Origin of the sequence: Pseudomonas sp. B14(2022) (assembly GCF_012030485.1) — a bacterium.
Lineage (GTDB): Bacteria > Pseudomonadota > Gammaproteobacteria > Pseudomonadales > Pseudomonadaceae > Aquipseudomonas.
The window spans coordinates 1-56,858 of sequence record NZ_JAAUVM010000010.1 but is presented as its reverse complement, the minus strand read 5'-3'; the positions used below and the strand labels follow the sequence as shown (position 1 = coordinate 56,858).

Genomic DNA, 56,858 nt, shown 5'->3' with positions numbered 1-56,858 from the left:
GCGTTGCGGGTAATGGCGCCTCGGGCGTCAGTTGGACGGTTACCCAGATGCCCTGGACAAACTGCAACGTGATCTCCTCGATATGTTCGATGGGCAGCGGTTGCGCCAGGTTATTGAACACAAAATGCTCCGGCGTCAGGCGCAACGCGGTCTGCGGCGCACGCTTGAATCGACGGATGCCCAGCCATAGCAGGCCCAGCCCAATAATGCCGAGACACGCGCCTGCACTGACTGCCGACAGCGGTGTGCCTTTCAAACGCTCCGGGGCGAGCCAGACTCGACTCAGGATAAACAGCGCAGCCAGCACAAAGGGCAGGCTCGACACGGCCATCAGTACCCCGCGCCACTGGCCGCCTTCATGCAAGCTACGCTCACCCTCGGCCGAAGCGGCCAAGGTTTCCAGCAGATGGGTGTGTGCGGTGTTCTCCGACACGGCCACGTCCATCACATCCCGAGACAGTCGCTCGCGCAGTGCCTGGGGTGCGCTGAAATAGGCGTCCATCTGCGCATTCGCTAAGCCGCGATCCACCGCGCGGGTGGCACCGCGCAGGGTATCGTCCAGTGGCACGTCGAGCGCCTGCAGACGTTCGCCATTGGAGGGGTGGGAGTCGGTGGGATGCGGTTGATGAATCTCCAGGGCTTCGGGTGATGGTTGCAATTCACACTCACGCAAGCGCGCGAACACGGCGTCGGGCAGGTCTGTAGCCGAGCCTGCTTCACACACTGCTAACAAGGCATCCTCAACGTGCGTCTGCAACACCGACACCCGCAACAACGCTGACGCCGCCGCAGCAGGGCCCGCCAACTGCGCGCCGGCAGCGTCCGCCAGCAATTCGCGCTCACGGCTCCAGTGGTTCACCGCGTCATCAAAGCGCTGCATGAAAAACACACCGAACATGAACGACGGCCGCATCAGCCGTCCCTGGATAAAATCGCTGGCCAGCATCGTATTCAACAGCGCTTCCAGGCTGCGATTAACCCCATCGTAGATCGGCAAAAAGCGCAGGCTGTATTCCGTGTCCTGCCCCACAAAGTGCGCCAGCTCATGGCCGATCACCGCGCTGATTTCTTCACGGCTCAGCAGGCCCAGATACAGCAGCGGCACATGCAAGGTGCGCCCCTGCAGCGAAGTATTCGCCGGTTGCACAGTGGCCGCGCTGGACGTCACGTAAAAGCCCTGGGCCAGGCTCACCACGATGTGGTCCGGTGGCAGCGCGCCGAGCCTACCCGCCAACTTGTCCACATGGCGCCACAACCCTGGAGCCTGCGCGGGCGTCACCAGCTGGCCGAACATCTCCAGCGGCTCAGGCTTGAACATCCCCAGCATAGGGCGCAGCTGTCTAAGCAACGACCAGATCGAATACAGACAAAACGCCGCGACCACCCCCAGCACCGCCATCAGCTTGACTTCGCCACTGCCCAGCCGGCCGATATGCCACATCGCCAAGCCTTCGAAACTTAACGCCAACGCGACGGCCGCCGCCACCGCCACCACATGGCCCACCAGCACGTAGGGCAACAGGCGGCTGCCCAGGGAGAACACCTGCAATAACCTCTCCCGTGACTGCCGTGCCCGCCGCCCCGCCCAGTACGTACCCGCCAACGCAGCCACACCAATCAACGCCGCCAACAGACCCAAGCCCATCACCCACGGCGCCAGGGCCCGCATCGCACGGTTCACGCGGTGTACGGAGGGTAGTTCAGCTTCGATTTTTTCCAGACGCGAGAGGGCTTCCGCAACGCTGATGACGCCATCAGGCAGGTCGACACTACTCGCGGGCTGTCTGGCTGTCAGCGCTTGCAACGGGGGCTTGGCTTTATCAAGGTTGAGGTGGTAATCGATCAACGCTGTGGTTGCGTCCTCACCACGCTGACGCTCCCAGCCGCCGAGGGTGGCCAGCAGCAGCGGGAAAATCACCAGCAGACAGATCAGTTTCAGAGCGTTCATGGGAGTCCGTTCACGACGCGGGGGTGTTCAGGTTTATACCGAAAAAAACGCCCCAGGCCGAGGCGCGCTTCTGTGGGAGCTGGAGCGGCCCAGGGTATCTACACCACTCTTAAATGCGAGCACACAACTCTGTGGTAAGCGGGCTTGCCCCGCGCCGGGCTGCGCAGCAGCCCCAATAAAGACACTGAGATTTTGCTGTTAAAACTAAGCGCCTGGTTTTGGGGCCGCTTCACAGCCCTACTTACAGCCCGGTATTCCCAGGCGACTCCAACACCTTCACCACATCATCAATCACCGCCTTGCTCATCTCCTGCAAATAATGCGACGCCCAGGCATAACGATCCGTCTCCTTGGTCATCGCTGCATCTTCGGCGAGCAGCTTGGCAGCGTGGAGCAAGTCGGAAACGTGATGTAAGGCTTCATGCAGGGAAACACCGCTGTTGACGCGGAACAGAGGTTGGTCGGAGTGAAAGGAGAACGGGGTGACGCCGAGGGTGGTTAACGCAGAGGGATTTGGAGCGGTCATCGGTAAAACTCCCATATCGAGTGAGAGCTACCACATTCGTTATCAGGCGAATTGGGTGGCAGCTGTGCGCAGGCTGATAAACCGGAGATACAGGAACCCGGCAGACCCGGAGGTCTCCCACGCACAGCCGCCATTGCACGAATTTTCAGGCGAAAAAAAACGCCTTCAAAATCGGGTGTTGGGGGCGCTAGGTGCGCCTGCATCTTGCCGGGTTATCAGGCCCGATCGCTGAATTGGCAGCGACGGGGGGAGGTTAGCGTGGTGAGAGGTGAGGAGCAATCGGGAAAATGGATTGGTTGATTTTTCAGCTCGTCTTGAAATGTTGCGGTCGGGCGTTGATGCCATTATTTGTTTTATGGATACGCCGTAATTATTGCCAATACATAATTCAGCATAAAGGACGAAATCTGGAGTTTTGGCGCGAAAGGTGTGATTCAACAGGTAGGGAGGTGAGGCCGGAAGGGGCTGATCGAGGATGAGTGTCCCAGAAAAAACAAAGCCGCTGCATTGCTGCAGGGACTTCGTCTTATATGGTGCGGCACCAGGAGTCGAACTATACAAAAAATGGTAATTATCTCAGTAGCTTGTGTTCGTGCTGAGCTCCTATTTACCCCTATTTCTATCCTTAAGCAGTTGGTGCTCACTGAATTGCCTTGGATTTTCTACACACCTTGCAAGCTCATTTGGACTGCTCCCCGTATCCTAGATATCTTCAACCCATGCAACCCACGATTTTACTAACTGATAAAACGGCCCATCCCATAATCGTGGCATGTCCGCGCTTTCTGATTGATCTTATTATTTGATTTTCGTTCTAATCGGATTGCGCCCGGTAATAGGGAGCACTTCGTTTGTACGGAGGTAATGCATAGTATGCTAGATAAAGGTATCAATAGGGAGTACGTGTTATTTGGAGTTCGATAGTTGTACTTTTTTGGCTTGAGTTGAATTGGATTTGTATATTGGGGATAACCTGGAAGCGCCATAAATATTATGCGTGCGAGTGAAAGAGTGGTGATGACGTCCACAGTTGCCGGCTTATCTGGATCGGTGCAGAATTCTAGCTTTATATTGATTTCAAGGCAGGTTATACTTAAGTTTCGATATTGTGGATAATTAATATTTTCCAGAGCAGTCGGGGAGTGCTGAAAATGCCAAGAGTGCTGAAAATATTTTGTTTTCGTGTCTGCTGCAGATATGCTTTATTATTGGGGTGTGTGCGTTGGTTAAATGTATGAAAGCGGTGTTTAAATATGGGTGAGAAAGAGATTAAAACGACGGTTTTAGACAAGCTTTTGAAAACAGGGCAGATTGATTTTTCGTCCCTTGTTTTTAGTGAGATGAACTTGGCAAGAAAAGCTCGCAGGGTAGATCTTGGTTATATTCGGAATCAAGAGATGGTCGCAATTGAAATTAAGAGCGAAAAAGATTCGTTATTTCGATTGGAGGGACAGCTCGAAGAGTACAGAAAATACTTCGATCGCGTCATTGTTGCCGTTGCTGGGAAGTACGTTGAAGGGGTCCTCGCTATCGCTGATGATGATGTGGCGGTTTGGGAGGTAACCTCGGACGGGTTAAAGGTGATTCGCAAGGGGCGGCTGATTAAAAATATATCTAAGCAAAATTACCTTGAGCTTATGACGAAGAGAGAGGTCTCCCTTCTAGCTAGGCGGATCGGCATAATTCCTTCCGACCTTGCAATGTATGAGCTGAAAATGGAAGTCTCAAGTAGGTTGAATAAGATTTCTAAATCTGACGTGAAAGACATACTTCTAGACGGGATTTCTAAGAGATTTAGCATGCCGTCAAATAGGTTCTTGGCTAAGGTCTGTGCTTTCGGCAGCGTCAGACCATCCGATGTGATTTTGTTGAGTCCATATTTGAAACGTGTAGTCGAGGTAGCATGAGAGAGTGGTCAATCCACCCACTCTTCATCGGTGTTAATTATATCCCCAATAGCATTGTAATGAAGCTGGTTGAAAAGATGGATGTTGATGCGAACTGCGGTTGATTTTTGAGCGCTGTAAATTCCGAACTCATTATTTTCAGAGGTTATTTCAATCTGTTGGGTGCCCCAAAGGCGTAGCTCTGGAATCCAATATTCATCACTGATGATTTCCTTTGCAATGTCTATATAGGCAGTCGTGCGTTTGGCTTTGGAGTCTGGCGCGTTATCGTCAACTTCTCGTCTGACGAATTTCCAATCTTTTTTTAATGGGTAATCAATTCTAGGAGGAGGAACTCCCGAACCACCATCTTGTTTCTCTGCACGTGCACTTCCTCTGTCGGAATAAACGACAGGATTGAAGATTCCTTTTTCTGCTATTGTGTTAAACAGAATTCTCTCGTATATAGAGTTCGTTCCTCGATGTTGCCCTGCAAAACCTGAAGGGAAAGAGGACGCGCTTATTGATATCGTAACATTTGCAATCTGGCGTTTTGCTTCTATCATCAGCCTTTCTAAAAGCGGAATCCTCTCGTGGAAATTTACGTCGATCCCACCTAGATCGTAAATAATAAGAACATTTTCCGCTTTAGTAACATTGAGAGCGGTAACCAAGCGTTGATGCTTCTCAATATTTAGCTCGTTTGGACAGATCCTCAAGACTAATCCTCTGTCAAGGGATGACAGCTTGTTAATCTGGCCCTCAATATCTTGTAGGCTTTCATGTCGAAGGCAAGGGATCGCATTTTTTTGGCTTTTTATGAAACTGTACCAATTGTCATAACTGTTACTAGGGTCTAAAAGCTGCACTAATTCTTGATACACGGGTTTTTCTGGATATTTTCCTGTGAACAGGAATACTTTATTTTCGGAAAGAAATTTTTCGTCGATATCTGAGATCCAAGGACGGTTTCCTATGGACTCCTCAATTTTCTTGAGTGAGTTTTCCAGGCGGTGAGCACTAACCCATCCTCTCAGGGAAAAGAGCGGAAGTAATTCATCTTTGTCTTTGTCGGGGAGTTGTGCAATCGCCGTCATTTCAGCAAGACTTATTGCTAAGATCGGTATGTATTCCCAATTTGGAAATGTATCTTGCATAAACTATTTTTTCCCCGTCCTGATTTTTATTGCGGCGAGCGATACTTGGGCGAGCTCAGCGATTTTTTTATATCGATCATCTGGTTTTAGCGCACCATGCATAATTAGCGCTTCTTGGATAAGCGAGGCAGGCATTATAATATCTGCCGCTAATCTATTGGCTTCTCTTTCCAGATCGTCCGAGAGTCTTGAGCGATAAAGTACATCATCTGTGATGCCGCCAGCGAGACGTTCACGATGTAGCAAAAAATGCGCGATTTCATGGGCAATAGTAAATCGTTGCCTTTCTTTAACATCGTGGCGATTAACCTTGATCGTAATAACTCCCTCGGTCTCCCTTATTTCTCCTGAAATTGAACCTGGCATAGTAGATTTAAGGATGGTTAATCCGAGATCCTTGGCGATTGCTCCGACCGCCACTGGCAGATTAGTTTGATGCGAAGATATGACGGTTCTTTGATGATCGCTCAAAGAGTTCCATTCTGGCGAAGTTCTCAATTTGACCGCTCCTCATCTGCAACTTCATCCGGCATTGAAGTATCTCGATATACAATATTTTCCACAGCATTTTGAATTAATCTGTCGAATCGGTTTTCTTCGATTAGCTTAATTATATTCTCTTCTGTTGCTCTCGGAATTTCTTCTTTGGCGACTATTTTTACAGTTTCTTTGGCGGTTTTTCGAGCGTCTTTAATAGCTTCGTTCTTGATATTGCGATACCCAAGTATTGCTAGTATCGCAATAAGTACTCCAAGTACAGTGATGATTACTGACACGGCGGATAATAAAAGCGTTGCCACGTTGTTATCGTCAGGTTTTCTTAATTCTGATACTTCTTTCTCTAGATTTTTTATTTTTTCAGCTTGGAGTTTTACTTCCAGTGCGAGATCTCGTGTGCTGGAATCCGCTTTGGGACTCATCGACTGGACGATCTCCTGAATAAGAAGATAGTCTTTCAGGTTGTTGTGATTTGTCAGACTTAACTCTTCTTGACTTTGTTCTTTTGTTTCGGTGTTGGATGTTTCTGCAAGAGTCTTGATGGCATAAAGACTCATAATTAAAGCCAGAATCATTGTGGCTAACGTTGTTGTTAAGCGTATATGTCTTATATTTAGAATCGGAGTGCTATTTTCTTGCGCTGAGTTGGGCATACTGTTGTTCATCATGTTGTCGACGCTGCAATGCGCCGGTTTGTTGTTCTCCAACCTTTAATTACTGTATAGGCTGGTGATAAAAGATGGAGTATGCCAGCAGGGGGCACGAAAAAAAGACAAAGCATAGATGAAGGTATTTGTTGTATGCGCGTTAAATCGTGTCGATGTTGAGAGTGCGACGGCGTGGCTTTCTCCATACGCTTTCGTTCTCGGACATCTGATAAAGTCTCTTTCCAAGATTTTATATATTCCATCACTGCACTTTCTCCTTCTACTACCTTGAAGCTTGAAGTGAATAGCCCTACTATCTGCCTATACTTTTATGATGATTGGATGTCTAGTTTTAATATATACTTTCATCTGCTCATTAGTATCAGTGTGCCATTAGGCGGGGCCAATATTCAACCTCCGATGCTATTTAGGGGTACTCATTCAAATTATTCAAAGGCTTGAGTCTAAACCGATTATCGACTCGGTCATTGATCCGACCACGAATGCTGTGTGTTATCAAGCCTTTAGAGCTCCCAGCGTGGATATACTGACTTGATGCTAGCCACGTCGCCCGGAAAGCTAAATCAGCCTAAAATCGGGAGACGTCGAGAATCACCTCGCGTCAGCCTGCAAATTCAAGTGAGTGTTTGCCGGTTTAAGATGCCCAACAACCGTCCTCCATCGAGACGACCAGGATCGGGATATCCCTGAACCTGTCGGAAGACCTTTCACGCTATCTCGCCGATCTGGCCAAGACGAGTGGCCAAGTGTGAGTTGCTTGGTGGTGGACGTTCTTCACGACGACATCGAGCATGAAAGGACTCAGAACGAATGGGTAGAACTGCGGTGGAGCAGACCGATTAAGGTAAATTCATCCACTGATGAACAACTAGCAGGGATGCGTGCCCCGCGTGGGATGCGGGATGCGGGATGCGGGTTGAGCGGCTGGAAAACTCTCAAGAACCTGGAAGACGAAGATAATTGTGGCGATTAGCGTCCTTCGCCTTATGGTTGAACTGCCATGGCTTTCCTAATCGCTTCGTGAGCAACCGTATCGTCAGCACAAAGTAATAGCGTGATGATTCCGCATGCCCATTCAGGTGGTGATTTAAAAGCCACACGAGGTGCTTCCGCTGCCACATCCACGGATTGTCTCGATGCCAGCGGTCTGCAATTGCATTTTGGATAGCCTTAGCCTGCCGAATATGGCGCTGGCGCGTGGAATGCGACCCGCTCAGGACGCCCGCCAGAAACAGCTCCATTTCGAATGCTTTGCTCATGCTCGGCCTCCGATGTACGCCGACACTATGTCGATACGCCCGTGACCTAGTTCATAGCTGATTTGCGCCCGAGCTTCACGATCCAAACGCTGGTCCAGTTGGTAGCAATGGCCGCCATTGATGGGCGCGGGATGCTGGGTGATCTGCTCATAGCGTTCACACGCATAGGCCGCCCGCAATTCGTGGAAGCCTTTGAGGTGATGGGTCTGCAGGATGCCCCGTGCGAGGCGGACGACTTCCCGCTGAAAGTCTCGATAGCTTTCATTAGGTGCCAGCAGGTTGCGGCTACCGGTGGGCGACACATGCTCGGCGTAGTTCAGTGCTTCGCGAATATGATCATTGGTGACTATCCAGCGAGGTGCTGACGTTCCCGAGCGACCTCCTTTGGTGCCATCCTGAATGTTGATCTTGTCGTAGTGTTCGACCTCCCGTTGAAGACGCGGTAGGTCGGCTAAGATGGCTTCGCGCAGGCGCATCCCTGTGGTGCGTGCCAACTGTGCGATGGCGGCGGCACGAGGATGCTGTTTGCGGAGCGCATCTAGGATGCGCATCACGTGTTCGCGATCCTGGCCTTGTGGAACTCTCGTGCGGATTGTGGTGCGCTGCATTTCCAGCGCCTTGCTCGGACTAGGCACTTTCACGTGCTGATCACCACGAAGCGCTGCCATGGTCCGGTTCACGCTGGATAATCGATTTTGTGCGGTGGCGATAGTGAAGTCGCCGCGCTCGACTAAGTGACGCAGATGCGCCGCGTAATCCGACAAGATCTGGCGATCTATCTGCCGTGCATCGTTGAGTCCTGGTCCATCGTCTGAGCGGCACCAGCGCACGAATGCTTGCCAACGATCACTGTGCGCTTTGACGGTCCCGTAATGCCCTCCGCCGAACATGTCTTTTAACGCCAGCGGCCCGGCATAACTCATTTGCCGACCATAGCCAAAATTGCGCCCGTCACGTTTACCTACCAGTGCCATGATCGAACTCCGCTCAAAGCCAAAACTTTTAAAACCTTCCCCACGTCATCCCGCCAAGAATGCTGAGTGTTATCAGGGATCAAGGCCCCTGCGACCTGTGAGGGTTGTCCACTAACGCGGGACTGGCGGCTCTTTACGACCGGGAGCTTGGGCACCTCATGATCTGGCCTCCTGAACACTTCCAAAGAAGTGGGCGGGTGGAGGCTGCGCCGGTTGACGAGACCGGCGCCGCGAGATCCTGAGTCAGGTGAAGGCAGTGAAGCGATGACCGGGGCATGCCTGACTGTCAGTCAGGTGCAGTCCATTCCGTGGGCTGCGGCACCATCATCTGCATCGCTGTTGCGGGTGACTTCGGTGTTTGTCACGCCGATTGTCACGAGGGGGGATGCCGCAAAGCCTTGTACGAGTTGGGCTGCAGCAGCGGTAGGAGCGCCCGTCTCTTTCCGGGAGAAAGAGACGGGCGCAGGTTGGCGCACGGGAATGGCCAAGCGGATAGGTTGCTGCAGGGCAGCTATGAAAGAGGATGAGTTGCCGCAGTGGGCACACTGGTAAAAGTAGGCATCCATCACATCGCTGTGACCGTGCGAGCCGCCGGACGCTAATCGCACTTTGGGAGAACCACCACCGTGTGGCGTAGCCTTAAAGGTTCTGGCTACCTGGGTTGCTGTCGGCGACAGCGCTTTGCCCGATCTTTTCTACGCCTGTGGATAATTCGGGTCAAGGCTCGAATTTTCGGGAGTTCTGCGGCTGTGGATGAAATTATCCACCGGTGGAAATCAGTGGTTTTCCACAGACAGTTGTGTGGGCTTTAGATTTTTTAAGTGAGGTCCATCCAAGCAGGGCGGCTTTGCAGCCCTGTTTGGATGGACCCGCGTGGACAAGCGGATCACTGAGATATAAAGACCGAGCGCTTACTCAGTTGCGCCACGTTTTGCTTTTAAGCGAGTGACGTTCGGTCCGGTCTGGTTCGCGAACTCGTGTGGAGTGACATGCTCCTGCCGGTTGGCCTCCAGGTACCGGCTCCACCAGTTCATGATCAGCCTGCGCTCCTCGATGAACTCGGCCTTGTGGATGTAAGCGGCGCGGACGTTGTTGCGCTCCTTGTGGCTCATCTGCCGTTCAATGGCTGTCTCCGACCACAATCCTGACTCGATCAGTGCGCTGCAGGCCATCGAACGAAATCCATGCCCGCAGATATCGGTTTTGGTGTCGTATCCCATCGTCCGAAGCGCGTTGTTTACGGTATTTTCGGACATGGGCTTCCAGGGTTTGGCATCCCCTGCGAAGACCAATGCGAATTTGCCTGTGAGTGCATGGATTTTTTCGAGTAGCGCCACTGCTTGCGGCGATAAGGGTACTAAATGGATATCCCCTGCCATCTTCGTACCCCTTGTGGAAAAGGGTACTCCCTCCAGCGCGGGTCGAGTGTCCGGTATCTCCCAGGTGCCGCGTTTGAGGTCGAACTCGCTCCAGCGTGCGAAACGCAGCTCGCTGGATCGTACAAACACATGCAGCGACAGCATCACCGTAAGACGGGTAAGTGCCCGGCCTTTATAGGTGTCGATCCGCTCCTGCAGTTCCGGCAGTCGCGATAAGGGTAGAGCGGGGCGATGTACCACCCGCGGGGCTTTGATCGAGCCTTCGAGATCGTAAGCAGGGTTTATGGTGATAAGCCGGAGGCGCTTTGCCTCGCGCATGATGCTCTGCAGGTAGTTTTGTACCCTTAAAGCAACGTCGATCGTTCCGCGCTTCTTGATCGCTTCCAAGGGCTGCATAAGGTCATGGGTGTCGAGATCAACAATGGCGCGTGCGCCGATCAGCGGGAATACGTGGGTTTTGAGGCGGCTCATCACTGTCTTGGAATGGCCTGGTGCCCACTTGGCCGACATTTCCGTATGCCAGTCGAGCGCAACGCTTTCAAAGGTTCTGCCTTTGATTACGGCTTCCGCCTTGGCTTGGTGCTTGGTTTCTATAGGATCAACGCCATCCGCCAGCATTCGCTTGACTTCCAAGCGCTTGCGGCGCGCATCGGCGAGGCCAATGACGGGGTAGTTGCCGAACGATGTCAGTCCTTCGCGTCCGTCAGGTTTGACGTAACGGAGCCGCCAGCCTTTGCGGCCATTGGGTTGGACTAGGAGGTAGAGGCCATCGCCGTCGAAAAGCTTGTAGGCGCGGTCTGTAGGTTTTGCCAAGCGGCAAGCTGCGTCGGAGAGCGGAGCTGTGGTGCGCGACATAAGGGTACTCCCTTTATCGAAGTGACCTGTATCCCAAACTCTACCCTTAAAACGGTTGGAATCCACCAGTTTCTGACGGAAACCGATGGAACGCCAAAACGAAAAAACCCGCCAGAAGGCGGGTTTTTCGGGGGTTCCAGAGATTTTGAAAGCCTTCTCTGGAACCTTGTATGGTGCCGGCACCAGGAGTCGAACCCGGGACCTACTGATTACAAGTCAGTTGCTCTACCAACTGAGCTATACCGGCGTGTTAGGGCGACGATTATAGCGATTGGCAACGTTCTGTAAACCCCTGAATTCTGACTATTTTTGCAGAGACCGAGCTTTTTCCACCAACGCCCCTTTTTCCGGCAAGCACGGGTAGGATTCTTCCCTCGTCGCCGAGCGGTCTGGCCGGCGCGATCTTGAATTCATCTCTATCTAAGGAAGCCCCACGTGAAACGGACTCTCTCCCTGTGCTTCATCCTCCTCACCGCTGCTCTCAGCGCGTGCTCCACTACCAAGCCCGGCAACGACTCCGCGCTGGTCGGCACTTGGAAAGGCCTGCGTACGGAAACCGGCAAATGTCAGTTTCTGTCGTGGACCAACAACCTCAAGCCCGATGGCCGTTTCACCATTACCTTTTTCCGCGATGCGCAGCAGACGCAGGTGATTCAGACCGAGCAGGGTTCGTGGTCGGCGGCCAACGGTAAGAATGAGTTGCGCACCGATGGGGTGCGTTCGCCGGATGTGTACACCTATCAGCTGCTGGATCCGGACACGGTGCATTACGTGAGTGTCGCGGCGGACCCTACCAGCGATTGCCAGGATGACTACGAATTCACCGAGCGGCGGGTTCGTTAACAAGCTTTACGGTGATCAGGAAGTCCCGTTCAGGGGGCGACCCCCGAGGAGCTACCGGGTGGTGTGGGCTCTCTCCTCTATCTATAGAAGCTGCATCCATAGGAGCTGCGCAGACATACACCGGCCGTGCCTTTACGGGCGACCGCCGGGCGGGTTTTGCCTTGAATCCCGCCGCGGTTTGCGTATTCTGTCGCGCGATATGAATAGTAGGTTTAATCGCAAAATCGTGTAGGCAAATTTTCGAGACAGGTTTGAGCCAATCGATTATCTGTTTATGGGCATGTCAGATTTGTGCCGTTTCTGACCACTAGGCCAACAAAAATCACGATAAATCAGTGCAAGTCCATGTTCTTACGAGGGATGCATTTTTCTCGGCGAAATAGTCATAAAAATGGCGCCATGCCGTTCGTCGGATAATACCCGGTTAAAATCATCAAAATACTGACACTATCATTGTGATATCACAGAATACCTCGGCCAACACATAACTATAAAAATACAAGGTCAGCCTATTGCTGACCTTTTTATCGCCTTTAAAGGGCAAACCAGGTGGGGAGGGGCAGTGAGTGAGTCGAGCAGATGACATTTCAAAACTATTCAACAAGCTGGGTGCCAACCCGAATGGCTACCGCGAAATCGACTTTATCCATGAGTTCATCGAGGACGAAGTAGAGGTCCTGGAAAGCCCGGAGGTTGTTGCTCCCCTGCCTGCATTGGCAGCTCTTTTAGATGAAGCCCCATCGGCTCCGTTGTTGCGTTTGCTCGAAGAGCTGAACCATGGCGACGCCGACCACCTGCCCCTGCCCGAAGTGGTACAGGGGCCGCAAGGCGAGGTGTATTCGGAGCCGTCCACGCCGAAAGTGGTGGTGGTGGTTTCGGTCAAAGGCGGCGTCGGCCGCAGCACCTTGGCTGCTGCGTTTGCCAGTGGCTTGCAGCGCCAGGGTCACCCGGCGCTTGCCCTCGACCTTGACCCGCAAAACGCCCTGCGTCATCACCTGTGCCTGGGCCTCGACATCCCTGGCGTCGGCGCCACCAGCTTGCTTAACGAAGGCTGGGAAGCCCTGCCCGAGCGAGGCTTTGCCGGTTGCCGCCTGGTGGCCTTCGGTGGCACTGACCACGAGCAGCAGCAGAGCTTGAATCGCTGGTTGGGCCAGGATTCCGAGTGGCTTGGCAAGCGTTTGGCCAGCCTTAAACTGAACGGCCAGGACACGGTCATCATCGACGTACCGGCCGGTAACACCGTGTACCTCCGCCAAGCCATGTCGGTCGCCGACGCGGTGCTGGTGGTGGTGCAGTCGGATGTGGCGTCGTTCAGCACCCTGGACCAGATGGACAGCGTGCTGGCGCCATACCTGCAACGCGCAAAACCACCACGACGCTTTTATGTGATCAATCAGTTGGACGCCGCCCACCGGTTCAGCCTGGACATGGCCGAGGTGTTCAAGACGCGCCTCGGTACTGCCCTGTTGGGCATCGTCCACCGCGACCTGGCGTTCAGCGAAGCCCAGGCCTGCGGGCGTGACCCCCTCGACCCTACCGTCAACAGTATCGGCTGCCAGGACGTCCACGCCCTGTGCCGTACCTTGCTCGAACGCATCGACTCGGACCTCCCATGACCGACAATACGTCTTCCACGCCCTTCGTCGAAGGGCGCGCTGAACAGCGCCTGAATGGCGCCATCGCGCGCTTCAATCGCTGGCCTGCGGCGCTGCGTACGGTGCTGGTATTTGCCAGTTGCGTGCTCGGTGCCCTGCTGCTTATGGGCGTTATCAGCGCGCCGCTGGACCTCTACAGCCAATGCCTGTTTGCCGCCGTGTGCTTCATGGCGGTGCTGGTGCTGCGCAAGGTCCCGGGGCGCCTGGCAATCCTCGCGCTGGTGGTGTTGTCGCTGGTGGCCTCGTTGCGCTACATGTTTTGGCGACTCACCTCCACCCTGGGTTTTGAAACCTGGCTCGACATGTTCTTCGGCTACGGCCTGGTCGCCGCCGAGTTCTACGCCCTGATCGTGCTGATCTTCGGCTACGTGCAAACCGCCTGGCCGCTGCGCCGCACGCCCGTATGGCTCAAGGCCGAGCCGGAAGAATGGCCGACGGTGGATGTGTTCATCCCCACCTATAACGAAGCGCTGAGTATCGTAAAACTGACCATCTTCGCCGCCCAGGCGATGGACTGGCCCAAGGACAAGCTGCGCGTCCACGTGCTCGATGACGGTCGCCGTGACGAGTTCCGCGACTTTTGCCGCAAGATCGGCGTGAACTACATCCGCCGCGACAATAACTTCCACGCCAAGGCCGGTAACCTCAACGAAGCATTGAAGGTCACCGACGGCGAATACATCGCGCTGTTCGACGCCGACCACGTGCCGACGCGCTCCTTCCTGCAAGTCAGCCTGGGCTGGTTCCTCAAGGATCCGAAGCTGGCGATGCTGCAAACGCCGCACTTCTTCTTCTCCCCGGACCCGTTCGAAAAGAACCTCGACACCTTCCGCGCCGTGCCCAACGAGGGCGAGCTGTTCTACGGCCTGGTGCAGGACGGCAACGACCTGTGGAACGCCACCTTCTTCTGCGGCTCGTGTGCGGTGATTCGCCGTGAGCCGCTGCTGGCAATCGGCGGGGTGGCCGTCGAGACCGTGACCGAAGACGCCCACACCGCGCTCAAGCTCAACCGCCTGGGCTACAACACGGCGTACCTGGCGATCCCGCAAGCCGCGGGCCTGGCCACGGAAAGCCTGTCGCGCCACATCAACCAGCGGATTCGCTGGGCGCGGGGCATGGCGCAGATCTTCCGCACCGACAACCCGCTGCTGGGCAAGGGCCTCAAGTGGGGCCAGCGCATCTGCTACGCCAACGCTATGTTGCACTTCTTTTATGGTTTGCCGCGTTTGGTGTTCCTCACCGCGCCGCTGGCCTATTTGGTCTTTGGCGCGGAGATTTTCCATGCCTCGGCGCTGATGATCGTCGCTTATGTACTGCCGCACCTGGTGCATTCAAGCCTGACCAACTCACGCATCCAGGGCCGCTTCCGGCACTCGTTCTGGAACGAGGTGTACGAGACCGTACTGGCCTGGTACATCCTGCCGCCGGTGCTGGTGGCGCTGGTCAACCCCAAGGCCGGTGGCTTCAACGTCACCGACAAGGGCGGCATCATCGATAAGCAGTTCTTCGACTGGAAGCTGGCGCGCCCTTACCTGGTGCTGTTACTGGTGAACCTGGTCGGCATCGGTTTCGGTGTGCACCAATTGATCTGGGGCGATGCGTCCACTGCCGTGACGGTGGCGATCAACCTGACCTGGACCCTCTATAACTTGATCATCACCAGTGCGGCCGTGGCCGTGGCGTCCGAGACGCGGCAAGTGCGTTCCGAACCGCGGGTGAGTGCGAAATTGCCGGTCAGCGTAATCTGCGCCGACGGTCGTGTACTCGCCGGTGTCACCCAGGACTTCTCCCAGAATGGCTTTGGCCTGATCCTCGATGAGGGCCACTCCATTAGCCAGGGCGAACGGGTGCAGCTGGTGCTGTCGCGAAACGGTCAGGACAGCCTGTTCCAGGCGCGGGTCGCATTCAGTAAAGGTTCGCAGATCGGAGCGCAATTCGAATCCCTGTCGCTGCGAGAACAAAGCGAGCTGGTCCGCCTGACGTTTTCCCGTGCCGACACTTGGGCAGCCAGTTGGGGGGCCGGCCAGCCCGACACACCGCTGGCAGCCCTGCGTGAAGTCGGTGGCATTGGCATTGGTGGCCTGTTCACCCTGTGCCGCGCCACTCTGTATGAACTGCGAATGGCCTTGCGCCGCACTCCCTCACAACCGCTCGACACGTTGATGGACAAGCCATGACTTCCACACCAATTTTTGCGCGTGCCCACGTACGCGCGGCACTCGCGTTGATGACTGCCTCGCTGCTGGGCCTGAGCCCGCTGCTGCAGGCGGCCGAAAAACCGCCTGCCGCTGCGGTGGCCGTGCAAGGCGCCGACGATGGCTACAACCTGACCCTCAGGCAGTTGGGGCGTCGCGACGCCATGAACCTGCAAGGTGTGGAGTCGTCCGACAGCGTCAACTTCGATATCCGCGCCGACCAGGTGGTGACCGGTGCGCAAGTGTTGCTCAACTACAGCTACTCGCCGGCCTTACTGGCGGATCTGTCGCAGATCAACGTGCTGGTCAATGATGAGGTGGCCGCCAGCATCCCGCTGACCAAAGCAGGCGCGGGCACTGCGCAACAGACACTGGTGCAGATCCCGCCGCACCTGATCACCGAATTCAACCGCTTGCGGGTGCAGTTCATCGGTCACTACACCATGTCCTGCGAAGATCCGTTGCACAGTAGCTTGTGGGCAAAAATCAGTAACAGCAGCGAGCTGAAACTGCAGGTGTCGCAGATCCCGTTGAAGGACGACCTGTCGGTGTTGCCGCTGCCGTTCTTCGATAAACGCGATGCTCGCCAGGTCCGCCTGCCGTTCGTGTTTGCTACCGCACCGGACAATGCCACGCTGGAAGCGGCGGCTACCTTGTCGTCGTGGTTCGGCGCGCTGGCCAGTTACCGTGGCGCGACGTTCCCCACCACCTACGGCACGATACCGGCCAAGGGCAACGCCATTGTGCTGGTGCTGAGCCCAAGCGCGGTTGACGTCAACGGCATCAAAGTGGCGCAAGCCACCGGGCCGACCCTGAACCTCATCACCAACCCCAACGACCCGCAGGGCAAGCTGTTGATCGTGTCGGGCCGTGATGGCGCCGAACTCAAGCGCGCCGCCACCGCCGTGGCACTGGGAAGCCCGGTGCTGGCCGGCAGCAGCGTGGTGATCGACAAGTTCGAAAGCCTGGCACCGCGTCGCCCCTATGACGCGCCGAACTGGGTGCCCAGCGATCGTCCGGTGCGCCTGGGTGAATTGGTCGAGCTGAAAAAACTCAGCGTTTCGGGCTACAACCCAGGTGCGATCAGTGTCGACTTCCGCCTGCCGCCCGACCTGTTCAACTGGCGTGAAGAGGGCGTGCCGCTGCATCTCAAATACCGCTACACACCGCAGCAGGTGTCGACTAATTCTTCGCTGCTCGTGGGCATGGATGACCAGTTCATGAAGTCCATGCCGCTGCCGTCGATCACCAGCCTGGCGGACGGCAAGACCCTGCTGAGCATGATGCAGAAAGACAACACGCTGCCGCGCGAAGCCACCGTGCTGCTGCCGATCAGCTCGGCGTCGCCGATGTCCAAGCTGCAGCTGCGCTTCATGTACGACTACATCAAGGAAGGTGAATGCCGCGACATTATTGTCGACAACATGCGCGGCACCATCGACCCGGATTCGAGCCTGGACATCACTGGCTACCAGCACTTTATCGCCATGCCTAACCTGGGTGTGTTCAACGATGCTGGCTTCCCGTTCACCCGCCTGGCGGACCTTTCCGAGTCGGCCGTGGTGTTGCCGGACACCTTCGGCACCGATGAGCTGAGTGCCTACCTCACCATCCTTGGCCGCTTCGGCGAGTCCACCGGCTACCCGGCCACCGCGGTCAAAGTGGTACAGGCCAAGGACGTGCAAAGCGTTGCCGACAAGGACCTGCTGGTGATCGCCACCGGTGCTGACCAGCCGTTGTTCAAGCAGTGGCAGCAGTATCTGCCGGCCAACGTTGACGGGCCGCGACAGCACTTCAAATTGTCTGACCTGCCGCGCTACGTGAGCAACTGGGTGAGTCCTGACGCCGAAGCCAATAAGCATGCAGCCAACGCCGCGCTCAGCTTTAATAGCTTGGCAACCAGTACCTGGTTTGCCGGTTTCGAGTCGCCACTCAAGGCTGGGCGCAGTGTGGTGTTGATCTCCAGCGTCAAGCCCGAAGGCCTGCAGGCCGCGACAGCCGTGCTGATCGGCGGTGACCAGTTCAAAGACACCATCCAGGGCAGCCTCGCAGTGGTACAGGGTACGCAAGTCAGTTCGCTGGTGGCTGACCAGCAGTACTACGTCGGCAAGCTGGGCCTGTTCAAGCAGGTGCAATGGCAGTTGTCGCAGAACTTGGGCTGGATGCTGTTATTGACCTTCCTTGGCCTGGCGATTGTCACTTGCCTGATCTACCTGTCCCTGCGGGCACGTGCAAAACGGCGGCTGGCATGATGCGTCCGGCCGGTTGGGTTGCGCTGGGCATCGCGCTCTTCGCCGGCGCAGCCCAGGCGCAGACGTGCGACGCGCAGTGGCCACTGTGGCAGAACTACGCGAAGCGGTTTGTGCAGGATGACGGGCGGGTGCTGAATTCGTCCCTGAACCCCAGCGAAAGCAATTCTGAAGGACAGTCCTACGCGATGTTTTTTGCGCTGGTGGGCAACGACCGCGCGCGGTTTGACAAGCTCTGGACCTGGACCAAGGCCAATATGGCCGGCAACGACATCAGCCGCACCCTGCCGGGCTGGTTGTGGGGCAAGACCCAGAGCGGCGAATGGGGCCTGATCGACGCCAATTCCGCCAGCGATGCTGACCTGTGGGTCGCCTACGCGCTGCTGGAAGCGGCACGTGTGTGGAATGTGCCGCAGTACCGCGCCGATGCGCAGTTGGTGTTGGCCAATGTCGAAAAGACCTTGATCGTACGCGTGCCGGGCCTGGGCAAGATGCTGTTGCCGGGGCCGGTGGGTTACAGCTACCCAGACGGTTTGTGGCGTTTCAACCCCAGCTACCAAGTGCTGGCGCAACTGCGACGCTTCCACAAAGAACGCCCCAATGGCGGCTGGAATGAGGTGGCTGAGAGCAACGCCAAAATGCTCGCCGACCCCAAGAGCAACCCCCATGGCATCGCCGCCAACTGGGTGGGTTACCGCGCCACGGGTGCAAACACCGGGGTGTTTGTGGTCGATCCGTATTCCGATGACCTGGGCAGCTACGACGCCATCCGCACTTACCTGTGGGCTGGAATGACCGCCAAAGGGGACCCGCTGGCGGCGCCGATGCTCAAGGCGTTGGGTGGTTTTTCGCGTGCTACGGCGGCGTCTCCCAATGGCTTGCCACCGGAGAAGATTCACGTGCTCACCGGTGTGGCCGAAAAGAACAACGGCTATTCGCCGCTGGGGTTCTCGGCATCTGCTCTGGTGTTCTTCCAGGCACGCGGCGAAACCGCCCTGGCTCAACTGCAAAAACACAAGCTGGATGATGTGCTGGGCAAGGCTCTGGTCGCATCAGCGGCCGACGGCGATCAGCCGGTGTATTACGACTACATGCTCAGCCTGTTCAGCCAAGGCTTTACCGATCAAAAGTACCGCTTCGAACAGGACGGTACGGTCAAATTATTCTGGGAGGGCGCATGCGCCGTCACACGCTAGCCCTCGCGATACTGGCCACCCTGGCGTCCAACGTCAGCCTGGCCGCAACGACCGACCCACAAGCTTTGCTGATCGAGCAGGGTTACTACTGGCAGTCGAAGAAAAACCCGGAGCGGGCCACGGAATCCTGGCAAAAACTGCTGGGCCTGAGCCCCGAACAGCCGGACGCGCTGTATGGCATGGGACTGATCCAGGTGCAGAAGCAGCACCCGGAAGAGGCACAAAAATACCTGGCCCGTCTGCGCGCACTTTCGCCGCTGCCGCGCCAGGCGTTGCTGCTGGAGCAGGATATCGCGGTCAGCACGCCCACCAATGCCAAATTGCTGGAGCAGGCTCGTGAGCTGGGCGAGCCGGTCGAAGAACGCGAAAAGGCCGTGGCGCTGTATCGCCAGATTTTCCAGGGGCGCCCGCCTCAAGGCTTGATCGCCCGTGAGTATTACAACGCCCTGGCCTTCACCCCCAAAGGCACCGCAGAAGGTATCGCCGGCCTGCAACGCGTAACCCGTGAGCGGCCGGATGACGGCATTGCCGCGCTGTTCCTGGCCAGGCATCTGGCGCGTAACCCGAGCACCCGTGTCGAAGGTATCCGTGCCATGGCACGTCTGGCGACCAACAACGAAGTCGGCGGCGCCGCAGACGAAGGCTGGCGCTTCGCACTGGTCTGGCTGGGGGCACCGAACCGTGATCAGGTGCCGTTATTCCAGGAATTCCTGACCAAGCACCCGGATGACAGCGAGATCCGTGCGCTGATGAACAAGGGCATTGCCCAAGGCAAGGGGGAGGGTGGCTGGCAGCGTGATCCGAAGCTGGTCAAGGCCTTCAAGGCCCTCGACGACGGCGACCTGAAGACCGCCGAGCCGTTGCTGGCGGCACGTCTGGCGGAAAAATCCAACGATGTCGATGCCCTCGGCGGCATGGGTGTAGTCCGCCAACAGCAGCAGCGCTTCAGCGAGGCGGAAAATTACCTGGTCCAGGCCACCCGCTTGCCAGGCGGTGCAGCCTGGCAAAAAGCCCTGAATGACGTGCGTTACTGGAGCCTTTTGAAGCAGGCTCGGGATGCGCAGACTGCCGGCCGCAGCAGCCAGGCCCGTGACCTGGCGGCGCAGGCTGAGCGCCTGAACCCGGGCCGCGCGGATGCTACCGTGGCCCTCGCCGGTTTCCAGGCCCAGGACAATCAATTCGACGCCTCCGAAGCCAGCTACCGCAAGGTGCTGGCGCGCAACCCTGGCGATGCGGATGCGTTGAACGGCCTGATCGGTGTGCTGTCGCAATCCGGCCGCCCGGAAGAGGCCTTGAAGCTGATCGATTCGGTGTCTGCCGCAGATCGCACCAAGCTGTCCTCCAACGTGAAAATCAAAGCCTTGCGTGCCACCCAGATGGGCAAGGTGGCCGACCAGCGTGGCGACTTGAAAGCCGCGCAGGCCGCTTACCAGCAGGCGCTCGACGCCGATCCGGAAAATCCCTGGACCCGTTTTGCCCTGGCGCGTGTTTACCTGCGCGACGGGCAAATCCGCAACGCCCGCGCTTTGCTCGATGGCCTGCTCAAGAGTCAACCCAACCAGCCGGACGCGCTGTACACCAGTTCGTTGCTGTCAGTCGAACTGAACGAATGGAAAGCCGCGGACGCGACGCTGTCGCGCATTCCGGCCGGCCAGCGCACGGCGGATATGAATGAGCTGGCGAGCGACATCGCCCTGCACAAACAGACCGACATCGCCATTGAGAGTGCTCGCCGTGGCCAGCGCCCGGAAGCCCTGGCATTGCTGGGGCGCAGCGCGACCCTGGCCGGTAAAAAGCCGGAGCGGCTGGCGGTACTGGCGTCTGCCTATGTGGACGTCGGCGCACCGGAAGAGGGCCTGCAGATCATGCAAGGCGTGCTCGACAACACCCCCAACCCGACTGCCGACCAGAAGCTGCTCTACGCCGGTGTGCTGCTCAAGGCCAACCACTACACCGAGGCTGGCGACATCCTGCGCGACATACAGGGCCAGGCGCTGAGTGACGCCGGGCGCCAGCGCTACGAAGACCTGATCTTTCAATATCGGGTCAAGCAAGCCGATGCGCTGCGCGAGAAGAACGACCTGGTGGCCGCCTACGACATGCTCTCACCGGCATTGGTCCAACGGCCCCATGACACGTCGGCCATTGCGGTGCTGGCGCGCATGTATGCTGACGGTGGCGACGGCAAGAAAGCTATGGCGCTTTACGAGCCGCTCGTGCAGCAGAACCCGGATAACGCGCGCCTGCAACTGGGCCTTGCGGGGATCGCCTTGAAGGGCGGTAATCGCAGCCTGGCTGAGTCGGCTACCGACAAGGCGCTGCGGCTGGACCCGACCAGTGCCGAGACCTTGACGGCCGCCGGCCAGATCTACCAAGGCCTGGGCCGCAATGCCGAAGCGGCCGAATTGCTGCGTCGCGCCCTGGCCATCGAAAACACTCAGCGCGTCCAGGCGCGCTCGGCCTTGGCGGATGCGCAAGGTGTGGCGTACAACCCGTTTGTCGGGTTGCCTGGCCAGCGTCGACAGATTACTGATTTGGCCGTTGACCGCGGCGCAGTTCCGCCACCGATCGATGCGCCGGCCAATGTGATGCCGGCGCCGGTATCGGCGCCCGGGAATACCCTGGTGACTGCCGGCTTCGCACCCTCGAGCAAGCTGAGCGACCCGTTTGTACCGCCTACCCGCATTGCTGCGCTGGATAACCCGACCTTGAGTCCGGCACGTCGTGCCCTCGATGGTCTGCTGCGTGATCGTAGCGGCTACCTGGTGCAAGGTTTGAGCGTGCGCAGCAACAACGGTGAAAGTGGCCTGAGCCGAATCACCGACGTGGAGACGCCGTTCGAGGCACGCATGCCGGTGGGTGACTACAACGTCGCGTTGCGTGCTACGCCGGTCAGTTTGAGTTCCGGGACGGTCAAGGCCATCTCGGCAGCGCGCTTTGGTGCGGGCACCGGTACGGAGGGTTCCCAGAGAGAGAACGGTGTCGGCCTGGCCGTCGCCGTGGAAGACCCGGCGCAAGGCGTCAAGGCCGACGTCGGCGTCAGCCCGCTGGGCTTCACCTATAGCACCGTGGTGGGTGGCGTGAGTGTGAATCGACCGTTCACCGAGGGCGGCAATCTGCGCTATGGGGTGAATGTTTCGCGGCGTCCGGTCACAGACAGCGTGACGTCGTTTGCCGGTTCGCAAACCACGACCGCCAATGGGGAGCGCAAAAAATGGGGCGGCGTCACCGCCAACGGCGGGCGTGCCGAACTGAGCTATGACAACCAGGAAGTGGGGGCCTACGGCTATGCTTCGCTGCACCAGTTGCTCGGCAATAATGTTGAAGACAACACGCGTATGGAACTGGGCAGCGGCGTCTATTGGTACCTGCGCAACACGCCAACCGACACCTTGACGCTGGGTGTCAGCGGCATGGCTATGGGCTTCAAGGACAACCAGGGTTTTTACACCTATGGCAATGGCGGCTACTTCAGTCCGCAGCGCTTCTTTTCCCTGGCTGTACCGGTTCGCTGGGCGCAGAGCTTCGACCGCTTCAGCTACGAGTTGAAAAGTTCGGTGGGCGTGCAGCATATCGCGCAAGATGGCGCCGACTACTTCCCTACGGACAGTACGCTTCAAAGCAACGCAGCCACCAAAAAATACGACAGCAGCAGCAAGACCGGCGTTGGCTACAGTCTCAACGCGGCCGCCGAATACCGTCTTACTTCACGCTTTTACCTGGGGGGCGAAGTCGGAGTCGACAACGCCCAGGACTATCGCCAGTACGTTGGCAACGCGTACCTGCGCTACCTGTTTGAAGACCTGAGCGGGCCTATGCCCTTGCCGGTCAGCCCTTACCGTTCCCCTTATTCGAATTGATTGATAGGAGTCATCCATGCCTGTTTCTGCAATTGCCGGCCTGACCCTGCTGGTACTGGGCGAAAGCCACTTGAGCTTCCCGGACCATTTGCTGGACCCGCTGCAAGCCAACCTCACCGCGCAAGGCGCCAAGGTTCACACCATCGGTGCCTGCGGTGCCGGTGCCGCCGACTGGATCGTGCCGAAGAAAGTCGACTGTGGAGCCGAGCAATTGCCCGGCGGCAAGCCTCAGGTGTTCGGCAAAAACGCCATGAGCACCACGCCGGTCAAGGACCTGATCGCCAAGGACAAGCCGGACCTCGTCGTGATCATCATCGGCGACACCATGGCCTCTTACCCTGATCCGCAGTTCCCGAAAGTTTGGGCGTGGAAGAGTGTGACTTCGCTGACAAAGGCTGTCAGCGAAACCGGCACCAAATGCGTGTGGGTCGGCCCGGCGTGGGGCAAGGTCGGCAGCATGTATAAGAAGGATGACGCGCGTACCAAGCTGATGTCGCAATTTCTCGCGACCAACGTGGCGCCGTGCACCTATATCGATTCGCTGACCTTCTCCAAGCCAGGCGAATGGATCACCACTGACGGTCAGCATTTCACCATCGATGGCTACCAGAAGTGGGCCAAGGCCATTGGCGGTGCACTGTCGACATTGCCGGCAGACGCTGTGAAGGGAGCCAAGTGATGATGCGCATCACCCTGGGTCTTGCGACCTTGCTCGCCAGCGTCAGTGCCTGGAGCGCCGACATTCCGCTGTACCCCACCGGGCCGGAAAAGGACTCGGCGTTCCTGCGTTTTGCCAATGGTACTGACAGCGAATTGAAACTGGTCGCCGAAGGTTCCAAGGCCAGCCTGGTATTGGCGGGTGACAAGCGAGTTTCCGATTACCTGCCTGTGTCGGGCGGCAGTGCGCCCATTAAGGGCGTGTTGAGCCAGGGCGGCAAGACCGCCGACCTGGCGGTCACTGTGGCCCCGGGCGAATTCGCGACGGTGGTGGCGGTGGCTGATGCCAAGGGCGGTCTTCGCCAGGTGGTGATCCATGAGCAACCGGACGACTTCAACGCCTTGAAAGCCTCCCTGGCCTTTATCAACGCCGACGCCGCGTGCGCCGACGCCAGCCTGGAAGCCGTGGCGCAAAAAGCCGAGCTGTTCAAGAAGGTGGCTGAAGGTGCGGTGCAGCGCCGCATGATCAACCCGGTGGAGCTGTCGGTGCAGCTCAAGTGCGCCGGTGCGTCGGTCGGCCAACCACTGACCTTCAGCCTCAAGGCAGGCGAGCGCTACAGCGTATTGGCACTGCCATCCGCAACGGGCTCACGGTTGTTGTTCGCGCCTGATTCGCTCGCTAACTGATCGGGCCCGACACCACCATGGTCTTTGCCTCACTCGAATTTCTCACGCTGTTCCTGCCGGCCTTCCTGTTGATTTATGCCCTGGCTCGTCCGAGCTGGCGCAATGTCATCCTGTTGATCGGCAGCTGGTTGTTCTATGGCTGGCTGAGCCCGCTGTTCCTGTTCCTGCACATGGTGTTGACCGTGGTGGCATGGGTCGGCGGCCTGCTGGTGGACCGCTCCCGTGAGGACGGCAAAGGCCGGGTGCGCCTGTTGATTGCGTTGATCGTGTTCAACACGGCGGTGCTGTGTTGGTACAAGTACGCCAACATCGTCGCCGGCACCGTGAGCGAGGTGATCACCTGGTACGGCGCCATGCCGCTGGATTGGCAGCGCGTGGCCTTGCCGGCCGGTCTGTCGTTCATCGTGTTGCAGGCGATTTCCTACCTGGTGGACGTGCACCGTCATACGGTGCCGGTGGAGCGCAGCTTCATCAATTACGCCACGTACATTTCGATGTTCGGTCACTCGATTGCAGGCCCGATCATTCGTTACGACTGGGTCCGTCGCGAGCTGAACCAGCGTTATTTCAACTGGCCGAACTTCTCTCTGGGCGCGCGTCGCTTCATGATCGGCATGGGCATGAAAGTGCTGGTGGCTGACACCTTGTCGCCGTTGGTGGACATTGCCTTCCACCTCGAAAACCCGAGTCTGGTGGATGCATGGGTCGGTTGCCTGGCCTATTCGCTGCAACTGTTCTTCGACTTCGCCGGCTACAGCGCCATGGCTATCGGCCTGGGCCTGATGCTGGGCTTTCACTTCCCGGAAAACTTCAACCGGCCGTACCTGGCCAGCAGCATCCAGGACTTCTGGCGTCGTTGGCACTTGTCGTTGTCCAGTTGGTTGCGCGACTACCTGTATATCGCCCTGGGCGGTAACCGCGACGGCGTGTGGCGCACCTATCGCAACCTGTTCCTGACCATGGCGATCGCCGGGTTGTGGCACGGCGGCGACAGCTGGAACTACCTGTTGTGGGGGGCGGCACATGGTATCGCGCTGTGTGTGGATCGCGCCTGGTCGCGGTCGAGCCTGCCGCGCATTCCGCCGGTGCTGTCGCACATCCTGACGCTGCTGTTTGTGTGCCTGGCCTGGACCTTGTTCCGCGCGCCGGACTTCCATTCGGCACTGACCATGTACGCCGGCCAGTTCGGTATGCATGGCGTGGCCCTGGGTGACGCAATGGCCGTGGCCATGCGCCCGGCCCACGGCATGGCGGCGTTGCTGGGCCTGGTGTGCATCATTGCGCCGATCTGGCAGGTGCGTTGCGAGCAGCGTTTCGGTACCCAACCCTGGTTTGTGGTGGCTGCTTCGTTGTGGCCGGTGGCCGGGTTTTTGTTGTCGTTCGCGCTGATCGCCAGCCGCGACGCTGTACCGTTTCTGTACTTTCAGTTCTAAGGACGCCCGACCATGCCCGCTCCTACCGCGCCGACTCCTCCGAGCGATTTGGCCGTTCGCACCAGCCCCCTGGCGGCCTGGGTGCTGGTGCCCTTCCTGGCGGCGGGGCTGCTGTCCTGTGCCTGGCTGATGGTGAAGGGGCCGATCAGCTTCTTGCCCGCCAAGATCGACAGCGACATGCTGCTGCACGGTGAGTTGACCCACCGTTTCGCCAAGGAACTGGCCAAGGCGCCGATGGCGATCCAGGCTGCCGACCTGGAGCGTGGGACCAGTTGGCTGGCGTTCGGCGACACCGGGCCGCGTGTGCGCCAGGGTTGCCCAGGCTGGCTGTTTATCAGCGATGAACTGCGCATCAACCGCCATGCCGAGGCCAATGCACAGACCAAGGCCCAGGCGGTGATCGCCTTGCAGCAGCAACTGGGCAAAAAGGGCATCGACCTGCAAGTGGTGGTGGTGCCGGACAAGAGCCGTATCGCCGCCGCCCAACGTTGCGGTCTGTACCGTCCTGCGGCGCTTGATGGCCGCATCCAGGCTTGGACCGCCACGTTGCAGGCGGCTGGCGTATCAGCACTCGACCTGACCGACACCCTTAAGCCGCTGGGCCCGGAAGCGTACCTGCGTACCGACACCCACTGGAGCGAAATCGGCTCAAACGCGGGGGCCAAGGCCCTGGTACAACGCATCCGGCAACGTGGCATCCAGGCCACGCCCGAGCAAGCCTTCGAGATTACCCAGGCGCCGCTCGCCGTGCGCCCGGGAGACCTGGTGCGCCTGGCCGGTCTCGACTGGTTGCCACCCAAGTTGCAGCCGCCAGGGGAATCGGTCGCGGCCAGTTCCGCTCACGAAAGCGGCGGTGCCACCAGCAGTGCCGATGACCTGTTCGGCGACGCCGGCCTGCCCAATGTGGCGCTGATCGGTACCTCGTTCTCGCGCAATTCGAACTTTGTGGGCTTCCTGCAAAAAGCTCTGAATGCGCCGGTAGGCAATTTCAGCAAGGATGGCGGCGAATTTTCCGGCGCGGCCAAGGCGTACTTCGACAGCCCGGCGTTCCGGCAAACCCCGCCTAAGTTGTTGATCTGGGAGATTCCAGAGCGCGACCTGCAAACGCCGTATGACATCATCACGCTTGGTCAGTAATTTGACGGCTTGCCGTCTGTCTAAAAAATAAACAGCGAAAGGATCAAAATAATGACACCTTGGCGAGCTTGAAGCAGACTGCTCGCACAAGGGCGACCACAAAAAGACCTGCGGTAAGCAGTCGTATCAGCTGACCTTTTCACGTCTTTAAGCTTCGCCGTGATGAGGATTGCGCTATGAGCTTCACCGACGGTCTTCTGGTTCTGCTGGGCAAAGACGTCAGCCTCGATCCCCAAGGGCTGAATGCGCGAATGCACTTTTTCGGCAGCGTCCCCGTGGATGACGGCACCCCGTTTCCTCCACCAACTTCCGGTGTCAATGAGCAGTCCCATCCGTTGAATAAGGCTGCGCGGCATCCGTGTGTGGTTGCGTTGGTGTCGGTCAATGGTGGGGTCGGACGAAGCACCTTGGCGGCGGCCTTGAGCAGTGGCTTACAGCGCCATGGCGAGTCGGTGGTAGCGGTGGACCTGGACCCTCAGAACGCCTTGCGTTTGCACTTCGGGGTCAGCCCTTGCGTGCCGGGTATCGGCCTGACCAGTCTGCGACATGGGCAGTGGGAGAACATCCAGCAGCCCGGTTTTTTCGGCAGTCGCGTGCTCCCCTTTGGTGAAACCGACATGCAGCAACAGGAAGACCTGCAGCGCTGGCTCAAAAACGAGCCGGACTGGCTGGCCCAGCACCTCTCGACCATGGGCTTGAGTGCCCGGCATACGGTGATCATCGATACCCCCGCCGGTCATAACGTTTACTTTCATCAAGCCCTCAGCGTGGCCGATGTGGTGTTGGTGGTTGCGCAGCCTGACGCCGCTTCCCTGGGCACTCTGGACCAACTTAATGGGCTGCTGGCGCCCCACCTTGAGCGTGAGCGCCCGCCGCACGTTCACTTCTTGATCAACCAGCTGGACGAGGGCAATGCCTTCAGCCTGGATATGGTCGAGGCGTTCAAGCAGCGTCTGGGCGCGAAAGAGCCGCTGGAGGTGCACCGCGACACATCGATCAGTGAAGCGCTGGCATTCGGAACCGACCCATTGGACAGCCAGGCATTGGGCTTGGCTGCGGACGATATCAACGACCTTTGCCGACTACTGATTGCTCGCAAAAAATGTCTGTAAATGGCGGTTTAAAGGCTTAGCGCCAGATGCTTATGCACAATCGGTTGAATGCCTGGGTCATGAAACAACTTTTTTGTGGAGCCGTTCTCAACTCGCCGCAACTGCCTGTTTTACGTGCACTTTATTTTGTGAGTAAAAAATGAACAGCATGGCATTTGGGCTGTAGCGTAGGTGGATACAGGCTCCGTACAAAATTCATCAACAGAGTTATCCACAGGTTGGGGTGCGACAATTTTGCCCCCTAATCGCGCTCGGCGAGCACCAACAAGTTGCGCGGTGTCAGTGTCGTTTCGCAGAAGATCCCAACTTCTACCCTGTAGCCGTGCTCGGCCAAAAACAGTGCCCGATCCAGCACCAGCCATAACTCCAGCGGGCGCCGAAACAGACCACGCACCAGTTCCAGGTTTCTGACTTCGGCCAAGCGCTGCCAGCCATAGGCTTCCAACACCGGCCAATCCTGCTCATCTGTGGATAACCCTTTAACACCCGCCAGCTCCCGGCAGTAATCAGCAAAGGGTTTGTCCAGCCAGCTGGCGGGCAGGGACGGTGTGGGCAGGTAGTCGTCGCAGCCGCGTAACTGGCGTTGCAACTGATCGAAACCCAGGCGGCGGGCCATCGACATGTCCCGTTGCCGGCGCACGCGTTTACCCGCGGTGACGGTTTCGCTCAGCGGCAGGCCAAGGTCATCAACCGATAGTTGCAAACGTGAAGCACGGCCCGCATTGGAAAGCGGCTGGTAAGTCGACGCGTTGATGCGGTTATAGCAGCAGGGCGCCAGCGCCAGCTGTTTGCAGCCGACGGCACTGGCTACTTGCAGCAGACGCACGTGCAGGTCACCGCAGGCGTGCAGAGCGACAGGCGTGTGTTCGGGGCCGAGCGCCACATCGGCCATCACGTCTTGCAGGCGATGGGTGACGGGCAATCCATGCTGGTCGCTCAAGGCCTGGCCTGCCGCGATCAGCGCCGGGTCGTATTCCAGGCAGGTCAGCTGTTGGCCTGTGTGCAACAGGCGGCGGCCGAGGTGGCCCTTGCCGGCGCACCAGTCCAGCCAATGCCGGGGTGTTTGCGCAAAGACCAGCGCGGCACCGAAGGCTTCGATTTGCTGCCATTTGCGCCCGGGTACATCGACATTCAGGCGGTGCGCGGCGGGGTGCAGGGGATGCGTCGGTAACTTATCCACAGCACTGAGACGCAAGGCTTCGCGGGCCAGTGTGGGAAAAGGCGCTGGCGCCGGTAGGGTGTGGGGGTGGTTATGGCTGGTTTCTGCGTCGGACAACGAGCGTTGACGCAGCCACCGGGCCAGTTCCGGATGCTCGGTTTCCCAAGGCAATTGCCGATGAATAAAGGGCCGTGGTCGCCACAGCCCTTGGTGCTCGATCAGAAACGCATCCAGCGCCTTGAAGCGGGCTTCAACGTCCCTGGCAGGCATCGACGCGCAGCCAGCGTTCCAGCAGTTTGAAGCCGCGCACCAGCAGGAAGGAGATCAGCAGGTAGAACACGCCGGCGGTGAAGAACATCTCCACGGTGAGGTAGTTGCGCGCGATGATCGTCCTGGCCATGCCGGTCAGCTCCAGCAGGGTCACGGTGCTCGCCAGCGAGCTGGCCTTGAGCATCAGGATGACTTCGTTGCTGTAGGCCGGCAGCCCGATGCGCGCGGCCCGGGGCAGGATGATGTAGAACAGCGTCTTGGGCCTGGACATGCCCAACGCACGGGCTGCTTCGATTTCCCCCGGCGGAATGGCCTGGATGGCGCCCCGCAGGATCTCGGCGATATAGGCCGCCGTATGCAGCGTCATGGTGGCGGTGGCACACCAGAACGGGTCGCGCAGGTACGTCCACATGAAGCTTGAGCGGATGCTTTCGAATTGAGCCAGGCCGTAATAGACCAGGAACAATTGCACCAGCAGCGGCGTACCGCGAAAGAAAAAGATGTAGGCGTAGGGCAGGGCGCGCACAGACAGGTGCCTGGACGAGCGCGCGATACCCAGCGGGATGGCCAGGATCAGGCCGAGGATCACAGCGATGCTCACCAGTTCCAGGGTCAGGATGGCGCCCTGGATAAACTTCGGCAGCCACTTGATGATGACTTCCCATTCCATTACGTCGTCCTCACGAAGCCGCGGGCGGCGCGTTTTTCCAGGAAGTGCATAGCCACCATCGACAGCGACGTCAGGGCCAGGTAGATGAACGCGGCGACCATATAGAAGGTGAAAGGCTGTTTAGTGACGGTTACGGCGATCTGCGCATGGCGCATGATTTCTTCGAGGCCGATGACCGTGACCAGCGCGGTATCTTTCATCAGGATCAGGAACAGATTGCCCAGCCCCGGCAGGGCGATGCGCCACATCTGCGGCATGATCAATCGGGTAAAGATACGAAACTTCGACAGGCCCAGCGCCACACCCGCTTCGCGGTGGCCTTTGGGAATGGAGATGATCGCGCCACGCAGCACTTCCGTGGCGTAGGCGCCGAAACACAGGCCCAGCGCGATGACGCCAGCGGCAAAGGCGCTGAGGGACAGGTCGGGAATGTCGAGCAACTCACCCAGTGATCGCATGGCGTTGATCGTGCCGAAGTAAATCAGCAGCACCCACAGCAGTTCCGGCACACCGCGAACGATTGTCGAGTAAGTACCGCCCAGCCATTGCAACGGCTTGTACGGGGAAGTCTTGGCCAGGGCACCGGCGAGGCCGAGTACCAGCCCCAGGCATAATGCCGTGAGCGCCAGTTTGACGGTCATCAGCGCGCCGGCAGCGAGCGCCGGGCCGAATCCGTAGAGATCGAAATTCATGGTGTTTTCATATCGCGGCAGGCATTGCTGAAAGCCGGCGCGCTCAAAGGCGCGCGCCGGGCAGGCCGTTCAGATCATTCGATGCTGAACGGGAAGTACTTGTCGTTGATCTTCTTGTAGGTGCCGTCTGCCTTGATCTCTGCCAGGGCTTTGTTCAGGCGCTCGCGCAGGGGGTCGCCCTTGCGTACGGCGATCCCGATCTTGTCGCTCTCTACAACCGGGTCGCCCTTGAACTCGTAGGCCTGGCCGTCTTTGCTCTTGAGCCATTCGTACTGCACGTACTTGTCGGCGAGGATGCCGTCGAGGCGGCCGGACGTCAGGTCGAGGTAGGCGTTTTCCTGGGTGTCGTAGAGCTTGGCTTCGGTATCAGGCAGATTGTCTTCCAGGTACGTGCCGGCCAGCGTTGCGCGCTGTGCGCCGATGACCTTGCCCTTCAGGTAGCCGGCGTCAGTCTTGAAGTCTGCGGTGGCTTTAGGTGCGATGAACTGCAGCTTGTTGGAGTAGTACGGGTCGGTGAAGTCGACGGCTTGCTTGCGCTCGTCGGTGATCGACAGCGAGGACACCAGGAAGTCGAACTTCTTGGCATTCAGGGCAGGGATGATGCCGTCCCAGTCGGACACATACACGTCGCACTTCTCGACTTTCATCTTCGCGCACAGGGCGTCGCCGATGTCTTTGTCGAAGCCGACCACGTTGCCGCTGGCGTCTTTGTTGTTGAACGGCGGGTAGGCCGCTTCGATCCCCATGGTCAAGGTTTCTGCCATGGCCGTGGCGCTGAACGCCATCGAGACGGCCGCGGCCAGAAGGAATTTTTTATAGTTCTGCATGCATGTTGCTCCGTTAGCGGTTGCTGGACATGAATTGTTTGCAGCGCGCCGAAAGCGGGTTTTCAAACACCTGCTGTGGCGATCCTTGCTCTTCGATCAGGCCCTGGTGGAGGAACACCACTTCACTGGAGACCTGACGGGCGAAGCCCATTTCGTGGGTGACCAGCAGCATGGTGCGGCCTTCTTCGGCCAGCGCGCGGATCACATTAAGTACTTCCTGGACCATTTCCGGGTCAAGGGCTGAAGTGGGCTCGTCGAACAGGATGACCTTGGGCTGCATCGCCAGGGTGCGCGCGATGGCGGCCCGTTGTTGCTGGCCGCCGGACAATTGCGCGGGGTAGGCGTGGCGCTTGTCGGCGATGCCGACCTTGTCCAGCAGGGCTTCGGCCACTTCTATTGCCTCGGCCTTGCTTTGGCCGAGCACGCGACGAGGGGCCTCGATGATGTTGTCGAGGATGCTCATGTGTGGCCACAGGTTAAAGTTTTGAAACACAAAACCGATTTCGCTGCGCAGGCGGTTGATCTGCTTGCCGTCGGCGGCCATCAGCTCGCCGTTTTTCGCGGCCTTGAGCTTGAGTTCTTCGCCGGCCACGAGGATCTGGCCCTGGTGCGGGTTTTCCAGCAGGTTGATGCAGCGCAGGAACGTGGACTTGCCGGAACCGGAGGAACCCAGGATCGAGATCACATCGCCGTCGCGAGCGGTCAGCGAGATACCTTTGAGTACCTCCAGCTCACCATAGCGTTTATGCAAGTTGCGGATTTCAAGCGCGGGCGTGGCCTCGGCCATGTGGGGTCCTCATTGTGTTCATTGCGATCTTCGCTGTTGGGCCGCCTTCCTGGCGAGGCGCCAAGCTAGCATAGCGTCTTGATGGCGGCCAACAGCGCGGCGGGCGGTAAACGGGCGGTGTGCGGCAGGGTGTCGCATCGGTACAGCAGGGTGTCGCGCCATCAACAACCGAACAACCGTTTGAACCCGTGAATCCCGCAGGCTTCGCGTAAAAAAGGGCGCGATGGTGCCAGCTTTGGCCGGGTGTTGGAAGGGTTAAACGGGCAAACGGTACCTATCGGCCCTTTTATGGCGCGCCGTGTACTTTTTGTGTGTGCTTTTGGTGCGTTTGTTCGTGTTGAAAGTGAGTCGCACGGTAACGCTATAGCGAAATGCCATTGTTCTCAATGACTTGCGATGACTGTTGAATCGTCCTACAGGCCGCGTCAATCGCGGTCTTGTAACATTTTGGCGCAAATCTTGCGTAAAAAATAAAGAACGCCCTGTTGGTTTCTTTTCACGAGGAAGAGCCAAGGCCGGGCGGACCGTTTTCGCAATTCCTCGCAAAGGTGTGTCAATGAGTAGTACGCAAAGCTCCAATGACCTCGAACAGGGGCTCAAACCGCGTCACGTCACCATGCTGTCGATTGCCGGCGTCATTGGTGCCGGTTTGTTTGTCGGCTCCGGCCACGCGATTGCTGCCGCCGGCCCTGCGGTCCTGCTGGCGTATGCCGCAGCGGGTACGCTGGTGGTATTGGTGATGCGCATGCTGGCCGAAATGGCCGTGGCGTCGCCGGACACCGGTTCGTTCTCCACCTATGCCGACCGTGCGATCGGTCACTGGGCCGGTTTTACTATCGGCTGGCTGTACTGGTGGTTCTGGGTGCTGGTGATTCCGTTGGAAGCCAACGCCGCCGCGACCATTCTCCACGCCTGGTTCCCGGATGTGGCCATCTGGGCCTTCACACTGATCATCACCCTGCTGCTGACGGCCACCAATCTGTTCAGCGTGAAGAACTACGGTGAGTTCGAGTTCTGGTTTGCGTTGATCAAGGTCGTGGCGATCGTGGGCTTTGTGATCCTCGGCCTGGCGGCGATTTTCGGCTTCCTGCCGACCAGCCAGGTCAGCGGCGTTTCGCACCTTTTCGACACCCAAGGCTTTATGCCCAACGGCATGGGCGCGGTATTAGCGGCGATCCTGACCACCATGTTCTCCTTCATGGGCACCGAGATCGTCACCATCGCTGCGGCCGAATCGAAGAACCCGGGCCAGCAAATCACCAAGGCCACCAACTCGGTGATCTGGCGGATTGGCTTGTTCTACCTGTTGTCGATCTTCATCGTCGTGTCCCTGGTGCCTTGGAATGATCCGACCCTCGCGGCCGTAGGTTCCTACCAGACCGTGCTGGAACGCATGGGTATTCCGAACGCCAAGCTGATCGTCGACCTGGTGGTCTTGGTTGCCGTGACCAGCTGCCTGAACTCGGCGCTGTATACCGCTTCGCGCATGCTGTTCTCCCTGGGCCGTCGCGGCGATGCACCGGCCGTGGCCAAGCGCACCAACAAGAGCGGCACGCCTTACTGGGCGGTGTTGCTGTCCACTGGCGCGGCGTTCCTGGCGGTATTTGCCAACTACGTGGCACCGGCTGCGGTGTTCGAATTCCTGCTGGCCAGCTCCGGTGCCATCGCGCTGCTGGTGTACCTGGTGATTGCAGTGTCGCAACTGCGCATGCGTCAGAAACGCATGGCTGCGGGCGAGAAAATTGTCTTCAAGATGTGGCTGTTCCCAGGCCTGACCTACGCGGTGATGGTGTTTATCGTCGGCACGTTGACCATCATGCTGTTCCAGGAAGCGCACCGGGTCGAGATCATCGCGACTGGGGTCTTGAGCTTGCTGGTGGTGGCGGCGGGGTTGTTTGTGTCGAGCCGTCGCAAGGCGCAGAGAGCAGGCGCTGTGGTGCTGAATTGATGTGATGGAATGCGGTGCTTGATTGCGCCGCAGTTCAAATGTGGGAGGGGGCTTGCCCCCGATAGCGGTGCGTCAGTCGACATCTAATTGACTGATACCACGCTATCGCGGGCAAGCCCCCTCCCACATTTTGTTTTGCGTCAGTCTTGGGAGTTGGTGAGCGCCTGGGATGCGGCGACGTAATCGGCCTGGAACTGCGGCGATTCAATCCACGCCAGTGCGGCGGTTTCATCGTCGCTGTCCGTGGCCCACTGCCGATACTCGATCAGTGCCGCCAGGATAAAGTCGGTGGCTTCTTCTTCGCCTTCCTGCTCCAGCACCAGCGCGAGCAGGGGGTGGGCCAGGAATACCGCGCAGAGGGCCTGCTGGCTGGTCTCGCCGGCGGTGCGCATCTCGACGAACAGCTCGGTCAAATCCACCGACTCAAGGTCAATCCGGTCGTCATCGCCGGCAAACGCATCCGGCTTGCTCGCGACGGCGCGTTGGGTGCGGTTCTGCTTGGCCTTGGCCTTGGCCCGGTGGGCACGTTTTTGCTGCTTGTTCGGCGAGGCCATGGGCTCACGTCCTTGGGTCAGGATCTGGGTGGGGTATTGAAGCGCAGGTTGAGGGAAATCCCAAGGGTATCCGCCGTTAATTGGCCGTGTTGAAGCCATGTCAATGCAATCGGCCACAACCGATCCTGATACTCGCTGCGAAAGAACGCGAAATGTCCGATCTGTTTTTCGCCGATATCTTCCGGGGCGATGCGCAGATGGGTGCGCTCGCTGTTTGCGAAATAGCCCAGCAATCGCTCAATCGCCGCCACGGTGCCGAACGGGTCGTCGGTGATGCTGATCGCCAGCACCTGCGCCTTCACACGACTGAATGGCACGTCGGCCAGGGCACGCCCGCTGGGTCGCGTCTCATACCTGGGCGTTGGCGTGCTCCAGTCACGCACCACGCCTGCCGGCGTATCCTCCAACCAACCCAGGCGCTTGCCGGGGAAATACCCGCAGAGTGCCGTGACCAACGGCATCAGCACATGCCATTTGGCAAACATCTGCCAGCGTCCGGCGGCTGCGTAATCGCGCCAGTAGGCGAACTGCGCGCCCACGGTCACGATTCGCCGGATCACCGCGCCGGATGCGCTCAGCCCCGCCGCACAGCCGCCAAAACTGTGGCCGACCACATCAATCGGTTGGCCTGGAAACTCCCGCTGTGCCCGCAGCAGGATCGCTTCGAAATCCAGCGTGCCCCAATCCGACCACGACGCCTTGAAACCGCGCAACGAACCGCTGCGCGACTCGCCGATGCCGCGATAGTCGTAGGTGATCACGTCGAAGCCGTTGGCGAACAGGTAATCGGCGAACCGTGAGTAGTGGCGGCAGCGCACGGAGGTGGCGGCATTGATGATGACGACCGGGCGTCCAAGGTCGGTGCGCGGGTGGCGCCAGGTGAAGCCGCCGAGGGGGTGGCCGTCTGCGGCGGATTCGAGGAATGCTTCTTGGGTGGGGCGGGTTGGAAGGTTCATAGGTCCGCTCGATCCGTGCGCTTTGTGGTGCCTGGAGGCTCACGCGCTTTTTATAGGCAACCGAAATTAACAAATCTAGCGCGCCATGGGGGTGAAGATGGCCATGACGCTCGACCTTGGTCCTTTGGGTGCATAGGCTGACGATCTTTCGATTGATCTGAGCTCGACCATGACCCGCGACACCCTCGAACACAACCAGATCCCCCTCTACTTCGCCGCTGTCCTCCTGGCTGCCGCTTTCGGCCTGCTCGCGCCTTCGTTGGCCCATGGCCTCGGCGTGCTGGTCACGCCCGCCATTGCGGTGTTGATGTATGCGATGTTCCTGCAAATCCCTTTTCTGGATCTGCGCCAGAGCTTGAGTCACAAGCGCTTTCTGTCGGCGTTGCTGTTGGCCAATTTCATCCTCGTGCCGTTGCTGGTGTGGGTGTTGACCCGTGGCCTGGTGGAGCGCCCGGCGTTGCTGGTGGGCGCATTGCTGGTGTTGCTGACGCCGTGTATCGACTACGTGGTGGTGTTTACCCATATCGGTAAAGGCGATTCACGCTTGATGCTGGCGGCGACGCCGGTGCTGTTGTTGCTGCAGTTACTGCTGTTGCCGGTGTACCTGGGGTTGATGCTGGGGGCGCAGTCCGGGGTGGTGGTAGCGGTGGGGCCGTTTATAGAGGCGTTTGTATTGTTGATTGTGGTGCCGATGGTGCTGGCGGTGATCACTGCATCCCTGGCGCGCAGGTCGGCGGTTATCAATGCCTGGAACAATGCCTGGGCATGGTTGCCGGTGCCGGCGATGGCGGGGGTGTTGTTCGTGGTGATCGGTTCGCAGATCACTTCGGTGGTACGTGACATCAGCCTGCTGCTGCCGGTGATCCCGGTGTATATCGGCTTTCTGGTGCTGGCGCCGTTAATGGGGGCGCTGGCGTCGCGGCTGTTCGCGCTGCCGGCGGTTACGGCCCGGGCAGTGACGTTCAGCGCGTCGACACGGAATTCGCTGGTGGTGCTGCCCCTGGCGCTGGCCTTGCCCGACGATGTGCGTGGGCTGGCGGCGACGGCGGTGATCCTGCAAACCCTGGTCGAATTGGTGGGCGAGTTGATTTACGTGCGCCTGATCCCGAGGCTGGTGTGGCCTGCAGGTCGTTGAAATGTGAATGTTCAGGTTTGTTCAGGCGCTATTAGGGATACGTTCGGCACCCTAGGTCGGCGCTCCCTACCTGACAGGCCAACCCATGGATCACAGCAACCGCTTCCGCCTGGAGTCTCTGGGCATTTTCCTGTTCGCGCTGTTGCTGTTCACGCTGGGTATCTGGGACCAGCAACCTCAGGGGTTTGACGGGCGCTGGGCGCTGTTCCTGCAGGAAATGTTTCGTCATGGTGCGAGTCTTTTCCCCACCACCTATGGGCAGCCTTACGCGGACTACCCCGGTACCGCGACCTTCTTCAGTTACGTATTTGCCCGGCTGTTCGGTGCGCCCAACCACTTGGCCAATGTGCTGCCCACTGCCCTTGCATCCGCCGGGGTCGTGGCCTTGATCTATCGCTTGCTGGTCCCGGCGAGTCGCCCATGGGCGCTGCTCACGGTGCTGCTGACGTTGCTCACCACCCAACTGCTGGAAAAGTCGCGCTCGGTCTGTCTGGACCAGATGGTGGCTTTGCTTTGTGTGGGCAGTTTCTACCTGCTGCACAGCGGTGAGCGCCTCGGCTCGCGATGGCGCCAGCTCGCGGTGTTCCCGCTGTTCATCCTGGGGTTTGCGATACGCGGGCCATTGGGCTTGATCGAGGTCTGTGGCGTGGTGTGCGTGTATTGGGTGCTGGGTCGTCCCGGCGAGTGGGTCAAGCAGGTTTTAGCTCACGGAATCGTGGGCCTGGTGTTGCTGGCGGCATGTTGGTGGCTGTTGGTGAAGCTGGCGCGTATCAGCGGTGGCGATGCGTTTGCAGATGAGGTGTTCAAGATGCAAGTGGGCGGGCGCCTCGATGAAGCCGGCGAGCCGTTATATTTCTATTTCCAGCTGAGTTTGTACCGCTATTTCCCTGTGGTCCCGTTGGCGTTGGCCACATTGGTTGCGCTTCGTCATCGCTGGAGTGAACGGTTCGATGACCCTGTGCAACTGGTGATGCGGCTCGGTGCCTGCGGCTTGATGATCTTGATCGGGTTGTCGGTGCCGCACTTCAAACGCGCCTATTACATTCTGCCCATGGTGCCGATGTTTGCCGCTGTCGCTGCCTATGGGCTGCTCCAGGCGCAAGGCTGGCTCGCCGGGGTGCGTCGATGCTACGAGGGGCTTGTCGCGGCGCTGCCGGCGTTGTGCGTGGTTGCGGTGTTTGTCTGTCGACATGGGTGGCAGAAGCATGGTTACTGGCCTGACGTCTCGTTGCCGTTGTTGATTAGCGCGCTGGTGGTGCTGCAAGTGGCGGCGCTGATTGCCTGGCGACGCATTGAGCGGCTGGTGTGGCTCAGCGTATTCGCGCTGGCTGCACAGTGGCTGGTGCTGGTGACGGTGGTGGAGCCCGCCAAGGATTTGCAGTTCGACACTCGGCAATTCGTCCGTCAGGTGGAAGCACTTCGCGTATCGCAGCCTGGGCCACTGGTGTTCCTGAATCTCGGCAGGGACACCTGGGCGGTGCGCTACATGATGAATCTGGATCATGACGAGCAGCCGTCGTTTATCAGCGCTGCAGACATCGAACGATTGAGCGCGTTACCGCGACCTTCGTGGGTCATTGTGGCGCGCAAGGAAACCGCGTTGCTCAAGGGCACGCCTCTGGAGCATCAGGCGCCAAGTTTTGAAGGGCGTTTGAATGACAACCCACTGATGGTGTTTCGGCTGGAATGAATCAGCCGCCTCATCTCAAAATTGCGACTTGGATAGCTCAAATTGCAGGCAACAAAAAACCCGCACTAGGCGGGTTTTTTGTGTGTTTCAGATGACATTTGCACCACCTGAAACTAATGAGTGGTGCCCAGAGACGGAATCGAACCGCCGACACGGGGATTTTCAATCCCCTGCTCTACCGACTGAGCTATCTGGGCAACGGGGCGCATTAAACGGGTTTTTCAGGGGGTCGTCAAGCAAGTTTTCAAAAAATATTTAATTATTACCGTCGCTTACGTGCCGACCCCGGTTTTTGATCAATTATTGAGCAGGTGGCACGTAGCCGTCGGCCTTGGCGTAATCCTCGCCGGAAAAGAACTTGTCCATTTCGCCTGACAGGTATTTACGGTCTTCGGCGTTCATCATGTTCAGGCGTTTTTCATTGATCAGCAGCGTTTGGTGTTTCAGCCAGTCGCCCCATGCCTGAGCGGAGATATGATCGAAAATGTCCTGGCCCTTCGCACCTGGGTACGGAGGGCGTTCCAGGCCTGGCAATTCTTCGTTGTACTTGCGGCACATTACGGTGCGGGTCATGACGACTCTCCTGCGTTCAATACATCGGACGCGCGCTTCAGCAGTTTCTTTACCGGGGCGGCAAGGCCCAGGCGCGGCGGGGTGGCGAGGTTATACCAGAGCCAGTCGGCCTCGGCCACGTGATGGGCAGTTTCCTCGACCTGGACCAGCCAGGGTTCGATGGCCAGTTGGAAATGACTGAAAGTGTGGATCAGCCCTGGCAGTGCCTGGTGCTTGCCCAGTTCGAGCGCGTGCTGGTTAGCCAGGTGTTCGAGGTCTTGCAGGTCGTCCAGCTCGGGCAGGCTCCACAAACCGCCCCACAGGCCCGTGGAAGGGCGACGGTAAAGCAGAATCGCCCCTTCGGCATTGGCCAGCAGCGGCATCAGCGTGCGCTTCTGCGGGATGGTCTTGCGCGGCTTGGGGATCGGGTAGCGGGTCTCCAGGCCGAGCATATGGGCTTCGCAGTTTTTTTCCAGCGGGCACAGCAGGCAGCTGGGCTTGCTGCGGGTGCAGAGGGTGGCGCCCATGTCCATCATCGCCTGGGTGTAGGCATTAACGCGATCATGGGGGGTGAAGCGTTCTGCGGTGGCCCACAGCTGCTTGGCCACCTTCGGTTCGCCTGGGTAGCCCTCTTGCGCGGTAAAGCGTGCCAGCACGCGCTTGACGTTGCCGTCGAGGATCGGCGCGCGCAGGCCCATGCTCAGGCTGGCAATCGCGCCGGCGGTGGACAGGCCAATGCCGGGCAACTCAGTGAGCTTTTCGACATCCCTGGGAAACTCGCCGCCGTACTCCGCCACGATGATCTTCGCGGTCTTTTGCAGGTTGCGTGCTCGAGTGTAATAACCCAGGCCGGTCCACAGGTGCAGTACCTCGTCTTCCGGCGCGGCGGCGAGGGCTTCGACCGTTGGCAGCGAGGCCATGAAGCGGTCGAAGTAATTGAGTACGGTGCTGACTTGGGTCTGTTGCAGCATGATCTCCGAGACCCACACCCGGTAGGGCGTGATGCCCTGTTGCCAGGGCAGGTCATGGCGGCCGTGGCGGTCGTACCAGTCCAGCACCGCCGTTGAAAACTGCTCGTTTCTCATCGTTTGAACAGGCCTTTCAAAGCATCTTTGAGCTGCGGGTTGACCTTGTCGAGCTTCTCTTCCAGCTTCTCGCTGAGCTTGTTGCCGGCCGCCTTGATCGCGACCTGGCTCAGGCCGTCCTTGTCCAGGCGGCAAGCTTTGGCGCCGAGTTCCAGCGGGCCACGGCAGCGCAGCGGCACTTCGATGCCCTGGAAGTTGGCGCCGACTTCGCAGGCTGGGTCCGGTACTTCGCGCTGGTCGCCTTCGACGATGATGCCGACGCGGTAATCCATACCCAGTACGCGCAGGTCGACGTCACCGTTGCCGTTGACCGCCAGCCCTGGGATGCGCACTTTCAGGTCGGGGTTGTTGGCGACGCCATTACGGAAGGTCAGGTTGCCCTTCAACTCCTGGAACGGTGTGTCCTTGCCGCGTTGTTCGCCGCTCAAGGTCTTGCGGTTGAGCAGGGCGATACCGGTGCACAGTTGCTGCTCGAGATTGGCGTTGAGCAGCACGCCGTTGTTGATCACAAAGCTGGCGGTACCGTTGAGGCTGTCGATCAGGGCTTTCTGGCTGTTGCCGCGGCCGCTGAGGTTGCTGTCGAGGGTGACCTGGCCTTTCACCGGTGGCGTTTGTCCCTGGGCCTGCAGGATGCGTTCGACCGGTACCTGCTTGATCCGGCTTTGCAGGGCCAGCAGCGGAATGTCCTGGCGTACGTCCAGGCTGCCGTTGGCCTGGAAGGTGCCGTTGTAGAGCCCGCCGCTCAGGGTGTCGAGCTTGAGTTGGCCGTCGACGCCGGACGCCTTCAGCACGGCATTCTGGATCGGCAATTTACTCAGGGTCAGTTGGCCGAAGGCAAGGTCGGCATTGACATCCAGCTTGCGCAGGTGGGCCAGTGGCAGCAGTTTGTCCGTGCTCCAGGCGCCTTTGGTCGGTGCTTCCGGCAGTGGAGTGGTGCCCCCGGCCGCCATGGCGCCGGCTTCGCTGTTCTGCACTTCGGCCTGGCGGGCGGCGGTTGCGCCCTTGGCGGATTCGGACTTGGCCGGCAGGTAGTTGTCGGCGTTGAAGGTATCGCCCTTGAGCTGCACGCGTAGCGCTTGCTTGGCAAAGTCGTCCACGGCGACGCGGCCGGTGAAGGTGCTGCCATCGAGTTTCAGGTTCAGGTCTTCCAGCGCCAGGCTGGTCGGAGTGCCCTTGAGGCGGCTGACCAACTCGACCTTGCTCAGGCTGCCCTCGGCCATGGGCGGCAGCGGGTTGCCGACGCTGTCGAGGAACTTGGCCAGGTCAAACTGGGCGATGGACAGCGCGCCGCTGAGCTGCGGGGTCTTGTCCAGGTCGTTGACCTTCAGCTCGCCCAGGGCGCGCAGTTGGTTGGCCGAGAGTTTCAGGTTGGTCCATTCGGCGATATTGGCCGCCTGGTCCACCAGTAACTGGCCCTGGGTGGAGAAGGTCACGGTCTTGCCTTGCAGCGGCTCGCCCGTGGCTTCGCCGGTAACTTTCATGTCTTCGAACTGGTAGCGCTTGAGCGCGCGCTCAATACGCAGGTTGCCGTTGAGTTCGGTCTTGACGCGCATCACCGGCTGGTTGCTGCCGAAGAAGGCGGTGAGTTTCACCGGGATGCTCGCACCTTCGTGCACGGCGCCGGTGCTCAGCTGGATACTTTCGGCGCTGAATTGCTTGCCGGTCTGTTCATCGTTGTATTCGACGCGGGCGTTGTTGACCGTCAGGCTGTCGATGTCCAGGCGGATCGGCTTTGACGGTTTTTCCGCTTCGGGCTCAGCAGGCGCTTGCGCTGGCGCGGGGGTTCCGGCAGTTGCCACCGGCGCGTTCTTGCCGATGTCTTCCCAGTTGCCATGGCCCTGCTTGTCGCGGTTCAGGCGCAGGTTGAGGCCTTCGACACGCACATCGCTCATCTGCACCTCGCGACGCAGCAGCGGCAGCACGCGCACCGACAGGCCGAGCATTTGCAGGTCGGCAAAGGGTTGGGTCGGCGTGGTCAGGGTCGCCACGCTGGCCTCGTGCAGTTCCAGGCCGAGCCAGGGGAATAGGCTCCAACCGATATCGCCATTGAGTGTCAGCTCGATGTGGGCCTTGTCGCGGGCAATCTGGCGAATCTCGTCTTTATAGTCGTTGGGATCGAAGAGGTGGGTCAGGGCAAAGCCCAGAGCCACAATGATCAGCAACAGCCCGAGAAGTACCAGACCCAGGATTTTGCCGAACGCTTTCATGGGCGAGTCCTTGTATGTCGATTTCAAAATTTAGCCGCAGAGTATAACGCCCGACGGCCTGCGTCAGGTCACCGATCGTTACATTGTATCCATGGCGGCGAAAGCGGGTTTTTGACGTCAATAAAACCGAAAAATCGCAAAAAGATGATGTCATTTTGGTTTTTCTGTCATCCGCTAATGCTAATCTTCGGCCGTTCGTTCGCCTTCTGCGACTTATCGTCGCGCCAAATGGAGCTTCACTCTACAAAAACGGCCACGCTTTGCGTGCAAGGCCGAGGGAGAGAGCGCCTGACGAACGCATACTAATAACTGGGGGATTCATCAATGAGCACTAGCACTGTGGCCGGCACTACCGCCGCACAGCCTGCGTTCCTGTCCAAGGAGCGCATTATCGCCAAGCCCGGGTTCAACCGCTGGCTGGTTCCACCGGCCGCCCTGGCCATCCACCTGTGCATCGGCATGGCCTACGGCTTCTCGGTGTTCTGGTTGCCGCTGTCCAAGGCGCTGGGTATCACCAAGCCGGTCGCCTGCGCACCGGACATGAGCTTCATCGCCCAAGTCTTCTCGTCCCAATGCGACTGGCCCATCTCCATGCTGGGCTGGATCTACACCCTGTTCTTCATCTTCCTGGGCTGCTCGGCAGCGATCTGGGGTGGCTGGCTGGAACATGCCGGGCCACGCAAGGCCGGTGTTGTGTCGGCGCTGTGCTGGTGTGGCGGCCTGCTGATCTCGGCATTGGGTATCTATACCCACCAGATCTGGCTGATGTGGATCGGCTCCGGGGTCATTGGCGGTATCGGCCTGGGCCTGGGGTATATCTCGCCCGTATCGACCCTGATCAAGTGGTTCCCGGACAAGCGCGGCATGGCCACCGGCATGGCGATCATGGGCTTCGGCGGTGGCGCAATGGTGGGCGCCCCGCTGGCTGCTGCGTTGATGGGTCACTTCGCTTCGCCGACCAGCGTGGGCGTATGGCAGAGTTTCCTGGTGATGGCCGCGATCTACTTCGTGTTCATGATCGGCGGCGCGCTGTCCTACCGCGTCCCACCGACCGGCTGGAAGCCTGAGGGCTGGACCGCACCGGCGAAAAAAGCCAGTAACGCGATGATCACTCACCGTCACGTGCACGTGAATGTGGCGTGGAAAACCCCGCAATTCCGCCTCGTATGGCTGGTGCTGTGCCTGAACGTATCGGCCGGTATCGGCATCCTCGGCATGGCTTCGCCGCTGCTGCAGGAAGTGTTCGGTGGCAAGCTGCTGGGTGTTGATGTGCCGTTTGGCCAGTTGGACGCCGGGCAATTGGCGTCGATTGCTGCCATCGCTGCGGGCTTCACCGGTTTGTTGAGCCTGTTCAACATCGGTGGCCGGTTCTTCTGGGCGTCGTTCTCCGACTACCTGGGCCGTAAAAACACCTACTTCGTGTTCTTCGCCCTGGGCTTTGCCCTGTATGCGCTGATCCCGAACCTGGGGCACCTGGGCAACGTGGCGCTGTTCGTCGCGGCGTTCTGCATCATCCTGTCGATGTACGGCGGTGGTTTTGCGACCGTCCCGGCCTACCTGGCCGACCTGTTCGGTACCCAGATGGTCGGCGCGATCCACGGTCGCCTGCTGACCGCATGGGCAGCCGCGGGCGTATTGGGCCCGGTGCTGGTGAACTACCTGCGTGAATATCAACTGAGCATCGGCGTCGAACGCGCTGCGGCCTATGACATCACCTTGTATATCCTCGCGGGTCTGCTGGTGCTGGGCTTTATCTGCAACATGCTGGTCCGCCCTGTGGCCGACAAGTACTTCATGACCGATGCAGAACTTGCCGCAGAGCAAGCGCTGGGCCATGACAAAGGGGCTGATGCCACCACTTCGCTGGAGTGGAAAGCCGCGTCCGGCACCGTGCCATTGGCGATCGCCGCTTGGTTGGTGGTGGGTATTCCGTTGGCGTGGGGTGTGTGGGTGACCCTGCAGAAGACGGCAGTACTGTTCCACTAAGTTGACTGCAAGCGGGCGCACCATCCTGGAGCGCCCGCTTGTATACACATGTCTATCCCCGACACTCCCCGCTTCAACTCGTCAGTCTTATCCCCTTCGATGTTTCTGTTTAGCGCCCGCGCCCCTATAATGGCTGCCTTTTTCGCCCAATGATTTTGCGGAGCTGGTGATGGCCGAACGTAAGGCGTCCGTCGAGCGCGACACTCTGGAAACCCAGATCAAAGCCTCGATCAACCTGGATGGCACCGGAAAGGCCCGATTTGATATCGGTGTACCTTTTCTTGAGCACATGCTGGACCAGATCGCCCGTCACGGGCTGATCGACCTGGATATCGTCAGCAAGGGCGACCTGCATATCGACGACCACCACACGGTGGAAGACGTAGGCATCACCCTCGGCCAGGCGTTTGCCAAGGCCATCGGCGACAAAAAAGGCATCCGTCGCTACGGCCACGCCTATGTCCCGCTGGACGAAGCGCTGTCGCGTGTGGTCATCGACTTCTCCGGCCGCCCAGGCCTGCAGATGCACGTGCCGTACACCCGCGCCACCGTGGGCGGCTTCGATGTCGACCTGTTCCAGGAGTTCTTCCAGGGCTTCGTCAACCACGCACTCGTCAGCCTGCACATCGACAACCTGCGCGGCACCAACACCCACCACCAGATCGAAACCGTGTTCAAGGCTTTCGGCCGCGCGCTGCGCATGGCCGTGGAGCTGGATGACCGCATGGCCGGGCAAATGCCCTCGACCAAGGGCGTCCTGTAATGCAGACGGTCGCGGTTATCGATTACGGCATGGGTAACCTGCACTCGGTGGCCAAGGCCCTCGAGCACGTAGGGGCCGGCAAGGTGCTGATCACCAGCGATGCCAATGTGATTCGCGAAGCCGACCGCGTGGTGTTCCCCGGTGTAGGTGCAATTCGCGATTGCATGGCCGAAATTCGCCGCCTGGGCTTTGACAGCCTGGTGCGCGAAGTCAGCCAGGATCGCCCGTTCCTCGGCATCTGCGTGGGCATGCAAGCCTTGCTCGACAGCAGTGAAGAGAACGACGGCGTTGACTGCATCGGCCTGTTCCCGGGCAAAGTGAAGTTCTTCGGCAAAGACCTGCATGAAGACGGCGAACACCTGAAAGTCCCGCACATGGGCTGGAACGAAGTCCGCCAGACCGTGGATCACCCGCTGTGGCACGAAGTGCCGGACATGGCGCGTTTCTACTTCGTGCACAGCTACTACATCGCCGCCGGTAAACCGGGCCAGGTGGTGGGGGGCGGGCACTACGGCGTCGACTTCGCCGCAGCGTTGGCCGAAGGTTCGCGGTTTGCCGTGCAGTTCCACCCGGAGAAGAGCCATACCCATGGCCTGCAATTGCTGCAGAACTTCGCCGCCTGGGATGGGCGCTGGTAAATGGCCAGGAAGCCGAAGCTGCCAATCTTGAACCTCACGCCCGAACAGGAGAGTGAGGCTACCCTCAAGATCAAGCGCTTCATGGAAGACCGCTTCGAGCTCAAGCTGGGCTCGTTCGAGGTCGCCGAGATTCTTGAGCTGTTCACCACCGAAGTGGCTCCGCATTATTACAACAGGGCGATTTTCGATACGCAGACGCTCCTTAAAGAAAGGTTCGAAAGCATCGAAAGCGACCTGTGGTCGCTTGAGAAACCCTGATTTCCAAGCATTGCTGAATATCGAATAAGGTTTGCCAGATGCTGATTATCCCCGCTATCGATCTCAAGGACGGCGCCTGCGTACGTCTGCGCCAAGGCCGTATGGAAGATTCCACCGTGTTCTCCGATGACCCGGTGAGCATGGCTGCCAAATGGGTGGAAGGGGGCTGCCGTCGTCTGCATCTGGTGGACTTGAACGGCGCCTTCGAAGGCCAGCCGGTCAACGGCGAGGTGGTCACCGCGATCGCCAGGCGCTACCCGAACCTGCCGATCCAGATCGGCGGCGGTATCCGCTCCCTGGAAACCATCGAGCATTACGTCAAGGCCGGCGTGAGCTACGTGATCATCGGCACCAAGGCCGTGAAAGACCCGGCCTTCGTCGCCGAAGCCTGCCGCGCGTTCCCGGGCAAAGTGATCGTGGGCCTGGACGCTAAAGACGGTTTCGTCGCTACCGACGGCTGGGCTGAAATCAGCACCGTGCAAGTCATCGACCTGGCCAAGCAGTTCGAAGCCGACGGCGTGTCCGCCATCGTTTATACCGACATCGCCAAAGACGGCATGATGCAGGGCTGCAACGTGCCGTTCACCGCTGCGCTGGCCGCTGCGACCAGGATCCCGGTGATCGCTTCCGGCGGTATTCACAACCTGGGCGACATCAAGTCGCTGCTGGACGCCAAGGCGCCAGGGATCATCGGCGCCATCACCGGCCGTGCGATCTACGAAGGCACCCTGGACGTCGCCGAAGCCCAGGCTTACTGCGATGCCTACAACGGCTGAGGACTGACCATGGCGCTGGCCAAACGCATCATCCCTTGCCTGGACGTCGACAACGGTCGCGTGGTCAAGGGCGTCAAGTTCGAGAACATCCGTGACGCCGGCGACCCGGTGGAAATCGCCCGTCGCTACGATGAGCAAGGTGCCGACGAGATTACCTTTCTCGACATCACCGCCAGCGTCGACGGCCGCGACACCACGCTGCATACCGTCGAGCGCATGGCCAGCCAGGTGTTTATCCCGCTGACCGTGGGCGGTGGCGTGCGCACCGTGCAAGACATTCGCAACCTGCTCAATGCCGGTGCGGACAAGGTCTCGATCAATACCGCTGCGGTGTTCAACCCAGAGTTCGTCGGCGAAGCCGCGCAGCACTTCGGCTCGCAATGCATCGTGGTAGCCATCGACGCCAAGAAAGTCTCCGGCCCGGGCGAAACCCCGCGCTGGGAGATCTTCACCCACGGCGGTCGCAAGCCGACCGGCCTGGACGCGGTGGAGTGGGCGATGAAGATGGAAGGCCTGGGCGCCGGGGAAATCCTGCTGACCAGCATGGACCAGGACGGCATGAAGAACGGCTTCGACCTGGGCGTGACCCGCGCCATCAGCGATGCGCTGGGTATTCCGGTGATCGCCTCAGGCGGTGTCGGTAACCTGCAACACCTGGCCGACGGCGTGATCGAAGGCCATGCCAGCGCGGTGCTGGCGGCGAGTATTTTTCACTTTGGCGAATACACCGTTCCTGAGGCCAAGGCCTACATGGCGGCGCGCGGTATCGTCGTTCGCTAAACGTTGCTGGACACCATGGCAGGCGCGCGGCACTCTCTGCGCTTGCCATGGATTCCGGTAGCCTTCATGTTCAAACAACTGCTTCTTGCTGTCGCCAGCACGTCCATTCTCTTGGCCGGCTCGGCCCATTGCACAGAGGAACCGTCTGACGCCTCCCTGGTGTTGCTGACGGAAAATTTCCCGCCCTACAACATGGCCAGGAACGGTAAGAACTTCGCCAAGGACGAGAACATCGAAGGCATCGCCGTGGACATCGTGCGCGAGACCTTCAAGCGTGCCGGCATTTCCTACAATCTCACCCTGCGTTTTCCCTGGGAGCGGATCTACAAACTCGCCCTGGAGAAGCCCGGCTATGGCGTGTTCGTGATGGCGCGTCTGCCGGATCGTGAAGCGCTGTTCAAGTGGGTCGGCCCCATCGGCCCGGATGATTGGGTGCTGCTGGCCAAAGCCGACAGCAAGATCCAGCTCGATGACCTGGAGCACGCGCGGCGCTACAGGATCGGCGCCTATAAAGGCGACGCCATCGCCGAGACCCTGGAGAAGCAGGGCCTTAACCCGGTGGTGGTGTTGCGCGACCAGGACAACGCGCAAAAGCTTATGGATGGCCAGATCGATCTGTGGGCCACCGGCGACCCGGCCGGGCGTTATCTTGCGCGCCAGGTCGGTGTGACGGGGCTCAAGACCGTGCTGCGGTTCAACAGTGCTCAGTTGTACCTGGCGCTGAACAAGGATGTGCCGGATGAGACGGTAGCCAAGCTGCAGGCGGCGTTGGATCAGTTGCGCTCTGAAGGGCGGGTGGAACAGATCATGGCGAACTATTTGTAGCGGTAGGTGCCGTTCTTGCCGTGCCCAGCCATGGCTTGATTGCTGCGCACACTGATCATCAACTTGATATCTATCCAGTCGATGCCCAGGGCCTTGAGCTTGGGTAACTCGCGCTCCAGCACTGCCAGGGTTTGTGGGTAAGGGTGGCCGATCATCACCACCGAACCCTGTTTGTGCGCCAGTTTGATCGCGGTTTGCAGTTGCGTGGTGATCGCCGCTTCGGTGCGTTCGTCATCGAGAAACACATCCCGCGAAACATGCGCCAGGCCAATCTTCTGCGCTTCGGCAGCGGCTACGGTCTGCGCGCTGGTGCGGCTGTCGACGAAGAACTTGTTGCGCCGTTGCAGCTCGGCCATCAGCCAGGCCATGGCGGCCGGTTGCGCGGTCATGCGGCTGCCCATGTGGTTGTTGATACCGGCGGTATAGGGCACGGCGTTGAAGGCCGCGTCCAGGCGTTTGCCCAACTCTTCGATAGGCAGCTCGGGGTGCCAGGCGAACGGGCCGGTGGCGGGGTCCATGGGCATGTGCAGGATCACGATCTTGCCGGCCTTGTGCGCTTCGCGGGCGAATTCGGCGGCGTGGGGCGTGTCGGGCATGATCGCCGTGGTCACCGGCCCAGGCAGGGCAAGCACGCGACGATCCCGGGTCAGGTTTTGCCCCAGGTCGTCGATGATGAGGGTCAGGTAGGCTTTGTGGGATTCGCTGGCAGGGGCCGCGTGGGCGACCCCTGCCAGGCTGCATAGCACAGCGATGATCAGGGCAACACGCATATCAACGACTGCGTGTAATGCTCAAGCCCTTGAGCAGGCTCAGCGCCTGGGCCAGCTGGTAATCATCGTCCTGCGGCATCGGCTTGGCTTTCTTGCTGCTGCCGGTTGGCTGGTCGGCACCGCCGTTGCCATTGCCCAGGTGACCTTGCAGGTCCGCTTCCTTGTAGTACTCGCTGTCGATTTCGTTGGTGATCTTGGCCTTGCGCACTTCGATGTCCGGCACGATGCCCTGGGCCTGGATCGAGCGGCCGTTCGGCGTGTAGTACAGCGCGGTGGTGATCTTCAGCGCACGCTCGTTGTTCAGCGGCAACACGGTCTGCACCGAGCCTTTGCCGAAGCTGGTGGTGCCCATCAGCACGCCGCGTTTCTGGTCTTGCAGGGCGCCGGCGACGATTTCCGACGCCGAGGCGCTGCCGCCGTTGATCAGCACAGCCAAGGGTACGTTTTCGCTGAGGTCGTTGCCGGTGGCCGAGAAGCGCAGCTCGGAGTTGGCGATACGACCCTTGGTGTAGACGATCAGGCCCTTGGTGATGAAGTGGTCGACCACTTCCACCGCCGACTGCAGCACGCCGCCTGGGTTGTTACGCAGGTCGAGCACGATGCCGCTGAGTTTCTTGCCGTTGTCCTTGCGCAGCTTGGCCAGGGCCTTGGCCACTTCGTCGCCGGTCTTGACCTGGAATTGGGTGATGCGGATGTAACCGTAGCCCGATTCCAGCAGCTGGCTCTTCACGCTCTTGACCACGATGGTTGCGCGGGTGAGCGTCACGTCAAACGGGTTGCCGCCGTCGCGCACCAGGGTCAGGGTGATTTTCTGGCCGATCTTGCCGCGCATCTTGTCGACGGCTTCGGTCATGGTCTGGCCACGGGTCGGCTGGCCGTTGATCTTGACGATAAAGTCACCGGCCTGGATGCCGGCCTTGGACGCCGGGGTGTCATCGATTGGCGAGACCACCTTGATATTGCCGTCTTCGGCGCCGACTTCAATGCCCAGGCCGCCGAATTCGCCGCTGGTGCTTTCCTGCAGCTCGGCGAAATCTTCCGGACCGAGGTAGGCGGAGTGCGGATCGAGGTTGCTGAGCATGCCCTTGATGGCATTTTCCAGCAGGGTCTTGTCGTCTACAGGTTCGACATAGGCTGCCTTGATCCGGTCCATGACCTCGGCAAAGGTGCGCAGCTCGTCCAGCGGCAACGGCGCCTTGGTGGTCGCGGCCGTGGCGGCGGGTGCAGCCGGGGCGGCCTGGTCGGCAAAAGCCAGAGGCGCGCCGATCACCAGGGCGATCGTCAGGGCCAGCGAAGTGAGGCGGGACAAATGCAGCATGTCGAACGAACTCCTAATGTAGATGCGACCCTATCCTTGGGACCGGCACCATTGTGCGGGATCGCTCGGGCGACCCTGCTGACGAATAGCGAAGTACAGCGCTGGGGTGTCCTGGCCGCCACTGTTACCGACAGTGGAGATGGATTCACCGGCTTTTACAACATCACCTGCCGACTTGAGTAACGTCTGATTGTGGCCATAAAGGCTTAAATAGCCATTACCGTGGTCGAGAATCACCAACAAACCGGCGCCCCTCAGCCAATCGGCAAACACCACGCGCCCACCGTGTACGGCATGGACCTGGCTGCCGGCAGAGGCGCTGATCATCACCCCGTCCCACTTGGCGCGGGTGTCATCGCCACGGGTTTCCCCAAAGCGTGCCAGTAGTCGACCATCAACTGGCCATGGAAGTTTGCCGCGCGCTGAAGCAAAAGGCCCGCCGAAGGACTCGCCAGCACTGGAAACCAGCGGGCCAGGAGCGGCATGCGCCGGTTTGCGGGGCGCCGGGGCATCGGTGGTGGCTGCCAGTTCGGCCTCACGCTGGCGCTTTTTTTCGGCTTCCTGCTGGGCGATCAGCGCTTTCTGTCGCGCTTCTTCGGCCTCACGTGCCTGGCGTGCCAGGGTTTCTTCAATGGTCTTGAGCACTTTGGCCAGGTCGGCCTGGTCTTGCTCGCGGGCCTGGAGCTTGGCGTCGCGGGCCTTCACGTCGTCATTGAGCTTGGCCAGGGCCAGCTGGCGCTCCTTGCGGACCTTGTCCAGCTCGTCGCGCTGGGCGTTGAGGCTGGCTTTCTGGTCCTCCAACTGCGACTGCTGGTTGGCGATTTCCTGTTCGACGTTGACCAACTGGCGCAGGGTCTCGTTGAAGCTTTTCAACTGCTCCAGTCGGGCCTTGCTCAGGTAGTCGTAGTAGGTCAGGGTGCGCGCGAATTTTTCCGGGTTCTGCTGGTTGAGCAACAGTTTGAGGTATTCCTGGCGGCCGCTCTGGTAGGCGGCGCGGGCCTGGATTGCGATCAAACGCTGCTGTTCAACGCGTGCGCTCTGGAGTTTTTTTTTCTCAGCGTCGAGTCGCTCCAGTTCCGACTCGCTCTTCTTTAGTTCTTTTTGCAGCTCCTGGACCTGCTTCTCCAGCTTGCCCATTTCGGTTTCCGTGCCGCGCAGGTCTTTCTGCACCCCGGATTTTTCTTCCTGGAGCTTGCCGAGCAGTTTTTTCAGCTCGGTAATGTCCTGACGCGTAGCGTCCAACTGTTGTTGAGTTTGTGCACGCTCGTCGGCAAACGCCGGTTGGAGCAGGCAGACAAGAGCAAGGGTAATCAAGGCGCGAAGCATAGAGGCGGGCGACACCAGGGAAAGGGACGGCCTAGTATGCCCGCCAAGCGCCGCAAAAAAAACGCCCAATTCGGACTGGAAGGCAAGATAGGTGCCGAGTGGTGGCGGTATGGCAAAAAGACATCTACCAAACACCGCGAAGCTAATGTGGGAGGGGGCTTGCCCCGATTGCGGTGTGTCAGCTGAATAGGTGTTGGCTGACCCACTGCTATCGGGGGCAAGCCCCCTCCCACACTGTTGTTTGGATCAGACCAGGATCGAGGTCCCGGTCATCTCTTTCGGCTTCTCCAACCCCATCAGCATCAACATGGTCGGCGCCACATCCGCCAGCACGCCGCCATCACGCACTTTGAAGTCGCGCTTGCCGACGTAGATGAACGGCACCGGCTCGGTCGTGTGGGCGGTGTGGGCCTGGCCTGTGGATTCGTCGGACATCTGCTCGCAGTTGCCGTGGTCGGCGGTGATCAGCGCCTCGCCGCCGACTTTTTCCAGGGCGTCGACGATGCGGCCGACGCACAGGTCCAGGCATTCCACGGCCTTGGTCGCAGCTTCCAGGTTGCCGCTGTGGCCCACCATGTCACCGTTGGCGTAGTTGACCACGATCACGTCGTAGCGCTGGTGGTCGATGGCGTCGACGATCTTGTCGGTGACTTCCGGCGCGCTCATTTCCGGCTGCAGGTCGTAGGTGGCGACTTTTGGCGACGGGATCAGGATGCGCTCTTCGCCAGGGAACGGTTCTTCACGCCCGCCGGAGAAGAAGAAGGTCACGTGGGCGTATTTCTCGGTTTCGGCAATACGCAGCTGGGTCTTGCCGTTCTTCGCCAGGTAGTCGCCCAGCACGTTGTCCAGGCTGCCGGCAGCAAAGGCAGCGGGTGCCGGGATGCTGGCGGCGTATTGGGTCAGGCCGACGTATTGGACTTTTGGCTGGCGCGCACGCTCGAATTCCTTGAAACCGTCTTCGACAAACACACGGCTCAGCTCGCGGGCACGGTCGGCGCGGAAGTTCATGAACACCACGGCGTCTCCGTCTTCGACCTTTACCGGCTCGCCGATGGTGGTGGCCTTGACGAATTCATCGCTCTCGCCACGGGCGTAGGCAGTTTCCAGGCCTTCCTGGGCGGTGGCGGCGTGGAATTCGGCCTGGCCGTCGACGATCAGGTTGTAGGCCTGGGATACGCGGTCCCAACGGTTGTCGCGGTCCATGGCGAAGTAGCGGCCCACCAGGCTGGCGATGCGGCCCTTGCCCAGGGCGGCGAAAGTGGCGTCCAGCAGCTCGATGGAGGATTGCGCGCTTTTTGGCGGGGTGTCGCGACCATCGAGGAAGGCGTGCAGGTAGATCTTGTCGGCGCCGCGCTTGAAGGCCAGCTCGGCCATCGCCACCAGATGGTCCTGGTGACTGTGAACGCCGCCGTCGGACAGCAGGCCCATGAAGTGCACGGCCTTGCCGGCGGCCACTGCTTTATCTACCGCTGCGCAGATAGTCGGGTTCTCGAAGAACTCGCCATCGCGGATCGATTTGGTCACACGGGTGAAGTCTTGATATACCACTCGTCCGGCGCCGAGGTTCATGTGGCCGACTTCCGAGTTGCCCATTTGGCCGTCCGGCAGGCCCACGTCCATGCCCGAGCCGGAGATCAGGCCGTTGGGCACCGTCGCGGTCAGACGGTCGAGTACCGGCTTCTTGGCCGCGTACACCGCGTTGTCGTGGTGGCTTTCACTGTGTCCGAAGCCATCGAGAATTATCAGGACCAAAGGTTTAGGCGTGGTAGTCATAGATCCTCTCGCGGCGGTAATAAAGGAAGGCAATTGAAAAGGGAGTGGCAGTTTAAAGCGAAGTTCCGACCACGTCACCGCTTTACGGGGGTTGGCCCCCCCTGACGGCTGTGTATACTTACCGCCATTTTAACGCTCTGGAACCTCCTTGATGGTTGATCACCTGATTGCATTTGCCACTGCCCACTATCTGCTCGTGGGTGCCTTCGTCATCCTGCTGGCGCTGCTGATCGCTCACGAATTGAGCCGTGGTGGCCGCAGCCTGAGCACGTCGGAGCTGACCGCGCTGGTTAACAAGGACGAGGCCATTGTGGTGGATATTCGCCCGGCCAAGGATTTTGCCACGGGCCATATCGTCGGTGCCCTGAACATCCCTCAGGACAAGCTGATCGCGCGCCTGCCCGAGCTGGAAAAGCACAAGGCCAAGACCATCATCCTGGTCGACGCTCAGGGCCAGCACGCCGGCACCCACGCCCGCGAAATGCTCAAGACCGGTTTCATCGCCGCCAAGCTGTCCGGTGGCATCAGCAGCTGGCGCGCCGACAACCTGCCGCTGGTGAAGTGATATGAGCCAGGTCGTCGTATATTCCAGCGATTGGTGCCCTTACTGCATGCGGGCCAAGGCCCTGCTTGAGAAGAAGGGCGTTGCCTTCGAAGAAATCAAGGTCGATGGCAAGCCCCAGGTGCGTGCCGAAATGGCCCAGAAGGCGGGGCGCACGTCCGTGCCGCAGATCTGGATCGGCGCCAGGCACATCGGTGGGTGCGACGACCTGTTTGCCCTGGAGCGCGCCGGTAAACTCGATGCGCTGCTGCTCGTCTGACTCCTAACCCCTAAAAGACCCCAAGATCAAGAAGGATCTGCGATGACTGACCAACAGAACACCGAAGCAGCAGAAGCCCAAGGCCCACAATTTTCGCTGCAGCGTATCTATGTGCGTGACCTGTCGTTCGAAGCGCCGAAAAGCCCGGCGATCTTCCGCCAGGAATGGACTCCAAGCGTTGCCCTGGACCTGAACACCCGTCAAAAGGCACTGGAAGGCGACTTCCACGAAGTCGTGCTGACCTTGTCGGTCACCGTCAAGAATGGCGAAGAAGTGGCCTTCATCGCTGAAGTGCAACAGGCCGGTATCTTCCTGATCCAGGGCCTGGACGAAGCGTCCATGAGCCACACCCTGGGTGCGTTCTGCCCGAACATCCTGTTCCCGTATGCCCGCGAGACCCTGGACAGCCTGGTCACCCGTGGTTCGTTCCCTGCGCTGATGCTGGCTCCGGTGAACTTCGATGCCCTGTACGCTCAAGAGCTGCAGCGCATGCAACAGGAAGGCGCGCCGACGGTTCAGTAATCTCGAACCCGACGCAGAACCCAATGTGGGAGGGGGCTTGCTCCCGATAGCGGTGGATCAGTCACCTAGATGTCGACTGACACTCTGCCATCGGGAGCAAGCCCCCTCCCACATTTGTTATGTGTGCTATTTGAAACCGAGTTGGCGCCAGCCTTCGTAGACGGCAACGGCGACGGTGTTCGACAGGTTCAAGCTGCGGCAGCCTTCGCGCATCGGCAGGCGCAGGCGATGGCCGTCGGGCAGGGCGTCGAGTACCTCGGCTGGCAGGCCACGGCTTTCCGGGCCGAACAGGAAGGCGTCGCCCTCGGCAAAGCTGGCATCATGAAACGGCCGCGAGCCTTTGGTGGTGAACGCGAACAAGCGCGGGTGTCCGAGGCTTTCCAGGCAGCTGGCCAGGTCGGCATGGCGCTGGAGGGTGGCGTACTCGTGGTAGTCCAGTCCGGCACGACGAAGACGCTTGTCGTCCATGTCGAAGCCCAGGGGCTCGATCAAATGCAGGTGGCAGCCACTGTTGGCGCACAGCCTGATAACGTTGCCGGTATTCGGCGGAATTTCTGGTTGAAAAAGGATGACGTGAAACATGCACGGCTCCGAAGGCAAAGATGCGCTGCATTCTACCCCTGAAGAAGACCCAAGGCCGAAGCTAATGCCGAGGGTCATGGGCTCATTGGCGATTGTCGGCCTGATGGTGGGCCTGATGATCGGCCGCCTGACCACTCCTGACCCGGTCGAGTTGCAGCAGGTAGAGACGGCTGCGGACGGTGTGGTGGTGTGGTTCAACAGCGAACCCAAGCTGCACGGCGAGCACATCGACGGCACCGTGGCGCTGTTGTTCGACGCGCAAGGCAAGGCCGCCAGTGGGCAGCTCAAGGTCAACGACAAGGATGTGAACTGGCGCGTGCGCAAGACCGATGCGGGCTTGCTGCTGAACCTGGTGGCGGCTCGGCCGTTGCGCGGGGAGTGGAAAGGGGAGAAGGCCGATGGCCGCTGGCGGCTGGAGATCCATCTCCAAGAGCAATAAAAGAGGGAATCCCCGGCCTGCCTGTACCAAGGCTCCCAAAACGGGCTGGAGCTATGGGCGCTGAGCCACATAAGCCCCGGGTGTAAAGAAGGGAGTTCCCGGCCTGCCTGTACCAGGGCTCCCAAAACGGGGTGAAGCCAGAGGCTTCGGTGTTAAAGAGGGAGTCCTCGGCCTGCCTGTACCGAGGTTCCCGAAAGCGGTGTAGAGCGCGACGCGGTTCGCATCAAGCACCCCGGGTGTAAAGAGGGGATTCTCGGCCTGCCTGTACCAAGGTCCCCGAAACTGGGTTGTACTGGGGTTATTGCAGGGCGCGTGCCAGAGTGGCTAAGTTGTGGCAAAAAATTTCTCCAGAAAGCGCAAAGCCCCGGAATACGGGGCTTTGGTGTTTTCGAGGTTCAGCATTTTCTTAACAAAACGTTAGTTTCGGGCGTGGAACGTGTGCGCGATGCTAGAACAGGGTGCATTGAAGCGGTGCACGATTCTGAGTCCGTGTGGAGGTCCAAATGTGGGAGGGGGCTTGCTCCCGATGGCGGAGTGTCAGTCAGATAGATATCGACTGACACTCCGCCATCGGG

At 59.4% G+C, this 56,858-nt stretch carries 49 protein-coding genes and 2 tRNA genes (1 of these 51 running past the window's edge); 26 read left to right on the top strand and 25 right to left on the bottom strand.

What is annotated here, in order from left to right:
- Both HCF10_RS16440 and HCF10_RS16435 read right to left on the bottom strand, forming a co-directional pair.
- A protein-coding gene (locus tag HCF10_RS16440; protein WP_167655961.1) for a M48 family metallopeptidase crosses the window boundary here: on the bottom strand, positions 1-1,948 show its 5' portion. It extends 182 nt beyond the left edge of the window; the window shows 1,948 of its 2,130 coding nt (coding positions 1-1,948); the start codon lies at positions 1,946-1,948; its stop codon lies beyond the left edge, outside the window.
- 241 nt (positions 1,949-2,189) lie between these two features.
- Positions 2,190-2,474 carry a DUF3077 domain-containing protein gene (locus HCF10_RS16435; protein ID WP_167655960.1) on the bottom strand — a complete coding sequence of 95 codons (285 nt, stop codon included), beginning with the start codon at positions 2,472-2,474 and terminating at the stop codon, positions 2,190-2,192.
- A gap of 1,253 nt (positions 2,475-3,727) precedes the next feature.
- On the opposite strand from HCF10_RS16435, the gene HCF10_RS16430 reads away from it, so the two are divergent.
- Positions 3,728-4,381: an MmcB family DNA repair protein gene (locus HCF10_RS16430; RefSeq protein WP_159906142.1), complete on the top strand. Its 654-nt coding sequence runs from the start codon at positions 3,728-3,730 to the stop codon at positions 4,379-4,381.
- Positions 4,382-4,389: 8 nt separating this feature from the next.
- On the opposite strand, the gene HCF10_RS16425 is transcribed toward HCF10_RS16430, so the two are convergent.
- The 7 genes from HCF10_RS16425 to HCF10_RS16390 form a co-directional block, all read right to left on the bottom strand.
- Complete coding sequence (locus HCF10_RS16425; RefSeq protein WP_159906144.1) at positions 4,390-5,517, bottom strand: beta family protein; 1,128 nt, start codon at positions 5,515-5,517, stop codon at positions 4,390-4,392.
- A gap of 3 nt (positions 5,518-5,520) precedes the next feature.
- Positions 5,521-5,988: an ImmA/IrrE family metallo-endopeptidase gene (locus HCF10_RS16420; RefSeq protein ID WP_237683128.1), complete on the bottom strand. Its 468-nt coding sequence runs from the start codon at positions 5,986-5,988 to the stop codon at positions 5,521-5,523.
- Positions 5,989-6,011: 23 nt separating this feature from the next.
- On the bottom strand, positions 6,012-6,680 hold the full coding sequence (locus tag HCF10_RS16415; RefSeq protein ID WP_167655959.1) for a hypothetical protein: 669 nt from the start codon (positions 6,678-6,680) through the stop codon (positions 6,012-6,014).
- 938 nt (positions 6,681-7,618) lie between these two features.
- Positions 7,619-7,942, bottom strand: a complete 324-nt coding sequence (locus HCF10_RS16410; RefSeq protein ID WP_159906148.1) for a hypothetical protein — start codon at positions 7,940-7,942, stop codon at positions 7,619-7,621.
- On the bottom strand, positions 7,939-8,916 hold the full coding sequence (locus HCF10_RS16405; RefSeq protein WP_167655958.1) for an integrase domain-containing protein: 978 nt from the start codon (positions 8,914-8,916) through the stop codon (positions 7,939-7,941). The genes HCF10_RS16410 and HCF10_RS16405 overlap by 4 nt, the downstream gene beginning before the upstream one ends.
- Before the next feature lie 911 nt (positions 8,917-9,827).
- Positions 9,828-11,150 carry a tyrosine-type recombinase/integrase gene (locus tag HCF10_RS16395; protein WP_077432277.1) on the bottom strand — a complete coding sequence of 441 codons (1,323 nt, stop codon included), beginning with the start codon at positions 11,148-11,150 and terminating at the stop codon, positions 9,828-9,830.
- Positions 11,151-11,321: 171 nt separating this feature from the next.
- Positions 11,322-11,397: transfer RNA gene (locus HCF10_RS16390), tRNA-Thr, on the bottom strand.
- A gap of 188 nt (positions 11,398-11,585) precedes the next feature.
- Here HCF10_RS16390 and HCF10_RS16385 point away from each other — a divergent pair.
- The 11 genes from HCF10_RS16385 to bcsQ (HCF10_RS16335) all read left to right on the top strand — a co-directional run bounded on the left by HCF10_RS16385 (position 11,586) and on the right by bcsQ (HCF10_RS16335) (position 28,174).
- Complete coding sequence (locus HCF10_RS16385; RefSeq protein WP_167655957.1) at positions 11,586-11,993, top strand: hypothetical protein; 408 nt, start codon at positions 11,586-11,588, stop codon at positions 11,991-11,993.
- 566 nt (positions 11,994-12,559) lie between these two features.
- Complete coding sequence (gene bcsQ / locus HCF10_RS16380) at positions 12,560-13,609, top strand: cellulose biosynthesis protein BcsQ (protein ID WP_443200913.1); 1,050 nt, start codon at positions 12,560-12,562, stop codon at positions 13,607-13,609.
- Positions 13,606-15,825: a UDP-forming cellulose synthase catalytic subunit gene (gene bcsA, locus HCF10_RS16375; protein ID WP_167655956.1), complete on the top strand. Its 2,220-nt coding sequence runs from the start codon at positions 13,606-13,608 to the stop codon at positions 15,823-15,825. Before bcsQ (HCF10_RS16380) ends, bcsA begins: the two co-directional genes overlap by 4 nt.
- A complete protein-coding gene (gene bcsB / locus HCF10_RS16370) occupies positions 15,822-18,095 on the top strand; it encodes a cellulose biosynthesis cyclic di-GMP-binding regulatory protein BcsB (RefSeq protein WP_167655955.1) in 2,274 nt (757 codons plus the stop codon). Before bcsA ends, bcsB begins: the two co-directional genes overlap by 4 nt.
- Positions 18,092-19,288, top strand: coding sequence for a cellulose synthase complex periplasmic endoglucanase BcsZ (bcsZ, locus tag HCF10_RS16365; RefSeq protein ID WP_167655954.1), 1,197 nt, complete (start codon positions 18,092-18,094; stop codon positions 19,286-19,288). The genes bcsB and bcsZ overlap by 4 nt, the downstream gene beginning before the upstream one ends.
- Positions 19,270-23,148, top strand: a complete 3,879-nt coding sequence (locus tag HCF10_RS16360) for a cellulose biosynthesis protein BcsC (protein WP_167655953.1) — start codon at positions 19,270-19,272, stop codon at positions 23,146-23,148. Before bcsZ ends, HCF10_RS16360 begins: the two co-directional genes overlap by 19 nt.
- 16 nt (positions 23,149-23,164) lie before the next feature.
- Positions 23,165-23,827, top strand: a complete 663-nt coding sequence (locus HCF10_RS16355; RefSeq protein ID WP_167655952.1) for an SGNH/GDSL hydrolase family protein — start codon at positions 23,165-23,167, stop codon at positions 23,825-23,827.
- Positions 23,827-24,492 carry an alginate O-acetyltransferase AlgF gene (locus HCF10_RS16350; protein WP_167655951.1) on the top strand — a complete coding sequence of 222 codons (666 nt, stop codon included), beginning with the start codon at positions 23,827-23,829 and terminating at the stop codon, positions 24,490-24,492. The genes HCF10_RS16355 and HCF10_RS16350 overlap by 1 nt, the downstream gene beginning before the upstream one ends.
- A 17-nt stretch (positions 24,493-24,509) precedes the next feature.
- Entirely contained in the window at positions 24,510-25,925 is a 1,416-nt protein-coding gene (locus HCF10_RS16345) for an MBOAT family O-acyltransferase (RefSeq protein WP_131696933.1), read from the top strand.
- Positions 25,926-25,937: 12 nt separating this feature from the next.
- Positions 25,938-27,062, top strand: a complete 1,125-nt coding sequence (locus HCF10_RS16340) for an alginate O-acetyltransferase AlgX-related protein (protein ID WP_167655950.1) — start codon at positions 25,938-25,940, stop codon at positions 27,060-27,062.
- Positions 27,063-27,238: 176 nt separating this feature from the next.
- A complete protein-coding gene (gene bcsQ / locus HCF10_RS16335) occupies positions 27,239-28,174 on the top strand; it encodes a cellulose biosynthesis protein BcsQ (RefSeq protein ID WP_167655949.1) in 936 nt (311 codons plus the stop codon).
- Positions 28,175-28,415: 241 nt separating this feature from the next.
- Here the strand turns inward: bcsQ (HCF10_RS16335) and HCF10_RS16330 are convergent, their stop codons facing one another.
- The 5 genes from HCF10_RS16330 to HCF10_RS16310 all read right to left on the bottom strand — a co-directional run bounded on the left by HCF10_RS16330 (position 28,416) and on the right by HCF10_RS16310 (position 32,579).
- The gene (locus HCF10_RS16330; RefSeq protein ID WP_167655948.1) at positions 28,416-29,603 is read right to left on the bottom strand and encodes a methyltransferase; all 1,188 of its coding nucleotides are present in this window, start codon (positions 29,601-29,603) and stop codon (positions 28,416-28,418) included.
- Positions 29,584-30,273 carry an ABC transporter permease gene (locus HCF10_RS16325; RefSeq protein WP_131696929.1) on the bottom strand — a complete coding sequence of 230 codons (690 nt, stop codon included), beginning with the start codon at positions 30,271-30,273 and terminating at the stop codon, positions 29,584-29,586. The genes HCF10_RS16330 and HCF10_RS16325 overlap by 20 nt, the downstream gene beginning before the upstream one ends.
- Positions 30,273-30,965, bottom strand: coding sequence for an ABC transporter permease (locus tag HCF10_RS16320; RefSeq protein WP_053140866.1), 693 nt, complete (start codon positions 30,963-30,965; stop codon positions 30,273-30,275). The genes HCF10_RS16325 and HCF10_RS16320 overlap by 1 nt, the downstream gene beginning before the upstream one ends.
- Positions 30,966-31,039: 74 nt before the next feature.
- Positions 31,040-31,792, bottom strand: coding sequence for an ABC transporter substrate-binding protein (locus HCF10_RS16315; RefSeq protein ID WP_167655947.1), 753 nt, complete (start codon positions 31,790-31,792; stop codon positions 31,040-31,042).
- 13 nt (positions 31,793-31,805) lie between these two features.
- Positions 31,806-32,579, bottom strand: a complete 774-nt coding sequence (locus tag HCF10_RS16310) for an ABC transporter ATP-binding protein (protein ID WP_065925764.1) — start codon at positions 32,577-32,579, stop codon at positions 31,806-31,808.
- 556 nt (positions 32,580-33,135) lie between these two features.
- Here HCF10_RS16310 and gabP point away from each other — a divergent pair.
- The gene (gene gabP, locus HCF10_RS16305; RefSeq protein ID WP_145335863.1) at positions 33,136-34,527 is read left to right on the top strand and encodes a GABA permease; all 1,392 of its coding nucleotides are present in this window, start codon (positions 33,136-33,138) and stop codon (positions 34,525-34,527) included.
- Between the two features lie 140 nt (positions 34,528-34,667).
- Here gabP and HCF10_RS16300 read toward each other — a convergent pair whose 3' ends face one another.
- Together HCF10_RS16300 and HCF10_RS16295 are read right to left on the bottom strand one after the other, a co-directional pair.
- The gene (locus tag HCF10_RS16300; RefSeq protein ID WP_131696925.1) at positions 34,668-35,081 is read right to left on the bottom strand and encodes a hypothetical protein; all 414 of its coding nucleotides are present in this window, start codon (positions 35,079-35,081) and stop codon (positions 34,668-34,670) included.
- Between the two features lie 17 nt (positions 35,082-35,098).
- Entirely contained in the window at positions 35,099-36,037 is a 939-nt protein-coding gene (locus HCF10_RS16295) for an alpha/beta hydrolase family protein (RefSeq protein ID WP_167655946.1), read from the bottom strand.
- A 169-nt stretch (positions 36,038-36,206) separates the two neighbouring features.
- On the opposite strand from HCF10_RS16295, the gene HCF10_RS16290 reads away from it, so the two are divergent.
- Positions 36,207-37,172, top strand: coding sequence for an arsenic resistance protein (locus HCF10_RS16290; protein WP_167655945.1), 966 nt, complete (start codon positions 36,207-36,209; stop codon positions 37,170-37,172).
- A gap of 85 nt (positions 37,173-37,257) precedes the next feature.
- Positions 37,258-38,862: an ArnT family glycosyltransferase gene (locus HCF10_RS16285; protein WP_167655944.1), complete on the top strand. Its 1,605-nt coding sequence runs from the start codon at positions 37,258-37,260 to the stop codon at positions 38,860-38,862.
- Positions 38,863-38,983: 121 nt separating this feature from the next.
- Here the strand turns inward: HCF10_RS16285 and HCF10_RS16280 are convergent.
- From HCF10_RS16280 to HCF10_RS16265, 4 genes are all read right to left on the bottom strand, one after another.
- Positions 38,984-39,059: transfer RNA gene (locus tag HCF10_RS16280), tRNA-Phe, on the bottom strand.
- 103 nt (positions 39,060-39,162) lie between these two features.
- Entirely contained in the window at positions 39,163-39,435 is a 273-nt protein-coding gene (locus HCF10_RS16275; protein ID WP_027605083.1) for an oxidative damage protection protein, read from the bottom strand.
- Positions 39,432-40,499 carry an A/G-specific adenine glycosylase gene (gene mutY / locus HCF10_RS16270; RefSeq protein ID WP_131696921.1) on the bottom strand — a complete coding sequence of 356 codons (1,068 nt, stop codon included), beginning with the start codon at positions 40,497-40,499 and terminating at the stop codon, positions 39,432-39,434. The genes HCF10_RS16275 and mutY overlap by 4 nt, the downstream gene beginning before the upstream one ends.
- Positions 40,496-42,706, bottom strand: a complete 2,211-nt coding sequence (locus HCF10_RS16265) for an AsmA family protein (protein WP_131696920.1) — start codon at positions 42,704-42,706, stop codon at positions 40,496-40,498. The genes mutY and HCF10_RS16265 overlap by 4 nt, the downstream gene beginning before the upstream one ends.
- Positions 42,707-43,030: 324 nt before the next feature.
- On the opposite strand from HCF10_RS16265, the gene HCF10_RS16260 reads away from it, so the two are divergent.
- The 7 genes from HCF10_RS16260 to HCF10_RS16230 all read left to right on the top strand — a co-directional run bounded on the left by HCF10_RS16260 (position 43,031) and on the right by HCF10_RS16230 (position 48,732).
- Positions 43,031-44,692 (top strand): OFA family MFS transporter, encoded by a 1,662-nt coding sequence (locus tag HCF10_RS16260; protein ID WP_131696919.1) that lies wholly within the window; start codon positions 43,031-43,033, stop codon positions 44,690-44,692.
- Positions 44,693-44,861: 169 nt separating this feature from the next.
- Complete coding sequence (hisB, locus tag HCF10_RS16255) at positions 44,862-45,455, top strand: imidazoleglycerol-phosphate dehydratase HisB (RefSeq protein WP_003218037.1); 594 nt, start codon at positions 44,862-44,864, stop codon at positions 45,453-45,455.
- The gene (gene hisH / locus HCF10_RS16250; protein WP_131696918.1) at positions 45,455-46,093 is read left to right on the top strand and encodes an imidazole glycerol phosphate synthase subunit HisH; all 639 of its coding nucleotides are present in this window, start codon (positions 45,455-45,457) and stop codon (positions 46,091-46,093) included. Before hisB ends, hisH begins: the two co-directional genes overlap by 1 nt.
- Positions 46,094-46,351: a DUF2164 domain-containing protein gene (locus HCF10_RS16245; protein WP_065925755.1), complete on the top strand. Its 258-nt coding sequence runs from the start codon at positions 46,094-46,096 to the stop codon at positions 46,349-46,351.
- Between the two features lie 38 nt (positions 46,352-46,389).
- Positions 46,390-47,127 (top strand): 1-(5-phosphoribosyl)-5-[(5-phosphoribosylamino)methylideneamino]imidazole-4-carboxamide isomerase, encoded by a 738-nt coding sequence (gene hisA / locus HCF10_RS16240; RefSeq protein WP_057010603.1) that lies wholly within the window; start codon positions 46,390-46,392, stop codon positions 47,125-47,127.
- 9 nt (positions 47,128-47,136) lie between these two features.
- A complete protein-coding gene (gene hisF, locus HCF10_RS16235; protein WP_003171107.1) occupies positions 47,137-47,907 on the top strand; it encodes an imidazole glycerol phosphate synthase subunit HisF in 771 nt (256 codons plus the stop codon).
- Positions 47,908-47,973: 66 nt separating this feature from the next.
- Positions 47,974-48,732: a substrate-binding periplasmic protein gene (locus tag HCF10_RS16230; protein ID WP_167655943.1), complete on the top strand. Its 759-nt coding sequence runs from the start codon at positions 47,974-47,976 to the stop codon at positions 48,730-48,732.
- Here HCF10_RS16230 and HCF10_RS16225 read toward each other — a convergent pair.
- The 4 genes from HCF10_RS16225 to gpmI form a co-directional block, all read right to left on the bottom strand.
- The gene (locus tag HCF10_RS16225; protein WP_167655942.1) at positions 48,723-49,502 is read right to left on the bottom strand and encodes a divergent polysaccharide deacetylase family protein; all 780 of its coding nucleotides are present in this window, start codon (positions 49,500-49,502) and stop codon (positions 48,723-48,725) included. The genes HCF10_RS16230 and HCF10_RS16225 overlap by 10 nt on opposite strands.
- Before the next feature lies 1 nt (position 49,503).
- Positions 49,504-50,820: a S41 family peptidase gene (locus HCF10_RS16220; protein WP_131696914.1), complete on the bottom strand. Its 1,317-nt coding sequence runs from the start codon at positions 50,818-50,820 to the stop codon at positions 49,504-49,506.
- A 30-nt stretch (positions 50,821-50,850) separates the two neighbouring features.
- Positions 50,851-52,146, bottom strand: a complete 1,296-nt coding sequence (locus HCF10_RS16215) for a murein hydrolase activator EnvC family protein (protein WP_145335875.1) — start codon at positions 52,144-52,146, stop codon at positions 50,851-50,853.
- 246 nt (positions 52,147-52,392) lie between these two features.
- Positions 52,393-53,919 (bottom strand): 2,3-bisphosphoglycerate-independent phosphoglycerate mutase, encoded by a 1,527-nt coding sequence (gpmI, locus tag HCF10_RS16210; RefSeq protein WP_167655941.1) that lies wholly within the window; start codon positions 53,917-53,919, stop codon positions 52,393-52,395.
- Positions 53,920-54,070: 151 nt separating this feature from the next.
- Here gpmI and HCF10_RS16205 point away from each other — a divergent pair, with 151 nt between their 5' ends.
- Genes HCF10_RS16205 through secB form a run of 3 tightly spaced genes read left to right on the top strand, consistent with a single transcriptional unit; the run spans position 54,071 to position 55,262 of the window.
- Positions 54,071-54,484, top strand: coding sequence for a rhodanese-like domain-containing protein (locus tag HCF10_RS16205; RefSeq protein ID WP_131696911.1), 414 nt, complete (start codon positions 54,071-54,073; stop codon positions 54,482-54,484).
- 1 nt (position 54,485) lies between these two features.
- The gene (gene grxC, locus HCF10_RS16200) at positions 54,486-54,740 is read left to right on the top strand and encodes a glutaredoxin 3 (RefSeq protein ID WP_033896917.1); all 255 of its coding nucleotides are present in this window, start codon (positions 54,486-54,488) and stop codon (positions 54,738-54,740) included.
- Between the two features lie 42 nt (positions 54,741-54,782).
- Positions 54,783-55,262 carry a protein-export chaperone SecB gene (gene secB / locus HCF10_RS16195; RefSeq protein WP_014716520.1) on the top strand — a complete coding sequence of 160 codons (480 nt, stop codon included), beginning with the start codon at positions 54,783-54,785 and terminating at the stop codon, positions 55,260-55,262.
- A 126-nt stretch (positions 55,263-55,388) separates the two neighbouring features.
- On the opposite strand, the gene HCF10_RS16190 is transcribed toward secB, so the two are convergent.
- On the bottom strand, positions 55,389-55,844 hold the full coding sequence (locus tag HCF10_RS16190) for a tRNA (cytidine(34)-2'-O)-methyltransferase (RefSeq protein WP_010563141.1): 456 nt from the start codon (positions 55,842-55,844) through the stop codon (positions 55,389-55,391).
- Here HCF10_RS16190 and HCF10_RS16185 point away from each other — a divergent pair.
- Positions 55,843-56,283, top strand: a complete 441-nt coding sequence (locus HCF10_RS16185) for a hypothetical protein (protein WP_131696909.1) — start codon at positions 55,843-55,845, stop codon at positions 56,281-56,283. The genes HCF10_RS16190 and HCF10_RS16185 overlap by 2 nt on opposite strands.
- The last annotated feature ends 575 nt before the right edge of the window (positions 56,284-56,858 follow it).

Excerpts from the sequence above, each read along its gene's own strand:
- HCF10_RS16225 (WP_167655942.1), bottom strand. The coding sequence starts at position 49,502 with ATGCGTGTTGCCCTGATCATCGCTGTGCTATGCAGCCTGGCAGGGGTC.
- HCF10_RS16285 (WP_167655944.1), top strand. The coding sequence starts at position 37,258 with ATGGATCACAGCAACCGCTTCCGCCTGGAGTCTCTGGGCATTTTCCTG.
- HCF10_RS16320 (WP_053140866.1), bottom strand. The coding sequence starts at position 30,965 with ATGAATTTCGATCTCTACGGATTCGGCCCGGCGCTCGCTGCCGGCGCG.
- HCF10_RS16395 (WP_077432277.1), bottom strand. The coding sequence starts at position 11,150 with ATGTCGCGCACCACAGCTCCGCTCTCCGACGCAGCTTGCCGCTTGGCA.
- HCF10_RS16315 (WP_167655947.1), bottom strand. The coding sequence starts at position 31,792 with ATGCAGAACTATAAAAAATTCCTTCTGGCCGCGGCCGTCTCGATGGCG.
- HCF10_RS16430 (WP_159906142.1), top strand. The coding sequence starts at position 3,728 with ATGGGTGAGAAAGAGATTAAAACGACGGTTTTAGACAAGCTTTTGAAA.
- HCF10_RS16350 (WP_167655951.1), top strand. The coding sequence starts at position 23,827 with ATGATGCGCATCACCCTGGGTCTTGCGACCTTGCTCGCCAGCGTCAGT.
- bcsZ (WP_167655954.1), top strand. The coding sequence starts at position 18,092 with ATGATGCGTCCGGCCGGTTGGGTTGCGCTGGGCATCGCGCTCTTCGCC.
- HCF10_RS16220 (WP_131696914.1), bottom strand. The coding sequence starts at position 50,820 with ATGCTGCATTTGTCCCGCCTCACTTCGCTGGCCCTGACGATCGCCCTG.
- gpmI (WP_167655941.1), bottom strand. The coding sequence starts at position 53,919 with ATGACTACCACGCCTAAACCTTTGGTCCTGATAATTCTCGATGGCTTC.
- HCF10_RS16405 (WP_167655958.1), bottom strand. The coding sequence starts at position 8,916 with ATGGCACTGGTAGGTAAACGTGACGGGCGCAATTTTGGCTATGGTCGG.
- HCF10_RS16345 (WP_131696933.1), top strand. The coding sequence starts at position 24,510 with ATGGTCTTTGCCTCACTCGAATTTCTCACGCTGTTCCTGCCGGCCTTC.
- HCF10_RS16355 (WP_167655952.1), top strand. The coding sequence starts at position 23,165 with ATGCCTGTTTCTGCAATTGCCGGCCTGACCCTGCTGGTACTGGGCGAA.
- hisH (WP_131696918.1), top strand. The coding sequence starts at position 45,455 with ATGCAGACGGTCGCGGTTATCGATTACGGCATGGGTAACCTGCACTCG.
- HCF10_RS16260 (WP_131696919.1), top strand. The coding sequence starts at position 43,031 with ATGAGCACTAGCACTGTGGCCGGCACTACCGCCGCACAGCCTGCGTTC.
- HCF10_RS16205 (WP_131696911.1), top strand. The coding sequence starts at position 54,071 with ATGGTTGATCACCTGATTGCATTTGCCACTGCCCACTATCTGCTCGTG.
- bcsQ (WP_167655949.1), top strand. The coding sequence starts at position 27,239 with ATGAGCTTCACCGACGGTCTTCTGGTTCTGCTGGGCAAAGACGTCAGC.
- HCF10_RS16360 (WP_167655953.1), top strand. The coding sequence starts at position 19,270 with ATGCGCCGTCACACGCTAGCCCTCGCGATACTGGCCACCCTGGCGTCC.
- HCF10_RS16295 (WP_167655946.1), bottom strand. The coding sequence starts at position 36,037 with ATGAACCTTCCAACCCGCCCCACCCAAGAAGCATTCCTCGAATCCGCC.
- HCF10_RS16290 (WP_167655945.1), top strand. The coding sequence starts at position 36,207 with ATGACCCGCGACACCCTCGAACACAACCAGATCCCCCTCTACTTCGCC.
- HCF10_RS16340 (WP_167655950.1), top strand. The coding sequence starts at position 25,938 with ATGCCCGCTCCTACCGCGCCGACTCCTCCGAGCGATTTGGCCGTTCGC.
- HCF10_RS16425 (WP_159906144.1), bottom strand. The coding sequence starts at position 5,517 with ATGCAAGATACATTTCCAAATTGGGAATACATACCGATCTTAGCAATA.
- hisB (WP_003218037.1), top strand. The coding sequence starts at position 44,862 with ATGGCCGAACGTAAGGCGTCCGTCGAGCGCGACACTCTGGAAACCCAG.
- mutY (WP_131696921.1), bottom strand. The coding sequence starts at position 40,499 with ATGAGAAACGAGCAGTTTTCAACGGCGGTGCTGGACTGGTACGACCGC.
- HCF10_RS16410 (WP_159906148.1), bottom strand. The coding sequence starts at position 7,942 with ATGAGCAAAGCATTCGAAATGGAGCTGTTTCTGGCGGGCGTCCTGAGC.
- HCF10_RS16245 (WP_065925755.1), top strand. The coding sequence starts at position 46,094 with ATGGCCAGGAAGCCGAAGCTGCCAATCTTGAACCTCACGCCCGAACAG.
- HCF10_RS16185 (WP_131696909.1), top strand. The coding sequence starts at position 55,843 with ATGCACGGCTCCGAAGGCAAAGATGCGCTGCATTCTACCCCTGAAGAA.
- bcsB (WP_167655955.1), top strand. The coding sequence starts at position 15,822 with ATGACTTCCACACCAATTTTTGCGCGTGCCCACGTACGCGCGGCACTC.
- HCF10_RS16275 (WP_027605083.1), bottom strand. The coding sequence starts at position 39,435 with ATGACCCGCACCGTAATGTGCCGCAAGTACAACGAAGAATTGCCAGGC.
- HCF10_RS16265 (WP_131696920.1), bottom strand. The coding sequence starts at position 42,706 with ATGAAAGCGTTCGGCAAAATCCTGGGTCTGGTACTTCTCGGGCTGTTG.
- HCF10_RS16215 (WP_145335875.1), bottom strand. The coding sequence starts at position 52,146 with ATGCTTCGCGCCTTGATTACCCTTGCTCTTGTCTGCCTGCTCCAACCG.
- HCF10_RS16310 (WP_065925764.1), bottom strand. The coding sequence starts at position 32,579 with ATGGCCGAGGCCACGCCCGCGCTTGAAATCCGCAACTTGCATAAACGC.
- bcsA (WP_167655956.1), top strand. The coding sequence starts at position 13,606 with ATGACCGACAATACGTCTTCCACGCCCTTCGTCGAAGGGCGCGCTGAA.
- HCF10_RS16325 (WP_131696929.1), bottom strand. The coding sequence starts at position 30,273 with ATGGAATGGGAAGTCATCATCAAGTGGCTGCCGAAGTTTATCCAGGGC.
- HCF10_RS16435 (WP_167655960.1), bottom strand. The coding sequence starts at position 2,474 with ATGACCGCTCCAAATCCCTCTGCGTTAACCACCCTCGGCGTCACCCCG.
- hisA (WP_057010603.1), top strand. The coding sequence starts at position 46,390 with ATGCTGATTATCCCCGCTATCGATCTCAAGGACGGCGCCTGCGTACGT.
- HCF10_RS16230 (WP_167655943.1), top strand. The coding sequence starts at position 47,974 with ATGTTCAAACAACTGCTTCTTGCTGTCGCCAGCACGTCCATTCTCTTG.
- HCF10_RS16415 (WP_167655959.1), bottom strand. The coding sequence starts at position 6,680 with ATGAACAACAGTATGCCCAACTCAGCGCAAGAAAATAGCACTCCGATT.
- secB (WP_014716520.1), top strand. The coding sequence starts at position 54,783 with ATGACTGACCAACAGAACACCGAAGCAGCAGAAGCCCAAGGCCCACAA.
- HCF10_RS16330 (WP_167655948.1), bottom strand. The coding sequence starts at position 29,603 with ATGCCTGCCAGGGACGTTGAAGCCCGCTTCAAGGCGCTGGATGCGTTT.
- HCF10_RS16190 (WP_010563141.1), bottom strand. The coding sequence starts at position 55,844 with ATGTTTCACGTCATCCTTTTTCAACCAGAAATTCCGCCGAATACCGGC.
- gabP (WP_145335863.1), top strand. The coding sequence starts at position 33,136 with ATGAGTAGTACGCAAAGCTCCAATGACCTCGAACAGGGGCTCAAACCG.
- grxC (WP_033896917.1), top strand. The coding sequence starts at position 54,486 with ATGAGCCAGGTCGTCGTATATTCCAGCGATTGGTGCCCTTACTGCATG.
- hisF (WP_003171107.1), top strand. The coding sequence starts at position 47,137 with ATGGCGCTGGCCAAACGCATCATCCCTTGCCTGGACGTCGACAACGGT.
- HCF10_RS16300 (WP_131696925.1), bottom strand. The coding sequence starts at position 35,081 with ATGGCCTCGCCGAACAAGCAGCAAAAACGTGCCCACCGGGCCAAGGCC.